The sequence below is a fragment of the Wolbachia endosymbiont (group A) of Acrocera orbiculus genome, from assembly GCF_947250015.1.
In the GTDB taxonomy this organism is placed as follows: Bacteria; Pseudomonadota; Alphaproteobacteria; order Rickettsiales; family Anaplasmataceae; genus Wolbachia; species Wolbachia pipientis.
Map to the genome: position 1 here is coordinate 865,071 of NZ_OX366272.1, position 57,671 is coordinate 922,741.

A 57,671-nucleotide genomic window follows, 5' to 3' on the forward strand; every position below is an offset into this window, starting at 1 on the left:
CGAGCGTTTCAGGTAGAATGCTGTGTATCCCTCGCTCATACTTTCCTATTAGTGACTTTGCTACACCAGTTTTTTCTGCGAACTCTGCTTGAGTGGAGTTTAGCTCAAATCTAACATTTTTAACCTTTTGAGTTATGTAGTAACATAAAGAATCAGTATCTATCTTCTTTTCGGTACTCATGTTTTTATTCAATTGCAGTACAAATATATATACTCTTTTATAAAATTTTATTAAAGATAAAACGTTTTTTAGCTAGCCAAGCGGCAAAGTTAAATACTTTTCTATTTTTATTTAAATGTTATATCTTTAATAAAAAACACTAGCAAAGCGGGAATTTTATTTGCAAAATAACACGAAAGTGAGTGCATAAGTTAGTAATTGATTTACCATTGACGCTGTATACTGAGATAGTAATAGAGAGGTAAGAGTTATGAATAAAAATGCATTACAAGAAGAAATAAAACGCCACAATGAGTTGTACTATCGGGAAAATATATCAGAAATAACCGATGCAGAATACGATGAGCTGGTGAAAAAAGTAGATGTACAAATTGTAGGTGCTGCACCTGATGATAGGTTTTCCAAGGTACAGCATATTGTGCCTATGCTCTCGTTAAACAAAGTTTACAGCCAAGAAGACATTGAAGAATTTATTGCTAAGTCCAGAGAACTCCTAAATACAGATGAGCTGGAGATAATGTGCGAGCTGAAAATTGATGGCTTAAGTTTCACTGCAATTTATGAGGATGGTATGTTCATTAAAGGTTTAACTCGAGGTGATGGCCATTACGGTGAAGACGTTACAAAAAATGCCGCAACTATAGAAGGATTACCTAAAGTTTTACCTGATGTAAAGGGCAGATTGGAAGTTAGGAGCGAGGTATATCTAAGAAATGATGATTTTTTAAAATTAAATAAGGATAACCAATTTTCAAATCCGCGCAATACGGCATCCGGTTCACTAAGACAATTGGACCCAGAAGTTACCGCCAGTAGATCGCTCAGGTACTTTGCCTATTCTTTGATTAGTGGTGGAACAGAAAAGACCCAGCTTGAAGTATTAGATAGGCTGAAGGAACTTGGATTCTGTGTAAATGAACATCAATGCTTAGCAAAAAATGTGGACGAAATGCTGGAATTCTACAACAGAATCTATGATAATCGCCATGAATTAGGTTATGATATTGATGGAATAGTCTATAAAATCAACAACTTAGAGTTGCAAGATCGTCTAGGTAGTACCAATAAAGCACCAAGAGGAGCTATAGCTCATAAATTTCCTGCAGCTCAAGGAAAAACTAAGATAGTTAAAATATTAATACAAGTAGGCAAAACGGGTAAATTGAATCCGGTTGCAAAAGTAATTCCAATAAATATAGGAGGGGTTCTCATTACAAGGGTAAATTTGCATAATAAGGATGAAATTAAGCGTAAGGACATAAGGGAAGGAGATATTGTAACAATCAAAAGGGCAGGAGATGTGATTCCTAAAATTATAGATGTAGATAAAAGTGCTCGTTCTCGAAAAGCACCAAAGTTTGTTTTTCCTGATATTTGCCCGGAATGTGGCAGTAGAGTTGATGACTGGGAAGCTACGATTAGATGTACCGGAGAAAACGTTTGCCCAGCACAGCGAATAGGAAAGTTAAAACATTTTGTGGAAGTTCTTGACATTAAAGGTTTTGGCGGTAAACAAGTGGAGTTCCTTTATGAACTTGGTTTGATAAGGAAAATATCTGATATTTTTGCTCTCGAAGAAAAACTCAAAAATTTCAACTTAAGTGAACAAAGGGGATGGGATAAACAATCCATATTTAATTTATTGCACTCTATCAACAGCAAAAGAACTGTAACGCTTGAAAAGTTTATAACTTCTTTGGGAATTAAATTGGTCGGACCACACGTAGCAAAATTACTAGCAAAACATTATCAATCTTATGAAAATTGGATGGCTCAATTACCTTATGATAGAGAAGCTCCTGATAAATTAATGATAATAGGCGTAGGCGAAGAGACCATAACTTCCTTGGAGGAATTTTTCTCTGATGAGGATAATGTTGAAATGGTAAAGAATCTCGCCTCTCAACTAAAGATTGAGCCTGTAAGTGCTAAATTCCCCTCTTAGCGGCAAAACAGTGGTCATCACAGGAGAATTATCAGGAATGAAAAGAAAGGAAGCGCAAGCAAAAGCCGAATCTTTAGGTGTAAAAGTTAGCGTGCGATCCGATGTCATGAAATCATGATGGTTAAATTCCATCCACCATAACATCTGGTTGAAATCATAGTTCACATTTTAGGAAATTGGCAATTTTCTAGGGTGCAAGCATGAACTAAAAGGGAGTAATATTAAACCTTATAATAAATCCTCTCGAGAAGAGTTAGATATGGTTACGAAAGAAACTTATGTTTGAATTGTCGTCATTGCAAATATGCGAAAAAAAAGGTTGATACGCATAAACCAAAAGGTACAGAGAATGGATGATTAAAATGCTCACGTTTAATCAAGATGTTTCCGATCTCTCGGCAAAAAGTAAGAACCTAAATCCAACACGAAATGGTTTCATGGAACGGAGTAACCACATGGAAGCTCTTGTTAATCTTTATAAGAGTAACAAGCAGGTAGCCAACCGCAAGTCTCTGTGTGGAGGGATTGTTTAAGAAGCTAATGCCTAGGGTAATGTCTAGGATATGCAGACGTGGACACTGTAATTTGGAAGGTAAAGTTGTAAATAGTAGTGAATATGTTATGAGCCAACAAAATGTTAGGTATGAATGGAATGAAATTCCTTGGCGCAAGCTAGAGAAATTTTCGTTTAAGCTACAAAAACGAATTTACCGAGCTTCACAATGTAATGATATCAAAAAGATGCACAATCTTCAGAGATTATTACTCAAATCAACAAGTGCAAGAACGATAGCAGTTAGAAGGGTAACTCAGGACAACAGAGGGAAAAAAACTGCAGGTATTGATGGAAAAGCTAACCTTAGTCAAAAAGAAAGATTGCAATTGGCAAACTCCTTAGATATAAGGGAGAAAGCAAAGCCATCAAGACGCATTTGGATTTCAAAACCTGGAAAGAATGAGAAACGCCCATTGGGGATACCCACTATATCGTGTCGAGCAAAACAAACACTTGTAAAAATGGCTTTAGAACCTGAGTGGGAGGCAAAATTTGAGCCAAACACTTATGGTTTTAGACCTGGTAGATCATGTCATGACGCCATTGAAGCAATATTTCAAGCGTTGAGTCGAAAGACAGCATTCATCTTAGATGCTGATATATCTGGGTGCTTTGACAATATTAACCATAATAAACTACTTGAAAAGCTCAATACCACACCAACGTTAAAGAAAATATTAAGAGGATGGTTGAAAGCAGGTGTTATGGAAAATAGAATATATAAACCAACTGAAAGTGGTACTATCCAAGGAGGAACAATTTCTCCATTGCTCGCCTGTATCGCTCTAAATGGTTTAGAAAGCTATTTAAAAGAAACAATGGCAGATCAGATAAGAAGCTATAGAAAAGAAAAACTTGGTAGATCATGTAGAGAAAAGGCAAAAAGATCACTCAGCATAATTACTTATGCCGATGACTTTGTGGTATTTCATGAAAGTAAGCAAATTGTGCTTAAGGCAGAGATTTTAATTAAGGAATGGTTAAAAACCATTGGATTAGAATTAAAGTCATCAAAGACAAAAATTTCTCATTCATTGAATCCTCTAAAGGAAAAAAAACCAGGCTTTGATTTTCTTGGATTTACAATACGACAGCATACAGTAAAACAAGGTAAGAAAACATACAAGTTACTAATAAAACCGAGCCGCAACTCTATAAAACGATATACATTAACCGCTAAGTACAAACTTAAAGAAATGTGTGGAGCACCACAAGAAGCTATTATAAAAAACCTAAATCCACTTATTAGAGGATGGTGTCAATATTATACTTCAGTGATTTCAAGGAAAGTCTTCGAGTTACTAGATAGCGTTATGTTTAGAAAACTATGGAAATGGGCAGTACGTAAACATACAAATAAAGGCAAATACTGGATAAAGAGGAAATACTTTAAAAGGTATAAGAATGATAATTGGAGGTTTATGACAAGTAATGGAAAATATCTTATCAAACATGGAGACCATGCTATTAAGCGGCATATCAAAGTGAGAGGAGCAAAATCTCCATATGATGGAGACTGGATATATTGGAGCAGTCGTAGAGTACCAGATAAGTCACTAAGAGTGATAAAATTACTGAAGATGCAACAGGGTAAATGTAATTATTGTCAGCTATATTTTAGGTCAGAGGACATAATTGAAGTGCATCATCAAGACAAAAATAGGAACAATAATACCATAGGAAATTTGTCTTTATTGCACGGGCATTGCCATGATTATTTACATAGGAGTGTGTATGACAAACACCAAGTTAGAGAGAAGCCGGATGTGGTGAAAGTCACAAGTCCGGTTTCGAAGTCGAGTGGGGAGAGGTGACTTTCCTCACTTAGATAACTAAAAGCAGGTAACACTAAACCTCATGGTGAATCCTTGCAAACAGAGTTAGATATGATTACAAGAGGAACCTATGTTTGAATTGTCGTCAAAGCATAGTATGCGAAAGGAGGTTGAATTACGCATAGACCAAAACGGTATGAAGCAAAAGTGGAACTAAAGATTGAAGACTTTAGTTATTGATGTTCCCAGCTTCCGGCAAATAGTAGGAATCTAAGTTTAACGTGAAACGAAGCCATGGAACGGAGTAACCACATAAAAGCTCTTATATTCATTAAAATATAAGTAGGTAGCCAACCACAAGCTGCTATGTGGAAGGATTGTTTAAGAAGCTAATGCCCAAAGTAATATCTGGGATATGCAGACGTAAACACTTTAATTTGGAAGGTAAAGTGGTGAATAGTAGTGAATATGTTATGGACCAGCAAAAAGCTAGGTATGAATGGAATGGAATTCCTTGGCGAAAGCTGAAGAAATCTTCATTTAAGCTACAAAAACGAATTTACCAAGCTTCTAAATGTAATGATATCAAAAAGATGCATAATCTTCAAAAATTATTGCTCAAATCAACAAGTGCAAAAACACTCGCTGTTAGGAAAGTAGCACAGGACAATAGGGGGAAGAAGACTGCAGGTATTGATGGAAAGGCTAATCTTAATCAAAAAGAAAGATTACAACTATCATATTCTTTAGATATAAAAGAAAAAGCAAAGCCATCAAGACGCGTCTGGATCCCAAAACCTGGTAAGCCATCGGAGCATCGCCCGTTTGGTATACCTACTATATCGTGTCGAGCAAAACAAACACTTGTAAAAATGGCTTTAGAACCAGAATGGGAAGCAAAACTTGAGCCAAACACTTATGGTTTTAGACCTGGTAGATCATGTCATGATGCAATTGAAGCCATATTTGATGTGCTAAAACAGAAAACAGCATATGTATTAGATGCTGATATTTCTGGATGCTTTGATAATATTAAACATTGTGTGCTGCTTGAAAAACTTAATACCACACCAACTTTAAAGAGAATTATAAAAGGATGGTTGAAAGCAGGCATTATGGAAGATAGAAAGTTTAGTCCCACCAAACGTGGTACAATTCAAGGAGGGACGATCTCACCGTTGCTAGCTTGTGTTGCATTACACGGATTAGAGCAACATGTCAAAAAAGCATTAACAAACGAACTCTTTCAATGCATGAAAAGAAAATATGGTAGGATATCGCATAAAAACGCGCAAAAGTCTATTAGTGTAATTTTCTACTGTGATGATTTTGTCATCATACATGAAAACGAAGAGATTATTCTTAAAGCAAAAATTTTAGTTGAAGAATGGTTAGAAACCATTGGACTAAAATTAAAGCCCTCTAAAACAAGAATTTCTCATACATTAAGAACCATTGACGAAACAAAACCAGGATTTGATTTTCTTGGATTTTCAATAAGACAATATCCAACAAAAGAAAGTAAAAAAGGTTACACATTATTAATAAAACCAAGTCGTAATTCTATAAAGCAGCATACATTTGCTATTAAACATAAACTTAGAGAAATGCGTGGGGCGCCACAGGAAGTAATAATAAGGAATCTCAATCCAATAAACAGAGGATGGAGTCAATATTACTCTTCGGTAGTTTCATGTAAAATCTTTAGCTCATTGGATAATACTATACATAGAAAGCTCTGGAAGTGGGCAGTCTTTAGGCACCCAAACAAAGGGAAATGCTGGATAAAAAGAAAATACTTTAAAAAGTATAATAACGATAACTGGCGTTTTATGACAAGTAACAAGATACATCTTATTATACACAGCGATCATGATATTAAACGACATATCAAAGTGCAAAAAACCAGATCTCCATATGATGGTGATTGGGTATATTGGGGTAAACGTCTGAGAAAAATACCAGATAAGCCATTAAGAGTAATAAAACTATTGAAGTTACAACAAAGTAAATGTGATAATTGTAGACTATGGTTTAAAAGTGATGATACAATAGAAATACATCACAAAGACCGGAATAGACGAAACAACATGATCAAAAACTTATCTTTGTTACATGGACATTGTCACGATGAATTACACAGGAGGTGTGCATGAAAAGCACCAAATTGGAGAGAAGCCGTATGAGGCGCAAAGTCTCACGTACGGTTTTGAAGTCGAGTGAGGAGGGGCGACCTTCTTCACTTAGACAACAGTATGCAGATGAAACTACAGATGAAGACCTAAGGAATATAGCAGAAAAATCACCAATAGTAAAGCTAGCATATGATGAGTTAGACAAGTTTTGCTGGAATGAGAAAGATTTAGTAGCATATGAAGAAAGAATAATGGATCTACGTAAGGAAGAAGCCATTCTTGAATACAAACTTGAGGAAGGTATAGAGAAAGGAAAAATCGAAGTTGCAAAAAATTTACTTAAAGCTGGTGTATCTGTTAATTTAATAGCTGAATCTACTGGCCTTTCTCAAGCTGAAATTGTACAGCTTAAGCAAGAAGTGGCCTAAGTATCACGGTTTTCAGGGCTTTTTTAGCTCGGCAGTGGTCTGAAAAGTCCATTTTTCACTTTATAAAATGTTTATATTTTACCACCTACTTTATTTGAATAAGTTCTTCTGCCACACTCTGAACGGATACTTGAATCAGGCTCAAGTTGACAAGTAGATGTTATCTTGTTATAATAAGTAAGTAAGTATTTATTAATTTAATCTTAACTTAAGAGGGTATTTATGGTAGCAAGTTATAGTGTTTTAAAAAGGTATGCGTTAGCCTATATAAAGAAATCTGGTAGTAACAGTGATGTTAAAGAGTTTTTACAATTTTGTAATACGCAAAATACCACAAATTGGAGTGAGGAGAATTTTAAAAATGCGTATGAAAAATTTACACATCCAAATTCAAGCAATAGGCACGATACAGGAAGCAGAAATGATCAATATAACGCAGGGAATAACGCACAACCTACAGGCTCTCAGATTACACATATACATGTACACAATAGAGGTTTAGACTTTTGGGATTATTTGCTATTACAATGCTGGATGGATTCTTTATTCGGTGGACGTGGTCACACTACGGTTAATAATATAACGAATATTAACAATGGTAATACCACTCATCAAGGGAGAAAAGAGAATAAAAAAGAATCAGAAGACAGTAGAAAGCTATTAGCTTTGGGTATAGTAGCTGCAGTTGTGTGTGTTGCTTTCCATGCTGGTATGTGTTTTTGGTATAACAGCAGCAGAAAAGTGGCTAGAAAAGAAGAAAAAATAGATTACCTGGATAGTAAATCTAAAACGTTCAGAAATATAGAATTTGCGGTTGGCGTTGTTTCTTTGGCAGCTTTGGTAGCTTGTGCTGTTTACCCAGTCTTACCAGTGTGGGGTTTAGCTATCCTTGGCGTTAATTCTCTCGTATGTTTTGCTGGTGGTTTAGCTTTTCATATGAAGCATGAGGAAGAATCAGAAAATATCGAGAAAGCTAAAGGAGCGGTAGATAGCTGTCTTAGACAAGGGCATGGTTATGGAGATTCTTCTCGTTATGATGCACCACCTCCTTACTTTTCTCAAGATCCTAATACTACTCCAACTGCTCCTCCTCAAAATGCATTTGATAATCCTTATTTGCAACAGAAGTTTGGGAATTGTAAGGGGTTCACGCGTGATAAAAATTAACAGTTTTATTTTTAGCCAAATTAATTGAATCAAGCTACAAAACCTGCTAAAGTTAACTTTGTGAAAGCACCCTTAGCTCAGTTGGATTAGAGCATTTGACTACGGATCAAAAGGTCGGGCGTTCAAGTCGCTCAGGGTGCACCACATTTTATAGGAAACAGAAGTCACACTTGAAATTAATATATGTAATACCTATCTTTAAAGGTTAAGCACTAAACTATTATATATGAGCAAAAAAGACTACTATGATCTGCTGGAGGTAGGCAGAAATGCCAGTATTGATGAGATAAAAAAAGCGTATAAAAAATTAGCGTTAAAATATCATCCTGATAGAAATCCTGGCAATCAAGAAGCAGAGGAAAAATTTAAAGAAGTAACAGCTGCATATGAAGTTCTGTCTGACTCTGAGAAAAGAGCAGGCTATGACCGTTATGGCCACGAAGGTGCTTCTGGTGGATTTCAAGGCTTTAGCTCTGCAGGAGATTTTAGCGACATATTCAATGACTTCTTTGGTGGAGGATTCGGTGGTGGTGCAAGTAGATCGAGAGCAAAAAGAAGTACAACAGGAGTATCTGGAGCAGACCTACGTTATGATCTTGAAATTACCTTAGAAGATGCATTTAAAGGAATACAAGCGCCTATACATTATGTGACAAATGTAAAATGTGATACATGCCAAGGCACAGGTGGCGAAGGAGCAATTAAACCAGTTCAGTGCCACACATGCCAGGGAAGCGGTAGGATTAGAACTCAACAAGGCTTTTTTACCATCGAAAGAACATGTACTACATGCTATGGGGAAGGAGAAATAATACAAAACAAATGTAAGAAATGTGGTGGAAGTGGACGTAGAAGAGATGAAGTAAATATATCCGTTTCAATTCCAAAAGGCATAGAAGAAGGAGCTAAGGTAAGGATAAGTGGTAAAGGAGAAGCTGGAACAAAAGGTGGAAAAAGTGGAGATTTATACGTATACGTGAAAATAATTTTCCATAAAATCTTTGCTAGAAATAAAGCAGATTTACACTGTAAAGTGCCTATAAGAATGACACTAGCAGTGCTTGGTGGTGAAATCGATATTCAATCAATTGATGGAGCTAAAATAAAAGTAAAGGTCCCTGAAGGCACTCAAACTGGTACCAAACTACGTTGTAGGGAAAAGGGTATGCCATATATGAACTCACATGCTCGTGGTGATTTATATGTACAGGTAATAGTTGAGACTTTAAATCCAAAAAATTTAACTAAAAAGCAAATTGAACTATTAAAAGCGCTTGAAGAAGAGGAAAATGCAAGTGTACAACAGCAATCTGAAGGGTTTTTTAGTAAAGTAAAAAAAAAATAAGAAATCTGCTAAATGACATAAAGGGGTAACTGTTTACGGGTTTTCATTTAATCCTGCAATTCTTTGACCTTATTAATGGAAAACTTAACAATAGTGTTATTATTAGCCAACAGAAACTTCTTAGTTCCTTAAAACTATGTAAAAGCAATAAATTTCTTTATTTAAGGTCGAAGTTTTGCTATTCTCAGGCTTTAATAATTTAAATTTAATGAATATAAACAAAAATGAGTTTTTATTTCTTCCGCTTGGGGGAGTAGGAAGAATCGGGATGAATGTTAGCCTATATCATTACCAAGGTAAGTGGATTATGATCGACCTTGGTGTTGGTTTTGCAGATGAAACTATGCCAGGTGTTGAGCTGCTCATTGCTGATATAGATTTTATTGCTCAAAGAAAAAAAGATTTACTTGGAATAATAATTACACATGCACATGAGGACCACTGCGGTGCAGTGCCCCACTTGTGGGAAGAGTTGCAGTGCTCCATATATACAACAAAGTTTACGGTTAATTTTCTTAAAGAGAAACTAAAAGAATTTCGATTGGAAGGTATAGTGCCTGTGAAAGAGGTAGACATAAATGGCAGCATAAATTTGGGTCCTTTTACCGTCGAGTTTATAAATGTAACTCATTCAATTCCTGAGGCAAATTCAATATTAATTAGCACTGAAATGGGTAGTGCATTCCATACCGGAGACTGGAAATTTGATCCAAAACCTGTTGTTGGATTAACTTCTAATATGGAGCGTCTAAAAGAAATTGGCGATAAAGGTGACCTGCTTGCAGCAATTTGCGATTCAACCAATATATTAAGCAAGCATCACCCTGAGTCAGAAGGTGAAATTTATAATAATATTTATAACATAATAAAGCGGTCTAAAAAATTAGTTGCTGTTTCGCTATTCGCTTCAAATGTGGCACGAATTGAAACGATAAGCCAAGCTGCAAAAGCACTAAATAGAAAAGTAGTTTTACTTGGTAGATCTTTATGGAGAATAGTGAAAGTTGCGCAAGATAGTGGTTATTTAACTGATTCTCCTCAGTTTCTTGAAGCAAAGGAAGCAGTAAATTTTCCAAGGGAAGAACTGGTGCTACTTTGCACAGGTTGTCAAGGTGAGCCACTGGCAGCTACCGCAAGACTTGCTGCTAAGAGTCATCAAGCATTTAAAATGCAGCAAGGTGATACCATGATCTTTTCGTCAAAAATCATTCCTGGAAATGAAACTCGTGCGCACAACATGCTCAATGCCTTTATTGAGATGGGGGTAGAAGTTATTACTGAAAAAACAGAGCATGTTCATGCTTCTGGGCATCCAACAAGAGAAGAGCTAAAGGAAATGTATTCTTTAATAAAACCGAAGATGTCTATTCCAGTTCACGGCGAATATATTCACACGCATGCACATGTAAAATTTGCTAAAGAGTGCGGTGTGGCAAAAGCAATAATGATTGCACCAGGTGATATTGTTAATTTGGAGAACGGAGAAAAGGTTGATTCAATTGATGTTGACTACTTTGGTATTGATGGTATGTTGCTACGTCATCCGGAGAGCAGTGTTATAAAAATGCGTAAAAGAATGAGAGATGCCGGAGTTATTGTGGTAACAGCAGTTGTAAACAAGAAAAATAAATTGCTTGCTAAACCAAAAGTATTTGTACCTGGTGTTTTTGAAGTGCTAGAAGATGCAGCTACCATACAGAAAATTGTCAAGAAAGTTGAGTCGTTGTTTAGTTTGCAGCCAACAAAAAAAATTAAAAATAAGATTGAAAGTTCAATATTGAGTATCTTAAAGGAATATTTACTAAAAAGACCTATAATTGAGGTTCAGATAGAACAGGTATGAAATGAATGAAGCTATTCGTTCATCTGGTGTTATTTATTTCGTTATTTATTCCTTATTTTACAAAAGCTGCTTTATATGTTGATATAAAAAAAAGCAGTGTTGGTAACATTGGTCTTGTTGTATCTAAATGTACATGTAAAACAGCGTTGGAAAGCGAATTAAGCGAAAATATTGCAAAGGTAATAGGAACAAATTTATCTAATTGTGGCTTATTTAATGTAAAACGTGGCGCGGAAGCTGAATCTAAATCTTGGAAAAGCGATACTGTAGTCACAGTAAGTTTAAGCGAAATATCTGGTAGTGCATTAGAGCTATCATTTCGTTTATTTGACACTTTTACAAAAAGAGAATTACTTACTCAGTCAGTTGTTTTTCCAGCAAAAGACTGGAGAAAAATTGGTCACCTCGTTTCGGATGTGATACATGATAGATTAATTGGTGAGAAAGGGCACTTCAACACAAAAATCACGTATATCGCTGAAGAAAAAGATAGCAACTACAAATCTGTGCGTAAAATTGCTGTGATGAATCAAGATGGAAGTAATATAAAATACTTAACAAATGGAGATAGATTTGTGTCAACACCGAGATTCTCACCAAATGGAAAGGGCATTGTTTATATCTCGTACGCAAATGGTAAAAGTTATATAATATTAAAAAATTTAAAAGATAACACTGAATCAATAATCAGCGCATTTGAAGGAGTTGTTTCTGCACCAAGATTTTCTCCCGATGGTAAATCTCTTTTAATTTCCCACTCATTGGGTGGTGAAACGAATATATTATCTTTGGATTTAAGTAGTACACGAACAAAAAAAATTACTAAAGGTTCAGCTATAAGCACTTCTCCCTCTTTTTCTCCAGATCAAAAGTATATGGCTTTTAGTTCTGATATAAGTGGGAGTCAGCAACTGTACGTTATCGATTTTACTAACAAAAGTAAAAAACCTAAAAGAATTAGTTTTGGAAGTGGAAGATATGCTACGCCTGTTTGGTCGCCAAAAGGAGATCTGATAGCTTTTACAAAGATTCAGTCAGGAAAATTTTACATAGGAGTTATGAAGCCAGATGGCAAAGAAGAACGTCTGCTTTCAGAGGGGCATAAAATTGAATCCCCGGCATGGCTACCAAATGGTAGAGAAATCATTTTTACAAGAACAGAATCACCAAGCAACTCTAAACTATATTTAGTAGACTTAGTAAAGAAAAATCAAAAAATGGTTTCCACTCCCACAAATGCTTCTTTACCGGATTGGTCTTATTTTTGAAAGTAGATCTATTATAGATTTGATATGAGCCTTATTTTACTTTAATCGCTTATAACCTTTGGCACTACGAAATACCCATGCTCAGGTTTTGTATTGGACAATATCTCTTTTTTAATGTTTTGAGAATTTATAACATCATCGCGTACATGAATGTCCTTGTCTATGCTGCCATAACGCATAGGAGAAACACCTTCAGTATTAACTTGCAATAAAGTATCATGTATCCAATCCAGCATTGTCAGTTCTTTGGAGTAGTGATCAATCTCGTCATTTGATAACTTAATCCTTACAAGCTGTGCAATTTTAAGCATTTCTTCTTTGGTAATTGTTATTTTTCTCTTATTTGCAAATTCTATTAGTGAAGTAATAACGTCTTCTGTTGACTTAGCTGGCATCTTTACCTCCTTGGATAAAGTGAGTTAAAATATCTACGACCGAAACAACTTCTATTTTACCAGTTTTTTCAAATTTGTGAAGTATGGTATCCGTAATCACTAATTTATCTAAAGAAGAGGAAGAAATTTTCTCAACTGCACTTCCTGAAAGCACGCCATGTGTGATGCATGAAATTACGGACTTTGCTCCGTGGCCTTTTAAAGCAAGAGCTGCATTACACAATGTTCCACCAGAGTCAACTATATCATCAACAATGACACAATTTTTATTTGCAACTTCTCCTATTATGTTCATTACTTGAGATGTGCCTGCTTTCTCCCTATATTTATCTACTACAATAATCTTATCATTTAACCCTATCTTGTACTTTTCCTCTAAAGTCTTTGCAAAAGCACGTGCTCTGCCAATTGCTCCAACATCAGGTGCAACAATTGCCAAATTTTCTGTGTGTATAGAGTCAACAAATGCTTCAAAGCAGTTCAAATTAGTTATCGGTACATCAAAGAATCCTTCAATTTGACTTGAGTGCAAATCAATAACTGCAACACTACTTGCACCTGCAGTTTGAATAAGATTTGCAACTAATTTAGCACTTAAAGCAGATTGCATATTATTGTTCTTGATAATTCTATCTTGTCTGCTATATCCATAATAAGGAATAATTACTACTATCCTTTTGGCTCCTAATCTATTTACTGCATCAATTATAAGCAGAAGCTCCATAAGGTTATCATTCACAGGGGGAGAAAGAGATTGTATTATATATACTTCTTGATTATATAGATCATTTGCTACTTCTACATTTACCTCACCATCGGTAAACTTTGATATCCAAGCAGAGGATGGTTGAACATCTAGCCGGTTAACTACTGATTCCCCTAATTCCTTACTAGCATTACCTATTATTATCTTCATAACGCACTAATTGAGTTTTTAAGATTATACAGAAATTGTGAAATAATTGAAATGTAAGTTTCTTTATCTAGTATTCTTGTCGGCGAATTAGGTATCTCTTGTACAATGACCTGTTATTTTCACGCATTGTTTCAATATACAGACCCAAATTGAAACAACTATACAAAATCCTGCTTATGTTTCAAGATAAATGACTTTAATGAAATATAATTTATCTAGTCATTTGTATCTGCTAACATACTACACTTCCCATTGTAGAGCCTCTGCAACTTACTGAAATTTATAATCGCTTTGTAAAAAGCTTTATACTCTTTGCTTAATTGGAGGTGCTACCTCTGCACTTTCTGCTCTGTCTAGGGTACTACTTGGTTTTTCTGCAGTAATTTTTTGAGTGCTACCATCTGCCTTATTCTTGATATCTGCTCAATATGATCTTAATACTTCAATAGCTTTCTCGTTTCCACTATTCAGCGCAATATCCAAAGCATCCATTCCATCATTATTTTTGTGGTTGATAAAATTCTCTAACTCAAAGATTTTTATACATTGCTCAATGATGAATTCTACCACTTTTCCAGGGCAATTATTAGCGGCAGGAAAGAGTACTGCATTGTTATTATTGTCTTTCTTTGTTACATCTGCTTTGAGCTTGTCTATCAAATACTTGATAATTTCTATTCTGCTATCATCTTCTGCTTCAGTGCACTGCCTAGCAGCTAAAAACAGAGCTGTTCGCCCATTATTGTCCACATCTTCGATATTTTGCCCCTTATCAATTAAGGCTTGTATTATATTTTTATTCCCATACAAAGCAGCAAAGTGAAGAGGAGTATACCCTTCGGTACTTTCTCTTTCATTAATCAATGCACCATGGCTAGCTAGTAATTCTATAAATTCTGGCGTATTTGCAAAAACTGCAAAGTGCATTGGTGTTAGATCATCTTTACCATGATTTTGAGTTTTTGCATTAACGTTTGCTCCATTTTTTATCAGCAATTTTGCTATTTCTAATTGTTTGCGTCCGATGGCAATATGCAGTGGCGTACGATTGCGTTCATAATGATCATTGACGTTTGTGCCACACTTTATTAGTAGTTCTGCAGCTTCAATATTACCTTCCTGAATTGCAACGTATAAGGAAGCATATCCATCTTTTGTTTCCTCTGTCATACGAAATTGCGAACATGTTAGTTCATATATTATTAAGGATTATTATTAAGTTTTTATTAATACAATATTAATGTAGCGGGATGACGAGCTTATCGTCATCCCGCCGCGGTATCTCTAGATCCCGCTAACAAGCAGCGGGATGACGGTTTTTCAAATTATCGTAAGTCAGTTTAGCTATAGCTACAAGTTTCATTCTTCCCTTACAAATAACTTTACTGCGTCCTTTTTTCGGATTCAGAATTAGCAAGAAACGTTCTTGTAAGGTGGTCTACTAAAATTTTGCTTTATAAAACAATGTCTGAACTATGCAATTAATACATTATCAACACAACTGATTCATAAAAGCAAATATTATAACCACGAAGAGAGAAAATGTTATGCTTAGTTTAATAAGAAAGACCTTGAGAAAAAAAATGACTCATCAGGTAAACGATTCGAAATTGAAAGAGAAAGATGAAAAAAGTATTTTAAAATTAGCATCAAAAATAAAAGGCAAAAAAAGTAGCATTGCTGAAGAACTAGAAAAAATATCTAAAAAGGAAAAACAAAGGATTCTTACTACGGAAGTAAGCAAACATCGGGGTAAAGAACCAACTATTATATCACTTGCTTATGCTATACTACGTAAAGATAGTATAGCTGTTGAGAAAATGTTAAGAGTAGCTAAAGAAAACGGTATTCTGAAAGACATTCTTGACGCAACAACAACTATAAAATATCCAGGTGGTCAGGAAGAAACTTGCACACCACTTACTTATGCCATATTATGTAAAAATAGCAAAACTATTGAAGAAACTTTAAAAGTCTCTAAAGAAAACGGTATTCTGAAAGACATTCTTAATGCAACAATAACTATAAAATATCCAGATAGTGAAGAAAAAATCTACACACCACTTACTTATACAATATCATGTAAAAGCAACGAAGCTTTTAATACAACAAGAGCTATAAATCAAGATGGTCAGGAAAAAACTCACATCCCATTTCCTACCCTTGATAAAAGAGAAACTGAATTAAAATTAAAAGAAAAAAGACAAAGTAGAAGAGATGAGGGATTAAATTTTAACAATGGTAGTAGTGACAAAAATGTTGAAATAAAAGTTAATGGGGATATCTTGTTGCAGCATAGTAGTGGAACTAAAAATGAAATAAATCATACTGCTGTACGTAATGATGTAGGGGGGGTAAAGCTTCCTATAGAAAGTAGAACAAATGTTAAAGTACGGAATATAAGTGGATGCAAAGTAATGACTGTAGCTTCTATGGTGATTGAGTTGGTAGATAGTAAAGCGACATGTGTACTGTTAAAACCCACCACTAAATTGGAAGAAGTAGCTATAACATATTTTCAAGGTTTAACACTATATTTATGAAACTTAATTTATATGTGCTAAACAAGATGCTGATTAGTTTTATAGGGCTAACCCAAGAAAGGTTTCCCTACGTTATACCGCCGCGGTATCTCTAGATCCCGCTAACACGTAGCGGGATGACGGTTGTCGTTTAGCTATAAATATTAAAAAATTTACCAAGCGAAAAAAAGGCAAAAGAAGCCCCGTGGTTGGCTAATTATAGCATTTCTCATAATAGTCCAAACAGGTCATAGGAAGGCAGAATCAACAGCACGAAGAAAGGATTCGAATAGAGGAATGTTTTTCCTGGCTCTGTTTTTTATAGCAAACCAATGATGCTCAATTTTGTTGAAATCTGGAGAATAAGGCGGCAGATACAAAATTTCTGCACCAACCCCTTTAGCAAGCTCGATAATCTTATCAGACTTATGAAAAGTAGCATTGTCAAGAATGACAGTCTGTCCAGGTTCCAAGATCGGTGTCAAAAATTGCTCAAACCATCCATTAAAAACATCCATATTACAGTGGCCTTCAAAGGTTAACGGAACAACTATCTTTCTTCCACTTAAGGCTGCAACCATACTGATTCGTTGAGTTTTCTTTCCAGATTTTAAGGCATAAAACCGCCGTCCTTTCTGGCAATATCCGTAGGGGTAGTCTTCGGTGTTATCAATGCCAGACTCATCTATATACACTAAGTTTTTAGGTTCTTTTGTCGCTATAATTTTCAAAAATTCAGCACGTTTTTCTTCGTTTCTTTCCTTGTATCCATATGTCTTTTTTTGCGCGTAAATCCAATTTTTTTAAGGGCTCGATAGATCGTTTGGATACTAACGTTGTTCCAAAGTTTAGCCATTTCCGATAGAGTCTTTCCTCCGTGTTCTCTGGCAAATTTGGCAAAGGTATCCCAGTCGGTAATTTTGTGATTGTAACCCCCATTTCCAAGTTTTTTTGATTGAAAGTCTCCTGTTTCTTTTCTTCTTTGCTGCCACTCCCATAAAGTAGTTCGTCCAATCTTAAATCTTGCTGCCACTGTTTCTCTGCTTTCTCCTTCGTCTAGCGCTTCCATTGCTTTTTTTCTTAAATCATAACTATATGCTGCTGGCATTCAACCTCCTTATCATCATCTATCCTTATCCTATCACATCCGGACTTTTATCGAAAGAGCTATACTAAAATATCGGCGTTTTTTTTATTCTAAAACGCTTGATTAAGAGCGATTTAGCTGCTTTTAACTTGCAACTAACCTACACCGCAAGTGTTTAAGAAATTTACTAAGCAGGAAAAAAGGCAAAGAAACCCCGTAGTAGCTAGCATTCAAATTCTCCCTTGTCAATTTGACGTTTTTTGCTGTCTTAAACGCTTTGTAAGCGCGTTTCGGCTTATATAGGTAAAAACCTAGAAATTTTTAAAGACATGCGATGCACGTAGTGCGAAAAATTAAACATGAGACGCCAAATACCCTAAGTTTTTTGTCATTAACCTGCACAGATTGCGAAGATAAATAAATAGCTTCAGTTTCATGATAAGGGGGCTGGCGGAGGGTGTCAAGCAAGTTTTTCGTTTCTGTGAACCACCTGCTAACCGACAGCTAACATTAACTACCGATATCGTATCTGAAGAAGCACCCTGGCCATTCTAAAAAATTTAATGCTGAGTACACCTTACTTTTGGCTTCCTCTATAGTGCTCCCTTCTGCTACTATATTTAGCACTCTTCCGCCATCGGAAACTAAGTTACCACTTTCATCGAATTTAGTACCAGCATGAAACACCAACACACCAGGAATGCTTTCAATCTTATCTAATCCTTTAATTACTTCTCCCTTTTGATAATCACCCGGATAGCCTTTACTTGCAACAACTACACAAACTGTAGATTTGTTGTTAAGTTCCACCATTTTGACATTTAACTTTCCTTCTGCAACTGACAACATCAATTTTAACAAATCGCAATTTGAATCAAATCTAGGTAATATAGATTGCGTTTCTGGATCACCGAATCTAACGTTATACTCGAGAAGTTTTGGGCTATCTTTGCAAATCATTAAACCAGCAAAGAGTACTCCTTTATAAGACGTACCCATGTTAACCAATGCTTGAGCTGTAGGGTATATTATTTTTTGGATAATTTTTTGCTCCATGTCCTTACTTATAATTGAAGGTGATGAGTACGACCCCATACCTCCAGTATTTTGGCTTTCATTACTTTCATCAACTCTCTTATAATCTTTTGCACACCCAAGAGTTACTACTTTCAACCCATCAATAAGAGCAAAAAAACTTACTTCTTCTCCAACTAAAAACTCTTCTATGATTATTTCTTCACCTGATTCACCAAATTTTTTCTCCACTAGCATTGAATTTATCGCTGAAAAAGCTTCGCTTTCTGTATTACATATAACCACCCCTTTTCCTGCTGCAATTCCATTTGCTTTCACTACAAGTGGAAACTTTATTTTATTGCTACGTACAAAATCTTTAGCTAACCCTTCATCAACAAAACACTCGTACTTGGCAGTTGGTATACCATATCGTTTACATAGTCCCTTGGTGAAAGACTTCGATCCCTCAAGTTTTGCAGTTGCTTGACTTGGAGCAAAAACATTTATTCCCTCTGCAACTAAATCATCAGCAAGCCCATCAATTATTGGTTGTTCTGGACCAATAACAACCAACTCTATATTTTCTCTCTTGCAAAATTGTGTAACATCCACTGAATTTTGAATATTTACATCCACAAGAGCCCCAAGATCTTTCATAGCTTGGCGACCAGGAGTTACATATAACTCAGTCAAGATAGGAGATTTTTTTAGAGCCCAAAGTAGAGCGTGCTCACGCCCACCAGAACCTATAACCAGAACCTTCATCTTTATTTCCTCGCTTTTCTATATGTCAAAATTATTATTTGCTTATAACAGTATCATTACTCATGTATTTTTGCAACACGTTTGGTATTGCAATCGACCCGTCAGAATTTTGATAATTCTCCATTATGGCAATAATCGTTCTTCCTATAGCTAAAGCTGAGCCGTTTAAAGTGTGAATATATTTTTTCATCTTTTTATCAGTTTCTGAAGAGTATTTAGCGTTCATCCTTCTTGCTTGAAATGCACCACAATTTGAGCAGCTTGATATTTCTCTATATTTATCTTGCTCAGGTAACCATACCTCTATGTCATAAGTCCTTTGTGCAGCAAAACCCATATCGCCACTACAGAGTAGCATTACTCTATACGGTAATTCTAGTTTTTTTAATATCTCTTCAACAATACTCGTCATGCGCTCAAGTTCATCATTTGATTGGTCTTCAGTTGTGATACTCACCAATTCCACTTTACCAAATTGGTGTTGCCTTATCATGCCTCTCGTGTCTCGCCCTGCGCTACCTGCTTCTTTACGAAAGCACTCCGAATATGCAGTAAAGCGAATAGGCAGTTCTTTTTCTTCCATTATTTTGTCAGCAACTAAATTTGTTAAAAACACTTCACTTGTGGGAATCAACCTCAATTCGTCGGTAGTTAAATACGAATCGTCAGAAAATTTCGGTAGCTGACCAACATTATACATAGCCTCGTTTTTCACCAAAGTCGGGTGGTACACCTCAGTATAGCCAAATTCATTAACATGCATTTCAAGCATAAAATTTATTAGCGCTCGTCCAAGCTTAGCTAACTGTCCTTTTAATATCGTAAATCTTGATCCGGAAATTCTCGCCGCTTGTTCGAAGTCTATTAAACCTAATTTTTCTCCGAGTTCATAATGAGATTCTGGTACAAAATCAAACTGTCTTTTTCCTCCATATCTTCTCACCTCTAAATTAGAGTTCTCATCTGCGCCTATTGGCACATCTTGCGCAGGAATATTCGGCAAGTTAGATAAAACATTCACTAACTTATCCTTTTCTGCTTGTTCTTTTAAGCTGATTGCCTCTATCTCATTTGTGATGCTTTTTGACAACTCTATTTGCTCTTCACAGGGGCTCTTGCTCATTTTAAGCTTTTTTATTTCCTCTGTGATTTCATTGCGCTGCCTATTCAAATCCTGCAGTTTAGTGGTTAATGATCTTTTCTCGTGATCGATTTCTAATATCTCTTCCGCAGTAGATTCTCTAATTCCCCTGCTTTTCATTGCCTTTTCAAATCCTTCAGGGTTTTTGCGTATATATTCTATATCGTGCATATATTGTGCTATTACTAACATTGTTACTGTACTCCAAAAGCTCTTAATATTCAATATATTCTCATACTACTAAAATTATTATGGTTGATTTTTTTGTTAGAATTTGTTAAAATTTAATTAACTTAGCGTTCATAGGGTGTAGTATGTTGGGTATTACAAAAAATAATCAGAAAGAGAGCACTGACTTTGCTGGTGAGGAATTCGTTATCTACGCTACTTGTGTATGCCTAGCAGCCACATTCGCTGCTGGCTGTTTAGGGGCGGTAATAGGATCCCCTCTATTGACCTTTCCACTTGCTATGCTAATTTCTCATCCTGTGATTTGGATTATAATGGGAGTAGTTCTTACAACAGCATACAAATTAGCGAAGAACTATATTAATGGAAAAAGAGCAAGTCAAGGTGAGCAAAAAACTCAAGATGGAGATAGTGGTATTGTACCAGGAAGTGAACCCAATTCAAGGAACAGTAGTCGTAGAAGCTCTTTGGATAGTGGTTTGGGTGGTAAAGAGTTTCACGAAGATTTGGACACTCTTGTGCATCAGACAAACAGAAAAAACTATAGTTACTGGTTAGATGATAATGACATTACACATATTGCAAGAGTTGTATATGGGTACTCACAAAGTGAATATAGTAATAATAATGTCTATTTTCTTGCCCCTAGCTATTCTAATGGTTGGGACGAACTCACAAAAGAATTTCTTCAGAATTATAGAGGTGAATTCAAACAAAATTCTAAATTGATATTTACTTCGGTTCTTCATATTAACAATAATCATTGGGTAACTTTGGTTATTAAACCTGATGCAGGTGATAAAAAATTTAGAGCTTATTACTGTGACTCATTTGGTAATCAATTGCCAGATAATGTGCTAAATATTGTTAAAAGAGAACTGCAAAAAGAGGAATGGGTATTAGACATAAGAATTTCCCCAACTAAGCAGCAAAGTGACGGGTATAACTGTGGAATATTTGCGTTAGAAAATGCTCATAAAATTACACAAATGCTTAACGAAGACAAATCATTTGACGAAATTGACAAAAAGTTATCAGAATATAAATTTGATTTGAATGAGAAAAGAGAAGAATTTACAAGAGCGCTTATGGAAGATGAGAAATGTAAGGAAGATCTAAGAAATCGTAAGCGTCCGCCAAGGACGAAAACATCTCAGTCTTCTATTTCAAGGGAGAATGCAAGTTTGTGTTGCATTATGTAATCAATGAAAAATTACCATTGACCTTATGCCCCTCCAAATAGGAAATTTGACAATTGATTCTCCAGTTATTTTAGCTCCAATGTCTGGAGTGACTGATTATCCGTTTAGAAGTATTGTGAAGAAACTTGGTGCAAGTTTGTTAGTTTCAGAGATGATTGCAAGCAGAGCTATGATTATGCAAACTCGCCAGAGTTTGCAAAAAGCAAAAGTCGATGCATTAACTGCTGTTCAGCTTGCTGGATGCGAACCGAATGTTATGGCAGAAGCTGCAAAATTGAATGAGGATATGGGAGCTAAAATTATAGATATAAATTTTGGTTGCCCTGTTAAGAAAGTTGTAAACGGTTATGCAGGATCAGCGCTAATGCGTGATGAGAAAAAAGCCGCTGAGATAATTGAAGCTGTGGTCAAAGCAGTGAATATGCCAGTTACGGTGAAAATGCGCACTGGATGGAACGATGAAAATCGCAATGCCCCGAGACTTGCGAAAATTGCCGAAGACTTAGGAGCAAAAATGATCACTGTGCATGGAAGAACAAGAGCGCAGCTTTATAATGGTCAAGCAGATTGGAAATTCGTTAGAAATGTTAAAGAGCAAGTGAAAATTCCAGTTATAGTAAATGGTGATATTAAAAATTTAAATGATATTCAGAATGCTCTCAAAGAATCTGGAGCAGACGGAGTGATGATAGGTCGTGGTGCCTACGGTAAACCTTGGCTGATTAATCAAGCAATGAACTTTCTCAGTGGAAGTGAAACTTCTGAGCCAACAGCTTCAGAGAGATTAAGCATCATACTCGAGCATTACGACAATATTCTTGAGTACTATGGAAATGACACAGGAATAAAGATGGCCCGCAAACACATAGGTTGGTACAGTAGCGGGCTTCAAGGCTCATCTGAATTTCGTGTGAGAGTAAATAACATGATAGATAGCACAGAAGTGAAAGAAAATATTATTGGCTTTTTTGGTCAAGAGACACACTAGCTGTACTCAATTCGACTGATCCTATGCCACTACGCTCTCTTCCTCACCAGAGTGTAAATGACAACCATTATCCATCAACCATTCCTCGTCATAAGTTTCAATATCAAAATATTTTTCATATTTATCCACATTATCACAAAGTGAAAGTGCTCTGATCTTATTCATAATCAAACCTGTACCAGCAGGAATTAATCTTCCTACTATAACATTTTCTTTTAATCCACTTAAAGGATCACTCTTCCCGCAGAATGCTGCTTCTGTAAGTACTTTTGTTGTCTCTTGGAAAGAGGCAGCAGAAATAAAGGAGCTAGTTTCAAGACTTGCCCTAGTAATCCCCTGCAGAATAGGAAGATAATGAGTAGGCCGTTTGCCAGAGTTACTCATAGCATCATTTTCCCTATCAACTTCCAGCTTGTCAATGCTTTCGCCAACCAAGTACATAGTATCACCAGGATCAGTAATTTCCACTTTTTGTAGCATTTGTTTTAAGATCACCTCTAAATGCTTATTGTCTATACGAACACCCTGCAATCTATAAACTTGCTGTATTTCAGAAATCATATAGTGCGCTAAAGCTTCTAACCCAAGCACACGTAAAATATCATGGAGATCAGGGTCACCATCCATCAATAGATCACCTTTACGTACAAAATCACCTTCATTGACTATTACATGCTTACTTCTTGATACCAAATATTCAACTGGAGAAATTTGTTCATCTACAGGTTTAATTAATATACTGCGTTTTCCTCTACGGTCTTTTTCAGAAAATGCTACATAGCCATCTATCTCACTAACAATAGCATGCTCTTTAGGACGACGTGCTTCAAATAACTCTATAACCCTCGGTAAACCACCAGTAATATCACGAGTTTTAACTGACTCTCTTGGTGTTCTTGTAATAACATCACCTGCATGAACCTTCTGGCCATCTTGTACATTGAGCACTGCACCGATTGGTATAAAATAACATGCTTCAACGCCACTTGCGAGTGTCATTACTTTACCATTATCGTCAAGCAGCACAATACGAGGACGTAAATTAGCTCCACCAGAATGCAATTTCCAGTCTTTTACTACTTTGCTTGATATTCCTGTAGATTCATCCATCACTTCAGTGATCGAAATTCCATCTTTTAAGTCCTGATAAGACACTGTACCAGTCTTCTCCGTGATAATAGGCAATGTATAAGGATCCCATTCCGCAACTTTATCGCCAATTTTTACTGACCCACTCTCATCTACATAAAGCTTAGCGCCGTAAGGTACACTGTGCTTCAACTTCTCACTACCAAGGCTATCAATCAACACGACTTCACAGGAACGGCTTATCACAATTTTATTTCCGTTTCTATCTATAATTATATTACTATTGTTTAACTTTATTTTAGCATTAATAGAAGCTATAATATTCGAGGATTCAACGCCTCTAGTCATTACTCCACCTATATGAAAAGTACGCATCGTTAACTGAGTACCTGGCTCTCCAACAGATTGAGCAGCTATAACACCAACTGCTTCACCTATTGAAACAATTTTACCAGTTGCAAGGTCTCTTCCATAACATAAAGAACATACACCAGGACTTATTTCACAAGTTAAAGGCGATCTAATTTTTACAACATTAAGACCTGCAATGCTGATTTGCTTTACTTTATCCTCATCAATTAATTCCCCTGCTTTTACTAATAATTCTTTTGTCACTGGGTTATATATATCATTTGCAGCTGTTCTACCCAGCACAACACTCTCTAGAGATGCAACTATAGTACTTCCTTCAACTGTAGCTCTCACAACAAGACCATTTTTTGTTTTACAGTCATGCTTTGTAACTATGCAATTTTGAGATACATCAACTAAACGACGAGTTAAGTATCCAGAGTTTGCAGTTTTAAGTGCAGTGTCAGCTAAACCTTTACGCGCACCGTGAGTAGAATTAAAGTATTCAAATACGTTCAATCCTTCACGGAAATTAGAAATTATAGGTGTTTCTATAATCTCACCAGAAGGTTTGGTCATGAGCCCTCGCATTCCTGCTAGCTGTTTCATCTGTGAAGTAGAACCCCTTGCACCAGAGTTAACCATCATATACACTGAGTTGTACTTACTATTTCCATCATATATAGATATTGCTTTTAACATATCATTAGCTATCATATCCGTACACTTAGACCATTCATCTATAACCTTGTTATACCTCTCACTTCTAGTGATTAGCCCATCTTGATATTGCATAGAGAATTTCTTAATTTCACCCCTCGCGTGATCAACATGTGTAGCTTTAGTTTCAGGTATAACCATATCACAACGACCAAAAGAGACACCAGAAAATGTGGCATACTCAAAGCCAAGTACCATTAATTTATCAGAAAATGCCACTGTAGCACTTTGACCACAGTTACGATATACCAAATCAACTATACCAGTTATTTCCTTGACTGTTAATATCTGATTTATTAGATCGAAACCTAGATTCTCATGCTTAGGAAAAATTTGCCATAATATTAAACGGCCAGGAGTTGTACAAACAGTTTTATAGTGAGTTTCACCGCTGCTATTAATATACTCCATCCTATACTTTATACTAGAATGAATATGTAAAGTACCATCACTCAAGGAATGCTCAACTTCACAAAAAGCACCAAAAGATGGTAAATTATCTTCCTTAGGTTCTTGTAAAGTCAGATAATATATACCAAGTACTATATCTTTACTAGGAACTATAATCGGTCTGCCATTAGAAGGACTTAAAACGTTATTAGTGGACATCATCAACACCCTAGCTTCAAGCTGAGCTTCCAATGAAATTGGCACATGCACTGCCATTTGATCACCATCAAAATCAGCATTAAACGCCGTACAGACAAGCGGATGAAGCTGTATTGCTTTGCCTTCAATAAGGATTGGCTCAAAAGCCTGAATACCAAGTCTATGTAGCGTAGGCGCTCTATTCAACAAAACAGGATGCTCTTTTATTACCTCTTCAAGCATATCCCAAACTTCTGGTTTTTCTGCTCTTATCAACTTACTAGCAAACTTAATAGTTGGAGCCATACCATACATCTTAAGCTTTGAGTAAACAAAAGGTTTGAATAGTTCAAGAGCCATTCTTTTTGGTAATCCACACTGATTTAGTTTCAAAGTTGGACCAACAACTATTACAGAACGTCCAGAGTAGTCTACCCTTTTTCCTAAGAGGTTCTGGCGAAAACGACCCTGTTTTCCTTTTAACATATCACTAATGGACTTTTTATATCCAACAGCACCAGCTTTATTTACCAAAGTATTACGACGACTATTATCAAAAAGAGAATCAACTGCTTCTTGTAACATCCTTTTTTCATTACGAATCATAATCTCAGGAGGATTTAAGCTCAACAATTTCCTCAACCTGTTATTTCTATTAATAATAGTCCTATAATGATGATTCAGATCAGAAACTGCAGGACGACCACTCTCAAGCGATACCAAAGGACGCAAATCAGGTGGTAAAATAGGTATAGTTGTAAGTATCATCCACTCAGGCCTATTTCCAGATTTAATGAAGTTTTCAACAATACGCAATCTCTTTATAATTTTCTTTCTTCTTATCTCAGAAGCAACAGATTCTAATTCTAGTCTTAAATCCTTCCTAATTTCATGTAAATCAAGGCGCGTTAGCAACTCTCTTATAGCTTCAACACCTTGCATAGCTACAAAACTATCGATCCCATAGCTATCTTTAGCTTCATTATAAGCTTTTTCACTAATAATCTCACCTTTTTCAAAAGGCGAAACAAGAGGATCTATTACGATATAATTATCGCTATATAAAATATTCTCAATATCTCTGAGAGACATATCCAATAATGCTCCAATTCTTGAAGGAAGCGATTTCAAAAACCATATATGAGCAACAGGAGATGCAAGCTCTATATGACCCATCCTTTCTCTTCTTACTTTAGAAGATGTAACTTCTACTCCGCATTTTTCGCATATGCGACCTCTGTGTCTTCTTTTTTTGTATTTTCCACATAAACATTCATCGTCATTGACAGGGCCAAAAACCTTAGGGCAAAATAATCCACCTTTCTCAACTTTGAACGTACGATAATTTGCAGTTGAAACATCTTCTATCTCACCACAAGATATACGCTTAATACTTTCAGGGCTAGCAATCGATATGCTAACCTCATTAAAAGGTTGTGCAATGTTAGTGTGAGATATATCTTCAATCACTACATCATTTTGCTTTAAATCTACATTTAAACATAAAGAACGTAGTTCTTTTATCATCACATTAAAGGATTCAGGAATTCCACATTCAAAATTACTGTCACCTTTTATTATCGATTCATAAATCTTAACTCTACCATTAATATCATCAGACTTCACAGTTAACATTTCCTGCAAAGTATAAGCAGCACCATAGGCTTGTAATGCCCAACATTCCATTTCACCAAAACGCTGACCACCAAAATGAGATTTTCCTCCAAGAGGTTGTTGAGTAACCAAACTATAAGGCCCTACTGAACGCGCATGAATTTTACCATCAACCAAGTGGTGCAACTTAAGCATGTACATGTAACCAACTGTAACCTTGCGGTCGAATTTTTCACCACTGCAACCGTCATATAATACAGCTTGTCCAGAGTTATCTAAACCAGCAAGTTCAAATAATTTTGCTATTTGTTCATCTTTTGGACCCTCAAATACAGGTGCAGCAACAGGAACGCCATCACGTAATTTGCGTGCAAATTCAATGAGATTATTATCACTAATATTACGAATATCATTACAGATAGATACGTTACTGCCATAGCTATAAACCTCAATCAGGAAGTTACGTAAATTGCTGTATGAACTTTTACAAGAGTTCAAATAGTTCTCTACTAACTCATTCAACTCGTCATTTAGTGCATTCTTATTAGGTGTATTTAAAACAGAAGCCGTTATTTCATCATCATCAATATTTTCAATTTTTTTATTATCAAGGTATGCTACTGCAAATTGTGTAAAATTATCATCGTTAAGGGACCTAATTCCCTTGCAAAAAGCACTTTTGATCTTATTGATCTCATCGAGAATATTACTTACCTTTTCCCCTAATTTTCTACAAGCCCAACCTACATGCGTTTCCAGTATTTGCCCTACATTCATTCGTGAAGGAACACCAAGAGGGTTAAGAATAATATCAACAGGAGTACCATCTTCCAAATAAGGCATATCTTCCACTGGCACAACTCGAGAAATCACACCTTTATTTCCATGTCTACCAGCCATTTTATCCCCTGGTTGCAGACTATGTTTCACAGCAATGAAAACTTTTACTGACATCGACACACCTTGAGGCAGGTCATAACCTTCATGTAATTTTTCTACTTTTCGCTTAAACTGTGCTATTGCATGTGATACTTTTTCATCAAAATCTTTTTTTAAGCTCTTAACTTGCTCAGAAATGGATTGGTTTTTTAATCCTATACCCCACCATTGCTCACGTTCAATAGAGTCAAATTTTTCTCGATCTTGAGAACCAGAATTAATAAGAAGTTTCTTCAGTTCATCATAGAAATATTCACTAGTAACATTGATTATATAATCTCGCTCTTCCTCAAAGTCATTTATCTCTTTTTGTTTGATGAGTAATGCCCTTTCATTTTCTTCAACCCCCCTGCGTGTAAAGACTTGTACATCAATTACTGTCCCTTCAACATCTGGAGATGTATATAAAGAGGAATCCGCACAATCGAATGACTTTTCACCAAAAATTGTCATTAATAACTTCGTTTCAGGAGGCAATGAAAGAGAAGGTTTAGGTGTAACTTTACCTACCAGAATATAGCCTGGACCAACTCTTGTACCAATTTTCACTATACCACTATCATCCAAGTGATATAGATTTTCTTCATTAACACCAGGTATAGCACGAGTTATTTTTTCTGATCCTAAAGGGGTATCATGTACAACACAGTCAAATTCTTCTATATGAATAGAAGTAAAGAGATCTTTTTTAACAACTTCACTAGAAATAATAATAGAGTCTTCAAAATTATAACCTTGCCAAGACATAAAAGCGACTAGCAAATTTTTACCAAGCGCCAACTCACCACTGTTAATTGCAGGACCATCAGCTATTACATCACCCTTTTTAACATAATCACCTACGCACACTAGCGGTCTTTGATTAATACAAGTATTATGGTTAGAACGCTGAAATTTCCTTAGATGATAAATATCTACGTCCAAGTAGTTAACCCTTTCTTTATCAAAAGCACGTATAACTATAGAGTTACTATCAGAACTATCAACTATGCCATCGCGTTTTGCTAAAACTACAGCACCAGAGCCAGAAGCTACAAAAGACTCCATACCAGTAGCAACCAGAGGAGCGGTAGGCTTCAATAAAGGTACGGCCTGACGTTGCATATTTGAGCCCATTAATGCTCTATTAGCATCATCATTTTCTAAAAATGGAATCAAGGAAGCTGCAACTGATATTACCTGCTTAGGAGATACGTCAATGTAACTAACTTGGTCGCTACTTACCATGACGAAGCTACCAGCATATCTACAGTATAGCATGTCATCAACAAAGCAATTATTTTCATCAAGCTTTACGCTAGTGTCAGCTATATGATGTGAGCCTTCGTCTATAGCAGAAAGATACTCAATTTGATCAGTAACAACCCTATTGACTACTTTTCTATAAGGGCTTTCAATGAAACCATATTTATTAATACGCGCGTATATAGCTAAGCTGTTGATTAACCCTATATTTTGCCCTTCAGGAGTCTCAATAGGGCAAATTCTTCCATAATGAGTTGGATGAACATCACGCACCTCAAATCCTGCCCGTTCTCTTGTTAAACCGCCAGGACCTAACGCGGATAACCTTCTTTTATGTGTTATTTCAGATAACGGATTAGTCTGATCCATAAATTGAGATAATTGAGAAGAATTGAAGAAATCTCTTAAAACATTAGTTAACACTTTTGGATTAATAAAATCAGATGGAGAAACTTTATCTAAACTAGAAGTGGACATAGAATCAACTATTGCGCGTTCCAATTTCAACAACCCAGTTCTAAATTGATTTTCTATAAACTCTCCAACTGATCTTACTCTTCTGTTTCCTAAATGATCAATATCATCTACAGATCCTTGACCGTCACGTAACAATACTATTTTTTTCACAATTTCAATAATATCTTCATGCGTTAAAACAGTTAAATCCTCATCATAATTTAATCCAAGGTAAGAGTTAAGCTTCAACCTACCAATGTTAGACAAATCATAATATTCCGGACTGAAGAAAAGATTACGGAAAAACTCTTCTACTATCTCTAAAACAGGAACTTCACCAGGACGCAAAACTCTATATATTTCATATAGTGCATCCTGATAAGACATGTTTTCATCTAAGAAAAGCGTATTTAATATATAAGGTCCAACAAACAAATTATCTATGTTCAACACTGATATTTCATCTACAGATAATAACTCAAGCTTCTTTATGTCTTCCAGCTTTATAGATTCACCAGCAGATAAAATTTTCGTAGAGCTAGCACTATCCATTAAATCTTCTGCGAGGAATAAACCACATATAGAATTAAAAGGAACCAGATACTCTTTCAATTCATTATCATATAGCTTTTTAGCTAGTCTTGAGGTAATACGAACGTTAGCTTTAAGCAGCACATTACCTTCAATATCCATTAAGTCGAAAGGCAGCCTCACTCCTTTAAATTTATCAGGAACAAAAGGCACTTTCCAACCATCTTTATGTTTTACATACTTTATTTTCTCATAAAATCTATCGAGTATATCATTATTTGATAGACCCAACGCCTTTAATAAAACTGAAATTGGCAATTTTCTTTTTCTATCAACACGAAAATACAAATGGTCTTTAACATCAAATTCAATATCAAGCCAAGAACCCCTATAAGGAATAATTCTAGCAGAATAGATCAATTTACCAGAATTGTAAGTTTTTCCCTTATCGCTATCAAAAAATACACCAGGAGACCTATGCATTTGTGAGACGATAACTTTTTCCACACCATTAATGATGAAAGTGCCCTTATCAGTCATCATAGGCAACCCACAAAAGTGGACTTTCTGCTCTTCTATAGATTTTACAACGGTTGCAAGTTTAGAATGATCTCCACTCTCTTTAATCGATTTATATTCATCAAGAGAAATACCATCCTGCATAACAACAAGACGTATAGAAGCAATAACCTGAGCAGAAAAAGTTACACCACGCTTTATACACTCAGATTCATCATACTTAGGATCATCTACCCTACAACTTATAAACTCAATAGTAGCCCTACGCAAAGGATCATTTATTGGAAAGATTGTATGAAAGATAACTTCAAGTCTTTCATTACCCTTATTCTTAGGAGTAAAAGAATCATATGATTCTTTTTGAACCTTAACCAAATCCAATAAAGAATCTTTTAAATCAATCGACCTAGAATAAGAAACTCTAGGAACAAAAGCACCAGAAGCGTACATATAAGAAGAATCAACCATTAAAATACCCCAAACTAATTAAAAGAGCTATATCAATATAAAATTAATACATTAAATATTATTCAAGCTCCACTTTAGTTGCTCCTGCTTCAATAAGTTTTTGCTTGATTTTTTCTGCTTCGTCTTTAGGAACATTAGCAGTCAAATCTTTAGGTAAAGATTCAACCAACTCTTTTGCTTCTTTTAAACCCAATGTAGAATTAACCTCTCTCACAGCTTTAATAACTCCTATTTTTTTACTCGCATCAATTTCTTTAATCACAACTTTATACTCAGCTTTTTCTTGAGCAGCAGGAGCAGCAGCATTATCACCAATAGGCGCCCCAGCACCAACAGCTCCACCAAGAAAAGAACCAGCAGGCAACCCTATTTTCTCTTCTAAAACTTTTACAAGTTCAGAAGCCTCTAATAGGTTTAAAGATAATATTTTATCAACCAAATCACTTGTTACATTACTCATAATTACCACCTTACTTAACAACAAATTTATTTTTTAGAACTATAATAATCCAAAACTCTCATAAGCCTCATAGAAGATGAATTAATAGACAACGCTAACCGAGCAGGAATATCATAAGATATTAAACGCATAATTTTAACACGCAATTCATCCAGAGAAGGCAACTTAGCCAGTTTATTAACATCTTCCACTGTTAACAATTCATTTAAATGAGCTGCGCAAATCACAGACATTTTTTCTTTGTTAGCATTAGTAAAATCAACTATTAATTTTGCAGCTTCTACTATGCCACTAGAGTATATAATAGCAACAGGACCGGAAAATTTGCCTGATAAATAAGAGAATTTACCAGTCCTTTCCAAAGCCAAGCGCGCTAGAGTGTTTTTAACTACTAATACCCCACCTGCTATAGACTTCAGACTATTCCTCAGAGTTAATGAATCATTAGCATTTATAGATTTAAAATTTACTAATATCAAGAAATCATTATTTACAAATACGTTTATTGTGCTCTGTATAAATTCATCCTTATCTTTACGCTTCACGGTATCACTCCCTTAAATTATATCTTCCACTTTGCCTATCTTATAAGCTTTACCCATAGTTGAATTTAAAAAAACACCCTTAAAGTAAATTCCTTTCGCAGAAATAGGTTTATTATCTTTAATTACTTTAAGAAAGGCTTTTAAATTTTCTAGCAAGTCATCAATATCAAATTTAATATTTCCTAATTTACCATGAATAACACCATTTTCATCTGTTCTAAATTTTACCTGACCAGACTTAATGGTTTTAATAGCTTCTGCAATGTTAGAAGTCACAGTACCAAATTTAGGGTTAGGCATCAGCCCTTTAGCACCCAATACTTTTACAATAGGAGTGATTTTTGCCATAAAATCAGGAGTAGTAATGCACCAATCAACATCTAACTTTCTACCTTTTTTTATTTCTTCAACTAAATCCTCTCCTCCTGCAATATCAGCACCAGCTTTTTCAGCTTCTAATAAATGTTTATCTTGAGCGAAAACAGCTACTTTAATATTCTTCCCGATACCTTTAGGCAAAACTACTGTACCACGCACCTGCTCTTCAGATTTACGTGAATCTACGCCTAAATTGACCGCAATATCAACTGATTCATTAAATTTTGCTGAAGCAGACTCAACAATCTTCCTCAAACACTGCTTAGGATTATCATTATATGTATTCATTTACCTAACCTTCCACAACTTCTATACCCATAGATTTTGCAGTGCCTACAACCATTTTCACTGCTGAATCTTCATTATCCACTTTCATATCAACCATCTTGCACTTTGCTACTTTAATTATAGCAGACATAGGTAATTTAGCCACTAATTCTTTACCAGGATTACCAGAACTTTTACTTAATTTAGCCTCCTGCTTAAGTAAATAAGCCACAGGCGGACCGCTGACAGTAAAATCATGAGAGCGATCATCCTTTATGGAAATTCGCACTGTTACTAAATCGCCTACTTTATAATTAGCGTTAGCAGCACTAGTAACTTTATTAAAAGCTTCACAAAACTTAGGAACAGGTATACCACGTGGACCAAGTACTGAAGCAATTTTCGGTCCTGGAACTGCTTTCCCAGCTTCCATAAGTAAGTTAATCTTAGCAACTATAACACTCATAATTAATCCTCTATTTTCTCTACTTGAGCCAGATCAAGCTCTATTATTGTCGGCTTACCTAAAATCGATACTTCCACATTAATAATTTTTTTCTCATCGTTTACCATATTTACCTTACCAGTAAAATTTTGAAAAAGACCATCATTAATTTTCACTTTTTCACCTTTTTCATAACCATAACCTAACTTCTTTGTCTCTTGAGCATTATAAAGTGCATTACACATTGAGTGAATCTCATCATCCAAAATCACCTTTGGAATATTACCGTTTTTCAAAAATCCATAAACCTTAAGAGATTTTGGTATATTATTGATAAAATTCAATACTTCATCGCATAAATTCACGTATAAAAAGACATAACCAGGAAAGCATTTCCTTCGTGTAGCAATTTTCTTAGATTTCAACTCTACTTCACTTAGCTCTTCATATGGAATAAAAACTTCCTTAAAGTAATCATTAACACCCAATCTCATAGAATTTTCCAATATATGTTGGCGCACTTTCTCTTCACAATTAGAAGCAACTTTCAAGATATACCATTTATACCTATTAAATTCTTTACACTTTAAACTTATCTCATCATCTAAAATCATCTCAAAATTACCAGATTCGCCACTGCAGAATCCAGGCGTTTGATTCAAAATATTTTTGCTTTCATCACACAGATGCATATATACATACACTGCACATAATTCTTTTATATCAGACTTTGAATTACATACCGTTTGATAAGGAACAAACACTTCCTTAAAATAAACAGCATTACTTACCAATTCGCGTATACCTTGCTCATATCCATAATCAACTTTAATGATATACCATTTATATTCACATTCCATAAATAATTCCAAATAAAGCCTTAATTACGTAAAGAGACATAAAATCCACAAAACAGAAGAAAATCGAAAAGCATAATATAACAATCATTACAACAAATAGAGATGACAACACCTCCTGTTTCTTTACCCAAGCAATTCTTCGTATTTCTTGCTTTATATCACAGAAAAAACCACACAAACTTTTTAACATTTCCACCACAACATTAATGCAGGAGCGATAGGAATTGAACCTACAACCTCTGGTTTTGGAGACCAGCGCTCTACCAATTGAGCTACACTCCTATAACTCAAACTCTCACTCCAAAATTTCAGAAACAACACCAGAACCAACAGTTCTACCGCCTTCTCTTATCGCAAAACGCAATCCCTTATCCATTGCTATCGGTACTTGCAATTCTACTTCTACACTCACATTATCTCCTGGCATTACCATCTCCTTCCCATCTAGCAATTTTATGCTCCCAGTTACATCCGTTGTCCTTAAATAAAACTGTGGCTGGTAATTCGCAAAAAATGGTGTATGCCTTCCTCCTTCCTCTTTCTTTAATATATAAACCTCCGCCTTAAACTTTCTATGCGGTGTTATCGTCCCCGGTTTCGCTAATACTTGCCCTCTCTCCACTTCTTCTCTTTTTGTTCCTCTTAACAATATTCCTACATTGAGTCCTGCACTTCCCTTATCCAGCAACTTCTTAAACATCTCAACACCTGTGCATATCGTCTTTTGCGTCGCTTGCAGACCTATTATCTCTATCTCTTCTCCCGTCTTTATCTCTCCCTTCTCTATTCTTCCTGTTACCACTGTTCCTCGCCCCGATATCGAAAATACATCTTCGATTGGCAATAAAAATGGTAAATCCACAGGCCTTGGTGGAACCGCTACATATTCATCTAACTTTTCCATCAATTTGTCTATTGATTTCTTTCCATATTCGCTGCTGTCATCCTCCAGCGCCTTGAGTGCTGAACCAACCACCACAGGCACTTCATCCCCTGGAAATCCGTATTTACTCAGTAATTCCCTCACTTCCATTTCTACTAAATCTATCATATCAGCATCAGCAACATCAGCTTTATTTATATACACCACGATATATCCAACACCTACCTGCTTCGCCAGCAATATATGCTCTCTCGTTTGTGGCATTGGCCCATCAACCCCCGACACTACCAATATCGCCGCATCCATCTGTGCTGCACCTACTATCATGTTCTTTACATAGTCAGCGTGTCCAGGACAATCAACGTGTGCATAATGCCTTTTTTCCGTCTGATACTCAACATGCGCTGTTGCTATCGTTATCCCCCTCTTCCTTTCTTCTGGCGCTTTATCTATCTGATCGTACGCTACAAAATTTCCATAATGCTTCGTTATCGCCGCTGTTAACGTCGTCTTCCCATGATCCACATGTCCTATTGTTCCCACATTTACATGCGGCTTTCCAAATGCTTCCACTATTGCTGTCATAATTTAAACTTTTCTACCTAAAATACAAATACATCAATAAATAATATGTTGATTTTATAAAAATACAACAAAAAAAAGAGCGGATAGTGGGAATCGAACCCACGTCACTAGCTTGGAAGGCTAGAGCTCTACCATTGAGCTATACCCGCACAATGGAGGAGGTAGGATTCGAACCTACGTACGCTCACGCGGACAGATTTACAGTCTGTTACCTTTAACCACTCGGTCACTCCTCCGCAAAAATTTGTTAAGAGGATACTATTTTAGCATCTTAACTTAAGCTCTTATTGTATTTAATACTAAACGCCTAAAATTAAAAAATCAAGCAATAAAACCTACTCTGATTAAAATCACGCAGATTTCATTTTATACAACACAATATTGTCAATAAAACGTTTAAACAAATAATGCGAATCATGCGTACCTGGCGCTTCTTCTGGATGGTATTGCACAGAAAAGACTGGGTAATCCTTCATCATTATTCCCTCTACACTATTATCAAATAGAGAAATGTGAGTAATTTCAACATTACTTAGAAGAGAAGCTGAATCAACAACGAAACCATGATTTTGGCTAGTGATCTCAACTTTTCCACTAATTACATCATAAACTGGATGGTTACTCCCTCGGTGACCTATATCCATCTTGATGGTCTTTGCCCCCAAAGTAATCGCAAGTAATTGATGGCCCATGCATATGCCAAAAATTGGTATTTTAGATTTTATAATAATGTCTATTTCTGAAACTACACTTTCTCCTATTTCTTGCGGATCACCAGGACCATTTGAAAGCACTATCCCATCTGGATTCATACTCAACACTTTTTGAGCAAAACCTGTGCTTGGTCTGATTAATTCAACTGTACAACCAAGTTCTATTAAGCGTGAAACTATACTGATTTTTACGCCAAAATCAACGATTACAACCCTATATTTTGCATTAAGGTCACTTTTAAAATTACTATGCAAGCTGACTTTATTGGTTATTTCTATCCCATTTACAGATTTGTATTCCTTCAATTTGTCCAACGCATGCGCCTTACTCGATGAGCATATCATTCCATTTTGAGATCCATGTTCTCTCAAATGTCTCGTTAAAGCTCTAGTATCAACTCCTGATATCCCAATCACGTTATTTTTCTCTAACCAATCATTTAAACTGATATATGAAGAAGGGTGGGACATAGAAGCAAGTTCACGCATAACCACACCACTTGCAAAAATTTTCTTTCCTTCATTATCCTTATGGTTTATTCCAACGTTACCAATATGAGGAAAAGTGAACGTTATAATTTGATCGGCAAAAGAAGGATCAGTTATAGTATGCTGATAACCGGTCATACCAGTGGTAAAACAGACCTCACCTATGCATTTGCCTTTTTTACCTACTGATTTTCCCCAAAAGCACTTGCCATCTTGTAAAATTAAAACTGCGTCCTGCACTTCATTATCTATTTAACTGATTCAAAACAGTATACAAGAATTTCAAATAATACGTAACTCTTTCTAAAATTCCAAATTTAACCACGAAGCAGCAAAAAATAACATGAAAAACTTTTAATACAATCTTTCATATAAAATATATAGTTGACTACCTTCATATTTCGTATTAGATATAGGTAAATCATAAGTAAAGTGGAGGGTAATAATGAACACTGGTACAAATCAATCAAAAAAAATAAATGAGAAGTGGTTAGCTGGAGGAATTGGCGCGCTATTATTTGTAATGATGCTACCGTCGATTCTTCTTTTAGCAAAAATAGCTATAGGGCTAATTATGGTTTCAGTTGCAGCAATAGCGATAAAAGTTGCCTTAAAAACAATATCGAATCCTTTAGAGGATAAACAGGCAGATCAAAGCCAAGCGACGCAACAAACAACACAAAGTAAAATTATAAACCTGGCTATTGGATTAACATCTATATTCGTAGGAGGATTATCACTATTCATTATAGCACAAACTGGCTTAATTGCAGCATGTGCAGCTATAACTGCTTTAGCTCTACACGAATATGTTAAAAATCAAGAAATAGGAAAAGAGATAAATGATAAATTCGATAAGGTAGCTGACGATACAATCAATTTTATTGTTAGCAGTGTTGAAAAACTTATTCCAACAAAGCCGCCAGGCATAACAGCCTAAACTGTCTCCGTTCAGGGCATAAGTGTTACAAGTAGCATTATATAAAGCGATTAATGGCATCCTCCTGATAATAGAATAATTGTATCTGTTCAGGGGCATCGCAAATATTGAAGCAAAAGTGGTCAGTGCTTACTATACGAATATTGTGATTTGAATCCACTAGGGAGGATGTCATCCCAGTGCCCAGACACTGGGATGGCTTTGTTGCATCGCTAGCTATGATGGATTAAAGATAAAAAAGATGGAGAATATCAGTAGCTTATTATTCTGGTATTTATAACAAGAACGGTCAGTGAATACCTAAATTTGAGTAAAAGAAATTTCACTACCACTCACTAATCCGGCTAAAATTCAAGAATTTCAATGCTTTAGCTATTTTCAATAGAATTAAATTTATTAATATAAATAATAAATTACTATTCTTAAATTTGATCAGATTGATTGCAAAAAAACAAGATTTTCAATAGGTTACTTATAATCCTAACTATAGTTAGCCTTTCATAAGTAGCGATGCAACAAAGCCCACTGGGATCCAGGAATTTTGATTAGAGATTAAATTGGTGAGTATAAAAGTAGCTAATCCTACGTTAAAATACAACGTTTTTAATGGGACTGCGTAAAAGGGCTGGATTCCAGTGTCAAGCACTGGAATAACACCTTTGTGTTTGAGGCAAAACCTGCTATAACATTTCTTCGCAAACAAACGTTCGTACAGTTATGTATCAGCTACTTTCATGACACCATTTGTTGTAAACTCACATTTCTCTATGATTATCTTTATTTGCCGCTTTCCCGAACGGATGCTCTACAGTTATTTCCTCATTAATAGAGCGAGGTGCACCGGAACCAGGTACAACGATATTCTCGTGCGATTGCATATCCTTCTTTTCCTCACATGGTGTTTGCTTAATGAAATGTGCTGCTAAAACTTCATGTAAAGCTTTACCTTTTATAAGCACAGCCTCGTTTTGCTTAGCTAACTCTAAAATTTTCTTTGGTTCAACATCTTTACCGTCAATAGTTGATTTTTTAATACTAACTTGACCTAAATTTATATTTAGAACAACAGTACAGTTAAGGTCTTTTCCAGATTCATCTTTTGCACCCCAACTAATTTCGATGTCACATATTGCAAATTTTATAAAGGAGTAGTTCCTCTGTTGTTTCTCATTCTTCTCAATTGTTACTATTCTTTCACCATTGCTGTATATTTTTGCTCTTTTTACCTCGCTTTTCTCTTCTTCCATTCTTTTAGTTTTTTCAGTGAAAAGACGACTGGTTTCTAAACTTTGTTCAGGTTTAGTAATGTTGATATTAAGATGGTCATAATGATTAAGAAGACGGTTTGCATATGGACATGGCACATAACACCCATCAAAGAAAGCAATTGCACTACCAGTTTTTAGAAATTCTTGTCCATCGCTCATTCCTTCACCAATTCGAATAAGATATCTACCCAACCTCTTTTTAAAATTTTCTTTTAACTCCTCCTGATCTTTAGAAGTAAGCTTCTTATCCAATATACCCATTATTTCTTTTCGCTTACTCAATACCACATAATTGAAAAGGAAAATATCATCCTCTCGATAATAATTTGCTATCTTGTCAAATGGATCTACCGGCCAACCGTTATTATAATTTACGGAATCAGAAGAATCTTCACACTTATTATCCTTAAAATCAAAATTCAATCTTTCAAAATCTGATAATACTTTTTCTGCCCTATCTTCAAAAGACCGAAGTCCATCTTGAAGTTCTTTTCCATAACTCATTCCTTTGTCAATTTGAAGAACATATTGACCATATTTCTTTCTAAACTCCTCCTGTTCTTCGAGGAGAGAAAGATTCCTATCTAATATATCGATTATTTCTTTCCGCTTATTCAATATCACGTAATTAAAGAGGGAACTCTTCCCCTTCTTTTCATAATCGTCTGCTATTTTGTCAAAACACTTATTATCCTTAAACTCCAATTCCTCAAAATCTGAGAGCACACTTTGTACCTGAGTCTCATCGAATTGAAGATTTGCTTGAGGAGATAGAAGAGTCAACTTTTCTTTACTTTCCTTGGTACTCGAATTTTTGTACAAACCATTAAATAGATTTATAATACTAGAAAACATTTCACACCTCTATTGTTATAAGTAAACTTGATTATATCTTAATGCTAAATGTTGTAAAGCTAAAATTAGAAACTAAAAAAGCTAACATAAGTTCTGCATTGTTTGCAGCTTTATCAGCCTATTAGGCAGAATTATTAAAGAATTAGTTGAATAGGTATTATGATTCAATTTAACTCCATCCACAAGTTCTCCGCTTGTTACTCCAGTTGCAATGAACACTGATTCACCTCTTGCCATATCTTTTACGGCGTAGACTTTTTCTGGGTCATCAATATTTAAATTTTTTGCTCTTTCTCTTAACTGATCCGTATCAAGTACTAATCTTCCCTCCATCTGTCCGTCGATAGAGCTTAGCGCTGCAGCCGCAAGCACTCCCTCTGGTGCTCCTCCTATACCGATATACATATCATGATTGCCATTTACTAGTGAAACTATGGCCGCAACATCACCATCATCTATTAGTTTAATTTTTGCTCCTAATTTCCTGATTTTCTCTATTAATTCACCATGCCTTTCACGTTTAAGTACAGTTACCACGAGATCATTCACTTTGCATTTTTTTGCCTTGGCTAAATTGTCTAGATTCTTTTCAATGCTATTTTTTAGTGAGACTACACCCTCTGGAAGATTTTTTCCTACTGCTATCTTTTCCATATAAACATCAGGTGCATGTAAAAAATTACCTTTTTTCGTTGCAGCAAGAACGGACATTGCCCCTGATTTGTAATGAGCACAAATCGTAGTGCCTTCAAGTGGGTCAACAGCAATGTCAATCTCAGGACCATTTCCAGTGCCAACCTTCTCGCCAATATATAGCATCGGCGCTTCATCTCTCTCACCTTCACCAATTACGATGGTACCATTTATTTCCATTGAATTTAATACTGTACGCATTGCATCAACTGCAACCTGATCAGCCTTTTTTTCATCGCCGAAGCCTGCTAGTTTATATGCAGCAAGCGCCGCAGCTTCGGTCACTTTAACTAATTTATAGGCTAAATCTTCCATCATTTGCTTTAAGAACTATATTCAATATATATCATGCTGCTTGAAACTGCAATATGCCTTGACTGGTTGTGGGAAAGTTGCTATAATAAACTAACATATAGTAGTAGGGTTAGTTATGATATATAGTAATGATGATATTAGAGAGTTGTATCTAAATATAAATGAGACTGTAAAACAGAAGCCTCAAGCAAGTCTTGAAGAATTAAGTAAAGAGCTAAATGCAAGAATTGATCTAAAGCAAAAATTTCATAATGGCTGTGTGTTGGGAGATTTACTATTAGCACTTGCAATTGAAAAAAGTAATCTAGATTTTATAAAATTTCTCTTTAAAAATGAGCTAAAAATTATTAGTATCATTTCCCAACAAGAAGAAACATGCCATATTCCCAAAACTATAAATGGTCAATCTATATTAAATTATGCTGTCCATTTTGGTAATACCGAAATTTTAGATCTACTCTTACAAAATGTTAACGCAGAACAATCAAAGCTAATACCTAAAAGCAAGCTGTACAAGTTGTGTCAACAATTAAAGAGTAATGCGTTAGATAAGGCTATAGACAAAAACAATGAAAAACTTGTTACGTTACTCGTGTCAGCGATAGAGGAGAAACAAGAAAAGCAAAAAATATCTAATGAGGAAATTAAAGTAGGATCTGGCAGTAATAGTAATGCCACTAGTAAATCTATAGCAACATCAACAAAAAAAACAAATCCAACTACTGTACCAAATAGTGGTAACGGTAGGAGTGTTATTAATAAACCAGTATCTCCTGTAGTATCAACAAACGCCGGCACATCCGCTATGTCAAGCGGTAATGATAAGTCTAGTAATATAAGAACTCACGGCGATGGTCTATCAAATCATACTATTACACCAAATAGTGGTAACGGTCAGCATCATAATAACAAAAATGAAACGCCTGTAGTAACAGTGCCTTCTATATTAACAAAGAAGACAAATACCAATCAAACTGTTACACCAAATAGTGGTAACGGTCAGCATCATAATAACGAAAATAAAACGCCTGTAGTAACAGGGATTGACCAAACTGCCACACCAAATAATGATAATAAAGCTAACGGCTTTGTAGATGCTCAATTTTCTATGCCAAATGAACAAGAAACTAAATATAAAGAGAGCAAAAAGGATTTTTACACCTCATTGACAAAAGATGTTGTTGGAGTTGTTATTACAGGATTATTCATTACTGCTGCTGTGATGGTTCCATTTGTAGCTGGTGCAGTAGTTTGCAGTGTCATAGCTGCTTTGATTGCAATATATACCGGGTTGCATGTAAAAAATTCTACATTACCAAGTTATAGGGAGATGAGAGAGAATGAAGTTGAACGTGTAACAGGATGTCATCCCAGTGCCCAGACACTGGGATCCAAAAGGCCATAATAAAAACTAGATTCCAGCGTCACGCGCTGGAATGACACCCTCTGGTGGGCTCAAACCATATGAGTAGCCAACACTGCCACTATACTTACCTAGCAAATTTAGATCTAACACTAAACTGTGCTGCCACTAACTTTGCAATCGGTACTCTATAGGGTGAGCATGAAACATAATCTACCCCTGATTCGATGAGAAACTCTATAGATTTTGGATCTGCTCCATGCTCTCCACATATACCCAGTTTTATTTCTTTTCGGGTTTTTTTGCCTCTTTCAATAGCTATCTTGATTAACTCCCCTACCCCTTCGATGTCCAGCACTTCAAATGGGTCGTTTTCGAATATGTTGCTTTCCTTATAAGAATCGAGGAAATTAACTGAATCATCTCTTGAAAGTCCCATGGTTGTTTGCGTTAAATCATTAGTGCCAAAACTAAAAAACTCTGCATGTTTTGCTAACTTATCAGCAATCAGTGCTGCTCTTGGTAGTTCTATCATCGTTCCAATTGAATAAGCCTTGTCTGATGTCATTCCAGCGCGTGACGCTGGAATCTGCGTCTGGATCCCAGCTGAGATAACAGAGGATTCTTTCTTTGCTAGCTCGCATATCAGAATAAATTCTTTCTCGCTCATGATAAAAGGAATCATGATTTCAGGCTCCACTTCTATCTTCTTTTCTTTCTTTAATTCACTTGCAGCACTAAGTATTGCCCTAATCTGCATGCTATATATTTCAGGATGAGAAATAGCAAGTCTACAACCTCGATGGCCAAGCATTGGGTTCTTTTCTGATAACTGTGCTATTTTATTTTTTACTGACTCAACTGACTTACTAAGTGATTTGGCAATTTTTTCTATAGTAGACTGATCATTGGGTAAAAATTCATGCAAAGGTGGATCAAGCAACCGTATAGTGACTTCCCTGCCCTCCATAATAGAAAATATTTCTTTGAAATCAGACTTTTGCATTTCTTCTAGTTTAATGAGCGCATTTGCCCTTTCATTTTCATCGTCAGCTATTATCAATTTTTGAATGAATTCGATTCTATCACTAGCGAAAAACATATGTTCTGTGCGACATAAGCCTATACCTTCTGCACCGAATTCTTTTGCAATTTTTGCATCTTTTGGAGTATCAGCGTTCGCTCTCACTTTGATCGTTTTGATTTCATCTATCCAGTTGATTATCGTTTTGAATTCTTGCAATAATTCAGGCGAAATTGTAGGAAGAATGCCAAGCATAACCTCCCCTGTTCCTCCGTTGATGGTAATTGGTTCACCTTTATTTACTTTTGCATCCCCTACAGAAAAGAAAGTTCCATCTTTATCGATATAAAGTCCACTCACACTGCAAATGCATGGCTTACCCATTCCACGGGTTACAACAGCAGCATGCGAGGTCATCCCTCCCCGTGCTGTTACTATGCCACTTGCAGCATTCATTCCATTAATATCTTCAGGACTCGTTTCTGACCTTACTAAAATCACTTTTTTACCCTGCTCTGCAGCTTTTTCAGCATCACTTGCACTAAACACTACATATCCAGAAGCAACCCCTGGAGAAGCCGGCAGTCCCTTCCCTATTACTTTCTGGTCACCCTTAACGTCAAGAACTGGATGCAATAAATTGTCAAAAGTTTTTGGATCAATTCTCAATATTCCTTCTTCTTTTGTAATCGTTCCTTCGTTTACCATATCAACTATTATGCGAATAGCAGCTTCAGCCGTGCGCTTGCCAGACCTAGTCTGCAAAATCCATAACTTACCGTCCTGCACAGTAAATTCGATATCCTGCATGTCTTTATAATGCCTTTCAAGTTTTTCACATACCACGCATAATTCTCGGTAGACACTTGGCAGCAACTTCTCCATGGTGTTTTTTTGCTCTCCGTCAATTGGCATAGGAGTATAAACACCAGAAACCACATCCTCACCCTGAGCATTAATCAGAAATTCACCAAAGTATTTTTTTTCTCCAGTTGAAGGATTTCGTGTAAATATCACACCAGTTGCAGAATTATCATTTAAATTACCAAAAACCATTGCTTGCACGTTGACCGCTGTTCCAAGGTTTTCAGGAATATTATGTATTCTTCTATAGGAAACAGCCCTATCATTTTTCCAAGAGGCAAATACTGCATTAACTGAGTTTAACAATTGCTCTTCAACGTTCTGCGGGAAATGTTTCTCAGTTTTTTCATATACTATCTTTTTAAAATCGTTAACAATTCTCTTTAAAACATCAACATCAAGATCAGCTAAGCTTTTTGCTCCACTCTTTTGCTGCTCATTATCAACAACATCTTGAAATAGGTGATGATCAAGCTGTAGTACAACATTGGAGTACATCATGATGAAACGGCAGTAGCTATCGTAAGCAAAACGTTCGCCACTTTTTTTTGTAAGCCCAACAACGGTTTCATCATTTAGACCAACATTTAAAATAGTATCAAGCATGCCCGGCATTGAACTAACACTACCAGAGCGTATTGAAACTAATAAAGGATTATTTAAATCCCCAAATTTACAACCGATGTCATTTTCGAGCATCGCCATGTAGTTTTTGATTCCACTACATATGTCATTCCAGTGCGTGACCACATTTTTTTCTGGATCCGAGTAGTCAGCTACTTGGATAACAGAAGATCTATTGTCTTGATAATAGACTTTGCAAGCAGAGGTGGAAATTGTGAAACCAGGTGGAACAGGAATGCCAACATTGCACATTTCTGCTAAATTTGCCCCCTTTCCTCCCAGCAGATTTTTCATTTCTGCATTGCCTTCGCATTTACCCTGGCTAAAGTAATGTATTAACTTTTCCCCCATCATTTTCTCCGGATTTTCACTGATAAACACATTGTACATATAGTTCCAATAAACCTGTGAGAACTTGAAACCTTAGGATAATAAATTTTACAAAATTTTGCAACAACGTTCCTTCTGGCAACATCAGTAAAGTTAACAAAAAAGATGACAAATTATTGAATTATTATTAATAAGAATATATAATATAAAGATACATTTAAAAATTTTTTTATGGCTCTTTCTAAATTTCTCGACCCCAAGAATGATGTTGCGTTCGTGCGACGTGAAAAGTCGCTTATTAAATTGTTTAGCAGGTCACCCTGACTAAACCGAGTGTTTTGCCGCTCGTACCCTACTAGACTGTACAAAAGCAGTAATGCTTTGTGCAAAGCGTTTAGGACAATGAACCCGCCTGAAAAGGAGAAGTTCGGTCTGCGAAGAAAGAACAATGCTATAAGTGTCGAGTTGGCACGGGGGCTAGGGTTAATGGTATGGATAGCGCAAGCAAATGATCCTAAGCATCGTTACGTCGAACAAGCCAAAGACACTGATAGGCTTGAACCAAAAGGTAAGTAGACTGGTTATCAAACTGAACGCATTTGATACGCAAACATCAAGGTCACCGGTGTAGAGATCAATCCTAACCCGTTGTTGTTTAATAGGTGGAACACGGAAACCCCATATATCTCTGGGTACCAATATTGGATATTCAGTAAGGTCGATCGTGAGAAAGGCTTATGGGTATGTGGGATTGGGAGTGTGGAAAAAGTGAACGCTCATCTGTAATGGATGTGATACAGGTTTAACGTTACCTGGCTCGAAAGAGAACTGACGTCCACAATGGTCATCTTGGACAAGATTGTTTGTAAAACTTTTAAAGAGAGGAAAGCAGATGGTTACAGGTAAAATTGTAAGTGCACCTTTCGGTACTGCCGAGCACTGGAACCAAATTAATTGGTCTCAATGTAAGAAAAAAACCAGGAAGCTACAAGCTCGTATTGTTCAGGCAACAAAAGATGGGAGATGGAATAAAGTGAAAACTTTACAACATCTTCTCACACGTAGTTTTAGTGCTAAAGCATTAGCAGTGAAACGCGTAACTTCGAACAAAGGAAAATACACGGCTGGTGTTGATAATCAGTTGTGGCAAAGTCCTTCAGCTAAATCTCAAGGAATTGCTAGCCTAAAGCGACGTGGATATCGCTCTCAACCTATGAGACGCATTTATCTAATCAAGCCTGAGGGCGGCAAGCGGCCGATTAGTATTCCAACTATAAAAGATCGTGCGATACAAGCCTTATACCTTATGGGCTTGGACCCTGTTGCAGAAACAATAGGAGACACTCACTCATATGGATTCAGGGTGCATCGTTCAGCAGCAGATGCAGTAAGTCAAATTTTCATAACATTGGCAAGACGTGATGCTCCGCAATGGATTTTAGAGGGGGATATTAAGAAGTGTTTCGATGAAATAGACCACCACTGGTTGAAAAACTCAATTCCAATGGAAAAGAGTATCCTAAATAAATGGTTAAGGTCTGGATTCGTAGAAAGACGAATGCTACATCCCACAATAGCAGGAACTCCACAAGGTGGAATTATATCTCCTGTACTTGCTAATTTAACTCTCGACGGTCTTGATGATGTTTTCAATAAACATTTCGGAAAAAAGGGAACCAAAAAACGCAAGAAATATGGTGTACACATGATCCGCTATGCGGATGATTTTATAGTAACTGGAAAATCGAAAGAAATTCTAGAGACTAAAGTCAAACGGCTTGTAGAGGATTTCCTGAGCCAAAGAGGGCTATCTTTATCGGCAGGAAAGACAAAGATCACACACATAGAACAGGGATTCGATTTTCTCGGTCAGACAGTACGCAAGTACAAAACAAAACTAATCATCAAACCTTCAGAAAAAAGTGTAAACAGACTTCTGAAGCGCATCCGGTACCTAATTCGCAAGAAGAACGCAGAAACCCAAGAAAAAGTAATTGATATGCTTACACCTCAAATTCGAGGATGGGCCAACTACCATCGAGGAATATGTGCGAGAAAAGCTTACGAAAAAGTGGACCATGAGATCTTCAAAGCCTTATGGCACTGGTCAAAACGCAGACATCCTAATAAAGGATTACGTTGGATTAAAGGTAAATACTTTAAAGTCAAGGAGTCTCGAAAATGGTGTTTTGCAGTACTGGCTAAGAATAAAAACATAATTGAATGGAAAGAACTCTTCCAAGCGACAAGTGTACCAATTCGCCGCCATAAGAAAATTAGAGCAGTAGCTAACCCCTATGATAAAGAGTGGTATGCTTACTTTAAAGAACGTCAATCAAAAAAACTCTTCTCTTTGCAAAAATGGTAAGGTATGATTAATGTTAGTTCTAAGAAGGAATTTGATATGTCCAAATATTCGATAAAAACTGTTGCCGGTTCTAAAGAAAAGGACTTAAGGTGGCTCGAGCCGTATGAAGGGAAACTTTCACGTACGGTTCCTAGAGGAGGGTTCGATGGGTAAATATCTTAGTCCATTGAACTCTTACTCTTTCCCTTTAAACATACCAGTACCTATGGCTATTAGAGATAAACCTAAATATAAAAAACCTGTTCAAACTTAACCAATGACATGCAAGCATGACCTGCTATCATCACTATCCCTCCAAGCAATACCATGTTGCGGAATCCCATCAACTTATCAGCTAAAAAACCTCCAAGTATTGGTATAGCATAACCTGTTGCAGCAAATAATGCGTAAATAGTAAAGGCCCTCTCATCAGTGAAACCTAAGTGAGAAGTTAAAAACAGGACCAAAAGTACTCGCATTCCATAATAAGAGAAACGTTCCCACATTTCAACAAAGCACAACATTTTTAAAAATTGTGGAAACTTATCTGTCTTCTGATCCATAAAATACCCCTAAAGCTTGGGTTAATGTTAAGTAAAACAATAAAAACTGCAAGTAAAACTTAAAAAAAGGTATTAGAAGCTCGGCAGAATAGTTTGCTGGGATGTGAGCTACGGAAATATTTTTGAATTTGTAATTTTTCAGAAAGCCCTATATTCTTTAGTTTTACATAGCGAACATGAAGTCAAAGCATTATCCTGATACAGTAAGTAGTCCTGATTTTTCGTCGTTAGAAAAAGAAATCATAAAATTTTGGCAGGAAAATAAAGTTTTTGAGCGGTCAGTTGGAGAACGTTCTAAGGATAATTGTTTTGTGTTTTATGATGGGCCTCCATTTGCAAATGGACTTCCGCATTATGGACATTTACTCACTGGTTTCATCAAAGACGCATTTGCAAGATATCAAACTATGCTTCAAAAAAGGGTTGAACGTAGATTTGGCTGGGATTGCCATGGATTGCCGGCTGAGATGGGTGCAGAAAAAGAACTTGGAATATCTGGTAGAACTGAGATAGAGAAGTTTGGTATAGATAAATTTAACGATCATTGCCGTACTTCTGTGATGAAATTTTCATCAGAGTGGGAAAAATATGTCAATAGACAAGCAAGATGGGTAGATTTTCACAATGACTATAAGACTATGGATAAATCATTCATGGAGTCGGTCATGTGGGCATTCAAGCAGCTTTATGATAAGGGTCTGGTGTATGAATCAGTGCGCGTTGTACCATATAGCTGGGCATGCGAAACTCCATTATCTAATTTCGAAACAAGGCTTGATAACGCGTATAGAGAAAAAGTTAGCAAAGCTGTAACTGTTGCATTTGAGCTTTTAGAAAACCCACAGCAATTTAAAAGTGTTAAACGAAAGTGTAAATTACTTGCTTGGACTACAACTCCCTGGACGTTGCCGAGCAACTTGGCTTTAGCAATAGGAGAAGATATTAAGTATTGTGCAGTGTCAGTCCACCCTTTGATGTCATTCCAGCGTGTGACGCTGGAATCTATTTCTGGATCCCAGTGTCGAAGCACTGGGATGACAGGGGAGGGGGCTACTGGGATGACAGGGGATAATGCAAAAGATCTAGTTAACGATGAAGTTTACATCTTCGCTGAAAGTTATTTAGGGAAATTTGTCAGCCACTGTGAACAAAGCAATATTCCATATGAAAACTGCAATATAAAACTTAAAGCGAATGATCTTGCAGGTCTTTCTTACAAACCACTGTTTGACTATTTTAAAGACACAAAAAATGCATTTCGCGTTTTTATTGCTGATTATGTGACGGAAGAAGATGGTACTGGCGTTGTGCACACTGCTCCTGGATTTGGTGAGGAAGATTTTTACCTTTGCCAAAGCCATGATATTCCAGTTATTTGTCCAATTGATAACAGTGGAAAATTTACTGCTGAAATTTCAGATTTGGCAGGGGTTCATGTTTTTGATACCAATGATACAGTAATAAAAAAATTAAAAGAGCAAGGGAATTGGTTTAAAACTGAACAATATATTCACAATTATCCACACTGCTGGAGAACTGACACTCCTTTGATCTATCGCACTATGCCTTCTTGGTATGTTGCTGTTACAAAATTCAAAAGCAGAATGGTAGAGCTAAATAAGAGAGTTAATTGGATACCAAACCACATTAGAGATGGTCAATTTGGAAAATGGCTTGAAGGGGCACACGACTGGTCAATTTCACGCAATCGATTCTGGGGTACGCCAATCCCTGTATGGAAATCAGACGATGCGAGATATCCAAGAGTAGATGTATATGGTTCAATAGAAGAACTGGAGAGAGGTTTTAATGTTAAAATAGACGACTTGCACAGACCATTTATCGATACTTTAACAAGACCAAATCCTGATGATCCAACAGGAAAATCAGTTATGCGCCGTGTACCTGACGTGTTTGACTGCTGGTTTGAATCTGGCTCGATGCCATTTGCGCAAATCCACTATCCGTTTGAAAATAAGGAGTGGTTTGAATCTGCGGATTTTATCACTGAATACATAGCGCAAACCAGGGGGTGGTTTTATACGCTCTTTGTATTGTCCACTGCTTTGTTTGATAGGGAACCATTTAAGAACTGCATATGCCACGGTGTTGTTTTGGATGTAAAAGGGCAAAAATTGTCCAAACGTTTGAATAACTATGCAGATCCAATGGAGGTTTTTGATAGATACGGTTCTGATGCACTGCGTTTTCTTATGCTTTCTGGATCTATTGTTTGTGGTGGTAATTTGCTACTCGATAAAGAAGGAAACTCAATACGAGATGTTCTGAAAAACGTAATAAAACCTATTTGGAACAGTTATCACTTTTTTACTATGTATGCAAATGCAGATGGAATTAAAGCTGAAGTTTGTAAGGATTATCAAAGTACTATTGATCGCTACATGATTTCCAAATGTTTTGAAGCTATAGAAAGTATCCAAGCTTCTATGAACAGCTATAACTCCCAAGAGGCTTGCAAAATTTTAATGAACTTTTTTGAAGTGCTAAATAATTGGTATATTCGTCGCAGTCGCGAGCGTTTTTGGAAAAGTGATTTGGATCAGGATAAAACTGATGCTTATAATGTTCTATATACGGTTTTTTATTACATACTAAGAGCTGCAGCTCCTTTGTTGCCACTTATAACAGAGAATATATGGCAAGGGCTTAAGTATGAAGAAACATCTGTTCATTTGGCTAATTTTCCACAATTAGAGAAGTTTGATAGTCAGCTCATTGCCAAGATGGATCTAGTGAGAGAGGTGTGCAACTCTGCACTTTCGATCAGAAACACTTTTAATATACGTATCAGACAGCCGCTTGGCAGTATGATCATTTATCATCAGTCTTCCTGTAGTTTTCTTGAAGGTGAACCGCTTTCTGTCATCCCAGAGTTCTCTCCTGTTATCCAAGTAGCTGACACTGGGATCCAGTGTGCTGCAGATTCAAATGAGTACCAGGAGATGATAAAAGATGAGGTGAATGTAAAAAGCTTGGAATTAGTAAACAGACTTGAAGGTATTGCATCACTAGAGTTAAAGCTAAATTTCCCACTGCTTGGGAAAAGAATTCCAGACAAAATCAAGAAGCTAGTTCAATATGTCAAGGAGGGAAAATGGAAGCAAGTTGAGAATGAGCAGATATTTCTAGGAGACGAATCAGAGAACTATATTATAGAAAAAGGCGAATATGAACTATTGTTAAAAGCAAACAGTGAATATTCCTCTGTATTTGATAACAATAAAGGGATTGTCATTCTAAATACTGAACTAAATGATGAATTAATTCTAGAAGGGCTTGCAAGAGATGTCGTGAGGCTCATTCAGGAAACCAGGAAACAAGCTGATTTTCATATGTCCGATAGAATCAGAGTAATAATCAAAACAGAAGATGAGAAAATTAAGGAAGCAATAAATACGTGGATTGAATATATAAAAGAGCAGACCCTTACCTTATCTTTGGACATTAATACAGAAATTGGAACTAACTTTTATTTTAAGGAGTACCAAAATTTGATAGTTGGTATTAGGTTAAATTATTAGTAGTTGAAAGTTGTCATTGTTTATGCTATACTTAGGTTACTTGAGGTAAGGTTATGGTATGCATGCTGTTGTAGATTGTAAGAAAGTTGTTGACTTAAATAACAATAGTGATGATTTAGGTAAAGTAGAATCTATTTCCAATGTTATAGCATTTCTCATAATAGTCCAAACAGGTCATAGGAAGGCAGAATCAACAGCACGAAGAAAGGATTCGAATAGAGGAATGTTTTTCCTGGCTCTGTTTTTTATAGCAAACCAATGATGCTCAATTTTGTTGAAATCTGGAGAATAAGGCGGCAGATACAAAATTTCTGCACCAACCCCTTTAGCAAGCTCGATAATCTTATCAGACTTATGAAAAGTAGCATTGTCAAGAATGACAGTCTGTCCAGGTTCCAAGATCGGTGTCAAAAATTGCTCAAACCATCCATTAAAAACATCCATATTACAGTGGCCTTCAAAGGTTAACGGAACAACTATCTTTCTTCCACTTAAGGCTGCAACCATACTGATTCGTTGAGTTTTCTTTCCAGATTTTAAGGCATAAAACCGCCGTCCTTTCTGGCAATATCCGTAGGGGTAGTCTTCGGTGTTATCAATGCCAGACTCATCTATATACACTAAGTTTTTAGGTTCTTTTGTCGCTATAATTTTCAAAAATTCAGCACGTTTTTCTTCGTTTCTTTCCTTGTATCCATATGTCTTTTTTTGCGCGTAAATCCAATTTTTTTAAGGGCTCGATAGATCGTTTGGATACTAACGTTGTTCCAAAGTTTAGCCATTTCCGATAGAGTCTTTCCTCCGTGTTCTCTGGCAAATTTGGCAAAGGTATCCCAGTCGGTAATTTTGTGATTGTAACCCCCATTTCCAAGTTTTTTTGATTGAAAGTCTCCTGTTTCTTTTCTTCTTTGCTGCCACTCCCATAAAGTAGTTCGTCCAATCTTAAATCTTGCTGCCACTGTTTCTCTGCTTTCTCCTTCGTCTAGCGCTTCCATTGCTTTTTTTCTTAAATCATAACTATATGCTGCTGGCATTCAACCTCCTTATCATCATCTATCCTTATCCTATCACATCCGGACTTTTATCGAAAGAGCTATAACTGCAAATTGCAATGTTCGTACACCAAAAGAATGAATCACGGTATGACGGTTCGCGGCGGTATGACGTCTGGCCTGCACTATAAGCTAATCATCATCTCCAAATATAGAGCTAATTTTTTTGCCCCCAGGAGAAAATTTATTAGTCCAACTGCTTTGCACTTTGGTTACGTCTTTAGTGGCAGTTTTATTGCTGTATTCCTTGATTTCCTTATCTATTCTCTCCATCATTTGTGAATCAAGGTAGCTCTTTTTCCATTGGTCAGTAGCAAGGAACACTTTGTTTAAGTCTTGAGTGCGGATTAAGTATTCTTTATCTTTAGGGTAAACCTCCTGCGCCCAAGCAAATAGCTCAAAATAGCGTGCAAATAATTCAGATGCACGTGATTTTGCAGTTTGATAAGCCTGTATCTCCTTAAATATAACTTGGCCGATAATTTTCTGCACAAGAATATTTGCTTGCTTTAGGTTCTGCTCAATATCCTGGTAAACTTTATGGAGGAATTCCTGCTCCAAATTTAAGTTCAGTTCATTTTCAACCATGTGTGAAAGTTCATGCACTATAATGTATGGGTTTGACTTCCTCAGTACAATAACATATCTATTTACACTGGAAGACCTGATTGTCTTACACACTCCCTCTTCCATATCCACTAATCCCTCTTGGTATATCTCAAACGAAAGCCTATTTTGCTTTATTAGTGACAAAGTGAGGTTTAATGTGTTTCTAAACTTCTCAAATTGATAGAGATATTCGACATACCGTATTGCATTTTCACTGCTTCCTACTTGAGTTGCTTGTTTTATTAAATTCCTGATTAGCATACCTTATTATTAAAGGAATTTTTTTTATACTCAAGAATTGATTGGCTACAAAGTGTTTTTAGGAAGCCTGATTGCATAGCTAAAGTAATTCATGTTTACTGATAACCGTCATACCGCTGCTTGTCAGCGGGATCTATGGTGAGATACCGCGAATGAATCCATAGCTGTACGAACATTCATTTTTGAAGGTAAATTGCACAGCAAATGGTGTCATTCCAGTGCTCTTTTTTTGTCATCCCAGTCTGGGATCTATTTTGCATGTAACTCCAATTGTGTTTTGGCATAAAACGCGACACGTATTAAACTTATTTGCAAGCAAAGCTTGCTAGATCCAAGTAGTCAGGGCACTGGAATGACACCATAGGGGCACTGCCGTCATAAAGGAACCAGTGTCAGCTACTTGGATGACAGCTAGCCTAACAACCGTCATCCCGCTGCTTGTTAGCGGGATCTAGAGATACCGCGGGGTTGTAAAGTAATTTTTTACATCTAATGCTCGGCCAGTGCCTGCATGATACCACGTATTATCTATACCAAGGTGTTCTGCTTGTAGATATTATACCAACAATCCACTATTTTTTTTATGTCTTGTGGTTTAGTTTCTGGACCTATACTGATTCTAATTGAACACTCTGCTTGCTCTTTTGTTGCCCCCATTGCAAGCAAAACATGGGAAGGCTCAACTTTTCCAGAAGAACATGCGGAGCCATTACTAACTGCAATATAATTCAAGTCAAAATGCATGAGCTGCACATCACTCTTTACTCCTGGCATATAAATAAAACTTGTGTTTGGCAGCCTCTTAGAGTTTTTACCGAAGATTCTTATGTCACTGGCAAGATTTAATAATTCACACTCTAATTGATCGCGTAGCTCCTTTACTTCATCCATTTTTGATAAAAGATCTGGAATATTTTGCAGTGCAGCAGAAAGGCCTGCAATTGCAACAATATTTTCCGTACCACCACGAAATCCCTTCTCTTGTCCACCACCTATTATAATAGGTTCTATCGCAAGTTCTTTATTGAATATTAAAACTCCACTGCCTGCTACACCGCCAAATTTATGGGCGGATAAAGTGAGTAAATCCACTCCTAAATCTTCCATATTAACTTTAATTTTCCCAACACTTTGAGCAGTGTCAGTGTGGCAAATTGCTCCAAACTTGTGTACTATTTTAGCTATTTCCTCAATAGGTTGAATAACTCCGGTTTCGTTATTTGCCATCATAACTGAAACTATTGCTTTGTTTCCTTTAAGTTCGCTTAGAATTTTTTCTAGCTCTAAAAAGTCAACAATGCCCTCCTGATTAACAGGTATTATATATGGATTACATGCAGAATTAAGAATTGAAGGATGCTCTATAGCTGAAATTATATGCAGGTAGCCTGCTATTCCTCTCATAACAAGGTTATTCGCTTCAGTTGCACCAGACGTAAAAACTATTTCTTTATCACTTGAAACGCCAATAGCACCACGTACGTTATCTCTTGCATCCTGAAGAATCTTCCTTGCTTCTTGTCCTCTCTTATGTAGTGATGATGGATTGAGCGTTTGTTTTGACAAGACCTCAAATATACTTTTTTTTACATTTTCACTAATTGGAGCAGTTGCATTGTAATCAGCATATACGCAACCACTATTTTCTAAAGAGAATGGATTCATCTGTCACTTAAATAAGTTTACCATCAACTATAGCCATAACTATGTACGTTAGCTTTAACACGATAAAAAATTTATTGCAAAAACAGCGAAATTAATACATAATTAATAACTCACGTCATCAATACCTGTCAAGCGGGTTCTTATTAGGAGTTACCATGGTTGAAGTTTTTTTAAATAATGCAACAAGAAAGATAGAAGGTGAATACCACCAAAGCAAAGATGCCAACGCGCCGGTTGTGCTGGTTTTACATCATCATCCTCAATATGGTGGTAATATGGATAGTAAAATTGTACATAGTACATATACGTCTTTTATCGATAACAATTTTTCTGCATTGAAAATTAACTTTCGTGGTGTGGGAAAATCTACCGGAACTTTTGATAAGGGTATAGGAGAATTAACTGACGCTGCGGTAGCCATTGATTGGCTTCAGGAACATAATCCTAGCAATGTTCCAATTTGGATCGCTGGTTTTTCTTTTGGAGCATGGGTGGCTATGCAGCTAACAATGCGCCGCCCTGAGATAGTGGGTTTTATTGCTCTTTCTCTTCCGGTAACTAAGTACGATTTTTCTTTTCTTTCTCCCTGTCCAGTTTCTGGGCTTATAATACAAAGCAGTAATGATACAATCTCAGAAGAAAGCGATGTAACAGAATTAGCAAAAAGGTTGATAAATTCAGTAAGAAGTGATCACATGAAATACCATATAATAGATGATACTAATCACTTTCTAAAGGATAAAGAAGAGGAAGTGACTCAAATCGTGGACAATTATATAAAACTGCGCTTGAATAGTGCAACTATTTCTTTTCAAAAGGTCAAAAAAGAGGTAAGGGTAAAAGAATATGCCTAATCTTTACAAATAAGAGAAATGAGTGTAGTAATATAAATAAAAGGGTTTTGTTATGTTTAAAAAGCTATTATTTTTTGTTTTAGCTGTGTTTATGTTATCGGGGTGTTTCCTAAGTAAACAGCGTAAGTTAAAAAGTCCATGTATAAAAAGCAATGAAAGCATTTCATGCGAGTTATACTCTGTTAATGATCATTGGTTAGATAAGTATAGGGCATAGAAATTGTGCTATTTTTCCTATTCACAACTTCACTAATGATCGATCTTTCAATTGGAAAATGCAGTCTGCCTTTTCTGCAAGGAGATGATTGTGTGTTACTATAAGCATAGAGCTGTTATTTTCCTTTACGTATGAATGTAGCAGTAAAAACACCTTAAAAGAATTTGTTGGATCTAAATTTCCTGTTGGCTCATCTGCAAGTAAAAGCTTTGGAGAATTTACAATGCTTCTTGCAATTGCAACTCTCTGCCTTTCCCCACCTGAAACTTCAGATATCATACTACTTGCTTTGTTTTCCAGACCAAATTTTTCCAATGTTGCTTGCGAATTTTTTTTTGCTTCAGCTTTGCTTTTTCCTGCAATGAGTTGAGGAAGCATAATATTTTCCAACACCGATAACTCTTGTAACAAATAGTGAAATTGATAAACAAAACTAAGAAAATTTCTTCTTACATGAGTTTTATGCTTATTACTGGCTTGTGTGCAATTTATTCCATCTATCGTAACTATACCTGAAGTTGGCTTGTCCAACAAGCCTGCGATTTGCAATATAGTTGTTTTCCCTGCACCTGAATCGCCAATCAGCGCTACTACTTGCCCTCTTGTGACACTTAAGTTGATATCCTTTACAACAGCAGAATTGTTCTTGAAGCTTTTATCTACGGAAGTTAGTTCTAGTGCTACATTACCACCCATGTTTAAAAGATCCAGAAGGCATCTAAGTTTTAGTAATAATTAAACCGAAAAACTGTTACCACAACCACATTGAGACTTAGCAAAGGCATTCTTTATTTGAAAACCAGAACCACTGAGATCCTCAGTATAATCTATAACTGAGTTATTTAAAAATTTTGCTGAACAATTATCAACCATTAATACAGGATTGCCATTTTCATCATTAATTACTATATCTTTACCTTTTTCGCTAAAACTGGAGTGGCTTCTATAGTCCTCGCTTTCTTCATAATCATCATCTTCATCTTCGTCATCAAACTCATCATCGTAATCATCGTCTTCATCATCCAAAGATAGATTTTTATTCGTTTGATCCATAAGAAAATTGTATTTGAAGCCAGAACATCCACCACCTGAAACTGCAACCCGTAAAATGGAACTCTTATCCCCTTCCTGCTCTGCAAGAGAGTGGATTTTTTTTAGTGCATTATCAGTTAAGTTGATGTTGTAATTTGTTGACATAGTAACCACCGTTTATTATTGATAACTTATTATAGTAGAAATTTTACATGTCAAACAATAATTTTCTATTAAATTATG

The 57,671-nt window shown here is 36.1% G+C and carries 42 protein-coding genes, 4 tRNA genes and 2 pseudogenes (2 of these 48 cut by a window edge); 20 read left to right on the forward strand and 28 right to left on the reverse strand.

The genetic code is table 11. The features are described 5' to 3' along the window. Positions 1–181, reverse strand: partial view of a helix-turn-helix domain-containing protein gene (locus OOL03_RS04350; protein ID WP_264707086.1) — the beginning only. The gene continues 563 nt to the left of window position 1, outside the view; only the first 181 of its 744 coding nucleotides appear in the window; the start codon lies at positions 179–181; its stop codon lies beyond the left edge, outside the window. Positions 182–431: 250 nt separating this feature from the next. On the opposite strand from OOL03_RS04350, the gene ligA reads away from it, so the two are divergent. The 10 genes and pseudogenes from ligA to OOL03_RS04400 all read left to right on the forward strand — a co-directional run bounded on the left by ligA (position 432) and on the right by OOL03_RS04400 (position 12,643). Then, positions 432–2,126 carry an NAD-dependent DNA ligase LigA gene (gene ligA / locus OOL03_RS04355; RefSeq protein ID WP_264707087.1) on the forward strand — a complete coding sequence of 565 codons (1,695 nt, stop codon included), beginning with the start codon at positions 432–434 and terminating at the stop codon, positions 2,124–2,126. Next, on the forward strand, positions 2,107–2,244 hold the full coding sequence (locus OOL03_RS04360; protein WP_264707088.1) for a BRCT domain-containing protein: 138 nt from the start codon (positions 2,107–2,109) through the stop codon (positions 2,242–2,244). The genes ligA and OOL03_RS04360 overlap by 20 nt, the downstream gene beginning before the upstream one ends. A gap of 422 nt (positions 2,245–2,666) precedes the next feature. Then, complete coding sequence (gene ltrA, locus OOL03_RS04365; RefSeq protein WP_264707089.1) at positions 2,667–4,496, forward strand: group II intron reverse transcriptase/maturase; 1,830 nt, start codon at positions 2,667–2,669, stop codon at positions 4,494–4,496. A gap of 353 nt (positions 4,497–4,849) precedes the next feature. Then, a complete protein-coding gene (gene ltrA, locus OOL03_RS04370; protein WP_264707091.1) occupies positions 4,850–6,613 on the forward strand; it encodes a group II intron reverse transcriptase/maturase in 1,764 nt (587 codons plus the stop codon). Between the two features lie 95 nt (positions 6,614–6,708). After that, positions 6,709–7,020: pseudogene (locus OOL03_RS04375) on the forward strand (nuclease/transposase family protein); the annotation flags it as partial. 222 nt (positions 7,021–7,242) lie between these two features. Further along, positions 7,243–8,187, forward strand: a complete 945-nt coding sequence (locus OOL03_RS04380; protein WP_264707093.1) for a hypothetical protein — start codon at positions 7,243–7,245, stop codon at positions 8,185–8,187. Between the two features lie 66 nt (positions 8,188–8,253). Further along, positions 8,254–8,331, forward strand: a tRNA-Arg gene (locus OOL03_RS04385). An 82-nt stretch (positions 8,332–8,413) separates the two neighbouring features. Further along, the gene (gene dnaJ / locus OOL03_RS04390; RefSeq protein WP_012673045.1) at positions 8,414–9,532 is read left to right on the forward strand and encodes a molecular chaperone DnaJ; all 1,119 of its coding nucleotides are present in this window, start codon (positions 8,414–8,416) and stop codon (positions 9,530–9,532) included. 208 nt (positions 9,533–9,740) lie between these two features. After that, the gene (locus OOL03_RS04395) at positions 9,741–11,375 is read left to right on the forward strand and encodes a ribonuclease J (protein WP_264707094.1); all 1,635 of its coding nucleotides are present in this window, start codon (positions 9,741–9,743) and stop codon (positions 11,373–11,375) included. Positions 11,376–11,380: 5 nt separating this feature from the next. Continuing rightward, entirely contained in the window at positions 11,381–12,643 is a 1,263-nt protein-coding gene (locus tag OOL03_RS04400) for a Tol-Pal system protein TolB (RefSeq protein ID WP_264707095.1), read from the forward strand. A 41-nt stretch (positions 12,644–12,684) separates the two neighbouring features. On the opposite strand, the gene gatC is transcribed toward OOL03_RS04400, so the two are convergent. From gatC to OOL03_RS04415, 3 genes and pseudogenes are all read right to left on the reverse strand, one after another. Then, positions 12,685–13,038 (reverse strand): Asp-tRNA(Asn)/Glu-tRNA(Gln) amidotransferase subunit GatC, encoded by a 354-nt coding sequence (gene gatC, locus OOL03_RS04405; protein WP_015588776.1) that lies wholly within the window; start codon positions 13,036–13,038, stop codon positions 12,685–12,687. Continuing rightward, positions 13,028–13,954 (reverse strand): ribose-phosphate diphosphokinase, encoded by a 927-nt coding sequence (locus OOL03_RS04410; RefSeq protein ID WP_264707096.1) that lies wholly within the window; start codon positions 13,952–13,954, stop codon positions 13,028–13,030. The genes gatC and OOL03_RS04410 overlap by 11 nt, the downstream gene beginning before the upstream one ends. A 303-nt stretch (positions 13,955–14,257) precedes the next feature. After that, a pseudogene (locus OOL03_RS04415) lies at positions 14,258–15,124 on the reverse strand (ankyrin repeat domain-containing protein). A gap of 377 nt (positions 15,125–15,501) precedes the next feature. Here OOL03_RS04415 and OOL03_RS04420 point away from each other — a divergent pair. Next, entirely contained in the window at positions 15,502–16,497 is a 996-nt protein-coding gene (locus OOL03_RS04420) for a WD_0033/WD_0034 family tandem repeat-containing protein (protein WP_264707098.1), read from the forward strand. Positions 16,498–16,724: 227 nt separating this feature from the next. On the opposite strand, the gene OOL03_RS04425 is transcribed toward OOL03_RS04420, so the two are convergent. The 3 genes from OOL03_RS04425 to serS form a co-directional block, all read right to left on the reverse strand. Continuing rightward, positions 16,725–17,584, reverse strand: a protein-coding gene (locus OOL03_RS04425) for an IS630 family transposase (RefSeq protein WP_264707019.1) whose coding sequence is annotated in 2 segments (ribosomal slippage) — positions 16,725–17,260 and positions 17,260–17,584 — 861 coding nt in all. Because the reading frame shifts where the segments join, the coding sequence is not laid out codon by codon here. A gap of 489 nt (positions 17,585–18,073) precedes the next feature. After that, positions 18,074–19,345 carry a phosphoribosylamine--glycine ligase gene (purD, locus tag OOL03_RS04430; RefSeq protein ID WP_155968256.1) on the reverse strand — a complete coding sequence of 424 codons (1,272 nt, stop codon included), beginning with the start codon at positions 19,343–19,345 and terminating at the stop codon, positions 18,074–18,076. 34 nt (positions 19,346–19,379) lie between these two features. After that, a complete protein-coding gene (serS, locus tag OOL03_RS04435; protein WP_264707677.1) occupies positions 19,380–20,657 on the reverse strand; it encodes a serine--tRNA ligase in 1,278 nt (425 codons plus the stop codon). A 143-nt stretch (positions 20,658–20,800) separates the two neighbouring features. Here serS and OOL03_RS04440 point away from each other — a divergent pair, with 143 nt between their 5' ends. Together OOL03_RS04440 and dusB are read left to right on the forward strand one after the other, a co-directional pair. Then, positions 20,801–21,877 carry a C48 family peptidase gene (locus OOL03_RS04440; protein ID WP_264705518.1) on the forward strand — a complete coding sequence of 359 codons (1,077 nt, stop codon included), beginning with the start codon at positions 20,801–20,803 and terminating at the stop codon, positions 21,875–21,877. Between the two features lie 25 nt (positions 21,878–21,902). After that, positions 21,903–22,865, forward strand: a complete 963-nt coding sequence (gene dusB / locus OOL03_RS04445) for a tRNA dihydrouridine synthase DusB (RefSeq protein ID WP_264707099.1) — start codon at positions 21,903–21,905, stop codon at positions 22,863–22,865. A 21-nt stretch (positions 22,866–22,886) separates the two neighbouring features. Here dusB and OOL03_RS04450 read toward each other — a convergent pair whose 3' ends face one another. The 12 genes from OOL03_RS04450 to carA form a co-directional block, all read right to left on the reverse strand. Next, positions 22,887–31,385, reverse strand: a complete 8,499-nt coding sequence (locus OOL03_RS04450) for a DNA-directed RNA polymerase subunit beta/beta' (RefSeq protein WP_264707100.1) — start codon at positions 31,383–31,385, stop codon at positions 22,887–22,889. 58 nt (positions 31,386–31,443) lie between these two features. Beyond that, positions 31,444–31,845 carry a 50S ribosomal protein L7/L12 gene (gene rplL / locus OOL03_RS04455; protein WP_007551887.1) on the reverse strand — a complete coding sequence of 134 codons (402 nt, stop codon included), beginning with the start codon at positions 31,843–31,845 and terminating at the stop codon, positions 31,444–31,446. Positions 31,846–31,871: 26 nt separating this feature from the next. Further along, a complete protein-coding gene (rplJ, locus tag OOL03_RS04460; protein WP_006279539.1) occupies positions 31,872–32,390 on the reverse strand; it encodes a 50S ribosomal protein L10 in 519 nt (172 codons plus the stop codon). Positions 32,391–32,402: 12 nt separating this feature from the next. Beyond that, positions 32,403–33,056 (reverse strand): 50S ribosomal protein L1, encoded by a 654-nt coding sequence (gene rplA / locus OOL03_RS04465; protein WP_264707101.1) that lies wholly within the window; start codon positions 33,054–33,056, stop codon positions 32,403–32,405. A gap of 4 nt (positions 33,057–33,060) precedes the next feature. Continuing rightward, positions 33,061–33,501, reverse strand: coding sequence for a 50S ribosomal protein L11 (locus OOL03_RS04470; RefSeq protein WP_006279541.1), 441 nt, complete (start codon positions 33,499–33,501; stop codon positions 33,061–33,063). A 2-nt stretch (positions 33,502–33,503) separates the two neighbouring features. Beyond that, entirely contained in the window at positions 33,504–34,340 is an 837-nt protein-coding gene (gene nusG, locus OOL03_RS04475) for a transcription termination/antitermination protein NusG (RefSeq protein ID WP_264707102.1), read from the reverse strand. After that, complete coding sequence (gene secE / locus OOL03_RS04480) at positions 34,330–34,530, reverse strand: preprotein translocase subunit SecE (RefSeq protein WP_022626186.1); 201 nt, start codon at positions 34,528–34,530, stop codon at positions 34,330–34,332. Before secE ends, nusG begins: the two co-directional genes overlap by 11 nt. 19 nt (positions 34,531–34,549) lie before the next feature. Continuing rightward, positions 34,550–34,622: transfer RNA gene (locus tag OOL03_RS04485), tRNA-Trp, on the reverse strand. A 13-nt stretch (positions 34,623–34,635) separates the two neighbouring features. Continuing rightward, positions 34,636–35,808, reverse strand: a complete 1,173-nt coding sequence (gene tuf / locus OOL03_RS04490; RefSeq protein ID WP_253303165.1) for an elongation factor Tu — start codon at positions 35,806–35,808, stop codon at positions 34,636–34,638. 78 nt (positions 35,809–35,886) lie between these two features. Further along, positions 35,887–35,957 (reverse strand) — tRNA-Gly (locus OOL03_RS04495). Between the two features lie 4 nt (positions 35,958–35,961). After that, positions 35,962–36,044: transfer RNA gene (locus OOL03_RS04500), tRNA-Tyr, on the reverse strand. Positions 36,045–36,158: 114 nt separating this feature from the next. Beyond that, positions 36,159–37,250 (reverse strand): glutamine-hydrolyzing carbamoyl-phosphate synthase small subunit, encoded by a 1,092-nt coding sequence (gene carA / locus OOL03_RS04505; RefSeq protein WP_264707103.1) that lies wholly within the window; start codon positions 37,248–37,250, stop codon positions 36,159–36,161. A 205-nt stretch (positions 37,251–37,455) separates the two neighbouring features. Here carA and OOL03_RS04510 point away from each other — a divergent pair, with 205 nt between their 5' ends. Continuing rightward, positions 37,456–37,950 carry a hypothetical protein gene (locus OOL03_RS04510; protein ID WP_264707104.1) on the forward strand — a complete coding sequence of 165 codons (495 nt, stop codon included), beginning with the start codon at positions 37,456–37,458 and terminating at the stop codon, positions 37,948–37,950. Positions 37,951–38,705: 755 nt separating this feature from the next. Here the strand turns inward: OOL03_RS04510 and OOL03_RS04515 are convergent. After that, positions 38,706–40,073, reverse strand: coding sequence for a hypothetical protein (locus OOL03_RS04515; RefSeq protein ID WP_264707105.1), 1,368 nt, complete (start codon positions 40,071–40,073; stop codon positions 38,706–38,708). Between the two features lie 81 nt (positions 40,074–40,154). After that, positions 40,155–41,081, reverse strand: coding sequence for a class II fructose-bisphosphatase (gene glpX, locus OOL03_RS04520; protein ID WP_213863134.1), 927 nt, complete (start codon positions 41,079–41,081; stop codon positions 40,155–40,157). 115 nt (positions 41,082–41,196) lie between these two features. On the opposite strand from glpX, the gene OOL03_RS04525 reads away from it, so the two are divergent. Then, complete coding sequence (locus OOL03_RS04525; RefSeq protein WP_264707106.1) at positions 41,197–42,486, forward strand: ankyrin repeat domain-containing protein; 1,290 nt, start codon at positions 41,197–41,199, stop codon at positions 42,484–42,486. 85 nt (positions 42,487–42,571) lie between these two features. Here OOL03_RS04525 and ppdK read toward each other — a convergent pair whose 3' ends face one another. Continuing rightward, on the reverse strand, positions 42,572–45,307 hold the full coding sequence (ppdK, locus tag OOL03_RS04530; protein ID WP_264707107.1) for a pyruvate, phosphate dikinase: 2,736 nt from the start codon (positions 45,305–45,307) through the stop codon (positions 42,572–42,574). Positions 45,308–45,688: 381 nt separating this feature from the next. Here ppdK and OOL03_RS04535 point away from each other — a divergent pair, with 381 nt between their 5' ends. Together OOL03_RS04535 and ltrA (OOL03_RS04540) are read left to right on the forward strand one after the other, a co-directional pair. After that, positions 45,689–45,862 carry a hypothetical protein gene (locus OOL03_RS04535; protein WP_264707108.1) on the forward strand — a complete coding sequence of 58 codons (174 nt, stop codon included), beginning with the start codon at positions 45,689–45,691 and terminating at the stop codon, positions 45,860–45,862. Between the two features lie 316 nt (positions 45,863–46,178). After that, on the forward strand, positions 46,179–47,654 hold the full coding sequence (ltrA, locus tag OOL03_RS04540) for a group II intron reverse transcriptase/maturase (protein WP_264707109.1): 1,476 nt from the start codon (positions 46,179–46,181) through the stop codon (positions 47,652–47,654). Between the two features lie 224 nt (positions 47,655–47,878). On the opposite strand, the gene OOL03_RS04545 is transcribed toward ltrA (OOL03_RS04540), so the two are convergent. Then, positions 47,879–48,196 carry an MFS transporter gene (locus OOL03_RS04545; protein ID WP_264707110.1) on the reverse strand — a complete coding sequence of 106 codons (318 nt, stop codon included), beginning with the start codon at positions 48,194–48,196 and terminating at the stop codon, positions 47,879–47,881. Positions 48,197–48,372: 176 nt separating this feature from the next. Between OOL03_RS04545 and OOL03_RS04550 the strand changes: the two genes are divergently transcribed. After that, positions 48,373–51,738, forward strand: coding sequence for an isoleucine--tRNA ligase (locus OOL03_RS04550; protein ID WP_264707111.1), 3,366 nt, complete (start codon positions 48,373–48,375; stop codon positions 51,736–51,738). A gap of 174 nt (positions 51,739–51,912) precedes the next feature. On the opposite strand, the gene OOL03_RS04555 is transcribed toward OOL03_RS04550, so the two are convergent. The 3 genes from OOL03_RS04555 to OOL03_RS04565 form a co-directional block, all read right to left on the reverse strand. Further along, positions 51,913–52,772, reverse strand: a protein-coding gene (locus OOL03_RS04555) for an IS630 family transposase (RefSeq protein ID WP_264707019.1) whose coding sequence is annotated in 2 segments (ribosomal slippage) — positions 51,913–52,448 and positions 52,448–52,772 — 861 coding nt in all. Because the reading frame shifts where the segments join, the coding sequence is not laid out codon by codon here. Between the two features lie 150 nt (positions 52,773–52,922). After that, positions 52,923–53,660 carry a WD_0702 family putative metalloprotease gene (locus OOL03_RS04560; RefSeq protein ID WP_182319399.1) on the reverse strand — a complete coding sequence of 246 codons (738 nt, stop codon included), beginning with the start codon at positions 53,658–53,660 and terminating at the stop codon, positions 52,923–52,925. A gap of 528 nt (positions 53,661–54,188) precedes the next feature. Further along, a complete protein-coding gene (locus OOL03_RS04565) occupies positions 54,189–55,325 on the reverse strand; it encodes a cysteine desulfurase family protein (protein WP_253302983.1) in 1,137 nt (378 codons plus the stop codon). Between the two features lie 155 nt (positions 55,326–55,480). Here OOL03_RS04565 and OOL03_RS04570 point away from each other — a divergent pair, with 155 nt between their 5' ends. Next, entirely contained in the window at positions 55,481–56,179 is a 699-nt protein-coding gene (locus OOL03_RS04570) for an alpha/beta hydrolase (RefSeq protein WP_151808056.1), read from the forward strand. 238 nt (positions 56,180–56,417) lie between these two features. Here OOL03_RS04570 and OOL03_RS04575 read toward each other — a convergent pair whose 3' ends face one another. After that, positions 56,418–57,092, reverse strand: coding sequence for an ABC transporter ATP-binding protein (locus OOL03_RS04575; protein ID WP_264707113.1), 675 nt, complete (start codon positions 57,090–57,092; stop codon positions 56,418–56,420). 39 nt (positions 57,093–57,131) lie between these two features. Then, complete coding sequence (locus tag OOL03_RS04580) at positions 57,132–57,593, reverse strand: HesB/IscA family protein (RefSeq protein ID WP_264707114.1); 462 nt, start codon at positions 57,591–57,593, stop codon at positions 57,132–57,134. 47 nt (positions 57,594–57,640) lie between these two features. On the opposite strand from OOL03_RS04580, the gene OOL03_RS04585 reads away from it, so the two are divergent. Beyond that, positions 57,641–57,671 carry the 5' portion of a deoxyguanosinetriphosphate triphosphohydrolase gene (locus tag OOL03_RS04585; RefSeq protein WP_264707115.1) on the forward strand. 1,169 nt of this gene lie beyond the right edge of the window, so only the first 31 of its 1,200 coding nucleotides appear in the window; the start codon lies at positions 57,641–57,643; its stop codon lies beyond the right edge, outside the window.

What these genes read in the sequence shown, in the direction of transcription:
- ligA (WP_264707087.1), top strand. Translation starts at nt 432, where the DNA reads ATGAATAAAAATGCATTACAAGAAGAAATAAAACGCCACAATGAGTTG.
- ltrA (WP_264707089.1), top strand. Translation starts at nt 2,667, where the DNA reads ATGCCTAGGGTAATGTCTAGGATATGCAGACGTGGACACTGTAATTTG.
- ltrA (WP_264707091.1), top strand. Translation starts at nt 4,850, where the DNA reads ATGCCCAAAGTAATATCTGGGATATGCAGACGTAAACACTTTAATTTG.
- OOL03_RS04380 (WP_264707093.1), top strand. Translation starts at nt 7,243, where the DNA reads ATGGTAGCAAGTTATAGTGTTTTAAAAAGGTATGCGTTAGCCTATATA.
- dnaJ (WP_012673045.1), top strand. Translation starts at nt 8,414, where the DNA reads ATGAGCAAAAAAGACTACTATGATCTGCTGGAGGTAGGCAGAAATGCC.
- OOL03_RS04395 (WP_264707094.1), top strand. Translation starts at nt 9,741, where the DNA reads ATGAATATAAACAAAAATGAGTTTTTATTTCTTCCGCTTGGGGGAGTA.
- OOL03_RS04400 (WP_264707095.1), top strand. Translation starts at nt 11,381, where the DNA reads ATGAAGCTATTCGTTCATCTGGTGTTATTTATTTCGTTATTTATTCCT.
- gatC (WP_015588776.1), bottom strand. Translation starts at nt 13,038, where the DNA reads ATGCCAGCTAAGTCAACAGAAGACGTTATTACTTCACTAATAGAATTT.
- OOL03_RS04410 (WP_264707096.1), bottom strand. Translation starts at nt 13,954, where the DNA reads ATGAAGATAATAATAGGTAATGCTAGTAAGGAATTAGGGGAATCAGTA.
- OOL03_RS04420 (WP_264707098.1), top strand. Translation starts at nt 15,502, where the DNA reads ATGCTTAGTTTAATAAGAAAGACCTTGAGAAAAAAAATGACTCATCAG.
- purD (WP_155968256.1), bottom strand. Translation starts at nt 19,345, where the DNA reads ATGAAGGTTCTGGTTATAGGTTCTGGTGGGCGTGAGCACGCTCTACTT.
- serS (WP_264707677.1), bottom strand. Translation starts at nt 20,657, where the DNA reads ATGCACGATATAGAATATATACGCAAAAACCCTGAAGGATTTGAAAAG.
- OOL03_RS04440 (WP_264705518.1), top strand. Translation starts at nt 20,801, where the DNA reads ATGTTGGGTATTACAAAAAATAATCAGAAAGAGAGCACTGACTTTGCT.
- dusB (WP_264707099.1), top strand. Translation starts at nt 21,903, where the DNA reads ATGCCCCTCCAAATAGGAAATTTGACAATTGATTCTCCAGTTATTTTA.
- OOL03_RS04450 (WP_264707100.1), bottom strand. Translation starts at nt 31,385, where the DNA reads ATGGTTGATTCTTCTTATATGTACGCTTCTGGTGCTTTTGTTCCTAGA.
- rplL (WP_007551887.1), bottom strand. Translation starts at nt 31,845, where the DNA reads ATGAGTAATGTAACAAGTGATTTGGTTGATAAAATATTATCTTTAAAC.
- rplA (WP_264707101.1), bottom strand. Translation starts at nt 33,056, where the DNA reads ATGAATACATATAATGATAATCCTAAGCAGTGTTTGAGGAAGATTGTT.
- OOL03_RS04470 (WP_006279541.1), bottom strand. Translation starts at nt 33,501, where the DNA reads ATGAGTGTTATAGTTGCTAAGATTAACTTACTTATGGAAGCTGGGAAA.
- nusG (WP_264707102.1), bottom strand. Translation starts at nt 34,340, where the DNA reads ATGGAATGTGAATATAAATGGTATATCATTAAAGTTGATTATGGATAT.
- secE (WP_022626186.1), bottom strand. Translation starts at nt 34,530, where the DNA reads ATGTTAAAAAGTTTGTGTGGTTTTTTCTGTGATATAAAGCAAGAAATA.
- tuf (WP_253303165.1), bottom strand. Translation starts at nt 35,808, where the DNA reads ATGACAGCAATAGTGGAAGCATTTGGAAAGCCGCATGTAAATGTGGGA.
- OOL03_RS04510 (WP_264707104.1), top strand. Translation starts at nt 37,456, where the DNA reads ATGAACACTGGTACAAATCAATCAAAAAAAATAAATGAGAAGTGGTTA.
- OOL03_RS04515 (WP_264707105.1), bottom strand. Translation starts at nt 40,073, where the DNA reads ATGTTTTCTAGTATTATAAATCTATTTAATGGTTTGTACAAAAATTCG.
- glpX (WP_213863134.1), bottom strand. Translation starts at nt 41,081, where the DNA reads ATGGAAGATTTAGCCTATAAATTAGTTAAAGTGACCGAAGCTGCGGCG.
- OOL03_RS04525 (WP_264707106.1), top strand. Translation starts at nt 41,197, where the DNA reads ATGATATATAGTAATGATGATATTAGAGAGTTGTATCTAAATATAAAT.
- ppdK (WP_264707107.1), bottom strand. Translation starts at nt 45,307, where the DNA reads ATGGGGGAAAAGTTAATACATTACTTTAGCCAGGGTAAATGCGAAGGC.
- OOL03_RS04535 (WP_264707108.1), top strand. Translation starts at nt 45,689, where the DNA reads ATGAACCCGCCTGAAAAGGAGAAGTTCGGTCTGCGAAGAAAGAACAAT.
- ltrA (WP_264707109.1), top strand. Translation starts at nt 46,179, where the DNA reads ATGGTTACAGGTAAAATTGTAAGTGCACCTTTCGGTACTGCCGAGCAC.
- OOL03_RS04545 (WP_264707110.1), bottom strand. Translation starts at nt 48,196, where the DNA reads ATGGATCAGAAGACAGATAAGTTTCCACAATTTTTAAAAATGTTGTGC.
- OOL03_RS04550 (WP_264707111.1), top strand. Translation starts at nt 48,373, where the DNA reads ATGAAGTCAAAGCATTATCCTGATACAGTAAGTAGTCCTGATTTTTCG.
- OOL03_RS04560 (WP_182319399.1), bottom strand. Translation starts at nt 53,660, where the DNA reads ATGCTAATCAGGAATTTAATAAAACAAGCAACTCAAGTAGGAAGCAGT.
- OOL03_RS04565 (WP_253302983.1), bottom strand. Translation starts at nt 55,325, where the DNA reads ATGAATCCATTCTCTTTAGAAAATAGTGGTTGCGTATATGCTGATTAC.
- OOL03_RS04570 (WP_151808056.1), top strand. Translation starts at nt 55,481, where the DNA reads ATGGTTGAAGTTTTTTTAAATAATGCAACAAGAAAGATAGAAGGTGAA.
- OOL03_RS04575 (WP_264707113.1), bottom strand. Translation starts at nt 57,092, where the DNA reads ATGGGTGGTAATGTAGCACTAGAACTAACTTCCGTAGATAAAAGCTTC.
- OOL03_RS04580 (WP_264707114.1), bottom strand. Translation starts at nt 57,593, where the DNA reads ATGTCAACAAATTACAACATCAACTTAACTGATAATGCACTAAAAAAA.